This window comes from Thermus hydrothermalis (assembly GCF_022760925.1).
GTDB lineage: Bacteria > Deinococcota > Deinococci > Deinococcales > Thermaceae > Thermus > Thermus hydrothermalis.
In genome coordinates this window covers 1-54,063 of record NZ_JAKTNT010000016.1, presented here as the reverse complement: position 1 = coordinate 54,063, position 54,063 = coordinate 1, and the positions used below count along the sequence as shown (strand labels likewise).

Annotated in this window: 54 protein-coding genes (1 of these 54 only partly in view); 21 read left to right on the top strand and 33 right to left on the bottom strand. The window is 67.6% G+C overall.

Going from position 1 to position 54,063, the window contains the following annotated elements:
- From phoU to L0C60_RS10230, 4 genes are all read right to left on the bottom strand, one after another.
- Positions 1-585, bottom strand: partial view of a phosphate signaling complex protein PhoU gene (phoU, locus tag L0C60_RS10250; protein WP_234506790.1) — the 5' portion only. 78 nt of this gene lie to the left of the window's left edge; the window shows 585 of its 663 coding nt (coding positions 1-585); the start codon lies at positions 583-585; its stop codon lies beyond the left edge, outside the window.
- A 15-nt stretch (positions 586-600) separates the two neighbouring features.
- Positions 601-1,491, bottom strand: a complete 891-nt coding sequence (locus L0C60_RS10245; RefSeq protein WP_234506788.1) for a sensor histidine kinase — start codon at positions 1,489-1,491, stop codon at positions 601-603.
- Positions 1,488-2,159: a response regulator transcription factor gene (locus tag L0C60_RS10240; RefSeq protein ID WP_234506786.1), complete on the bottom strand. Its 672-nt coding sequence runs from the start codon at positions 2,157-2,159 to the stop codon at positions 1,488-1,490. The genes L0C60_RS10245 and L0C60_RS10240 overlap by 4 nt, the downstream gene beginning before the upstream one ends.
- Positions 2,160-2,591: 432 nt before the next feature.
- Positions 2,592-4,775, bottom strand: coding sequence for a M66 family metalloprotease (locus L0C60_RS10230; protein ID WP_234506784.1), 2,184 nt, complete (start codon positions 4,773-4,775; stop codon positions 2,592-2,594).
- A 60-nt stretch (positions 4,776-4,835) separates the two neighbouring features.
- Between L0C60_RS10230 and proB the strand changes: the two genes are divergently transcribed.
- The 4 genes from proB to leuS all read left to right on the top strand — a co-directional run bounded on the left by proB (position 4,836) and on the right by leuS (position 10,723).
- Entirely contained in the window at positions 4,836-5,939 is a 1,104-nt protein-coding gene (proB, locus tag L0C60_RS10225; RefSeq protein WP_234506782.1) for a glutamate 5-kinase, read from the top strand.
- A complete protein-coding gene (locus tag L0C60_RS10220; RefSeq protein WP_234506780.1) occupies positions 5,936-7,177 on the top strand; it encodes a glutamate-5-semialdehyde dehydrogenase in 1,242 nt (413 codons plus the stop codon). The genes proB and L0C60_RS10220 overlap by 4 nt, the downstream gene beginning before the upstream one ends.
- A 3-nt stretch (positions 7,178-7,180) precedes the next feature.
- The gene (locus L0C60_RS10215) at positions 7,181-7,963 is read left to right on the top strand and encodes a YhjD/YihY/BrkB family envelope integrity protein (RefSeq protein ID WP_234506778.1); all 783 of its coding nucleotides are present in this window, start codon (positions 7,181-7,183) and stop codon (positions 7,961-7,963) included.
- 126 nt (positions 7,964-8,089) lie between these two features.
- Entirely contained in the window at positions 8,090-10,723 is a 2,634-nt protein-coding gene (gene leuS, locus L0C60_RS10210) for a leucine--tRNA ligase (protein WP_234506776.1), read from the top strand.
- On the opposite strand, the gene L0C60_RS10205 is transcribed toward leuS, so the two are convergent.
- Complete coding sequence (locus L0C60_RS10205; protein WP_243092726.1) at positions 10,704-11,405, bottom strand: Clp1/GlmU family protein; 702 nt, start codon at positions 11,403-11,405, stop codon at positions 10,704-10,706. The genes leuS and L0C60_RS10205 overlap by 20 nt on opposite strands.
- Before the next feature lie 76 nt (positions 11,406-11,481).
- On the opposite strand from L0C60_RS10205, the gene L0C60_RS10200 reads away from it, so the two are divergent.
- The gene (locus tag L0C60_RS10200) at positions 11,482-12,645 is read left to right on the top strand and encodes an acyl-CoA dehydrogenase family protein (protein ID WP_243092725.1); all 1,164 of its coding nucleotides are present in this window, start codon (positions 11,482-11,484) and stop codon (positions 12,643-12,645) included.
- Here the strand turns inward: L0C60_RS10200 and rlmN are convergent.
- The 6 genes from rlmN to L0C60_RS10170 are packed head-to-tail and all read right to left on the bottom strand — an operon-like array spanning position 12,614 to position 17,179.
- Entirely contained in the window at positions 12,614-13,678 is a 1,065-nt protein-coding gene (gene rlmN / locus L0C60_RS10195; RefSeq protein ID WP_071676976.1) for a dual-specificity RNA methyltransferase RlmN, read from the bottom strand. The genes L0C60_RS10200 and rlmN overlap by 32 nt on opposite strands.
- Before the next feature lie 27 nt (positions 13,679-13,705).
- A complete protein-coding gene (locus tag L0C60_RS10190; RefSeq protein WP_071676975.1) occupies positions 13,706-13,930 on the bottom strand; it encodes a hypothetical protein in 225 nt (74 codons plus the stop codon).
- Positions 13,927-14,598, bottom strand: coding sequence for a molybdenum cofactor biosynthesis protein (locus L0C60_RS10185; RefSeq protein ID WP_071676974.1), 672 nt, complete (start codon positions 14,596-14,598; stop codon positions 13,927-13,929). The genes L0C60_RS10190 and L0C60_RS10185 overlap by 4 nt, the downstream gene beginning before the upstream one ends.
- Positions 14,588-15,490, bottom strand: coding sequence for an HrcA family transcriptional regulator (locus L0C60_RS10180; protein WP_243092724.1), 903 nt, complete (start codon positions 15,488-15,490; stop codon positions 14,588-14,590). Before L0C60_RS10180 ends, L0C60_RS10185 begins: the two co-directional genes overlap by 11 nt.
- Positions 15,491-15,494: 4 nt before the next feature.
- Complete coding sequence (locus L0C60_RS10175) at positions 15,495-15,845, bottom strand: P-II family nitrogen regulator (RefSeq protein ID WP_234506761.1); 351 nt, start codon at positions 15,843-15,845, stop codon at positions 15,495-15,497.
- Positions 15,842-17,179, bottom strand: coding sequence for an ammonium transporter (locus L0C60_RS10170; protein ID WP_243092727.1), 1,338 nt, complete (start codon positions 17,177-17,179; stop codon positions 15,842-15,844). The genes L0C60_RS10175 and L0C60_RS10170 overlap by 4 nt, the downstream gene beginning before the upstream one ends.
- Before the next feature lie 211 nt (positions 17,180-17,390).
- Between L0C60_RS10170 and L0C60_RS10165 the strand changes: the two genes are divergently transcribed.
- Entirely contained in the window at positions 17,391-18,926 is a 1,536-nt protein-coding gene (locus L0C60_RS10165; RefSeq protein ID WP_243092723.1) for an ATP-binding protein, read from the top strand.
- On the top strand, positions 18,926-19,375 hold the full coding sequence (locus L0C60_RS10160; RefSeq protein WP_243092722.1) for a tRNA (cytidine(34)-2'-O)-methyltransferase: 450 nt from the start codon (positions 18,926-18,928) through the stop codon (positions 19,373-19,375). Before L0C60_RS10165 ends, L0C60_RS10160 begins: the two co-directional genes overlap by 1 nt.
- Here the strand turns inward: L0C60_RS10160 and L0C60_RS10155 are convergent.
- From L0C60_RS10155 to L0C60_RS10145, 3 genes are read right to left on the bottom strand one after another with little or no spacing between them, the layout of a single operon-like run.
- Positions 19,372-20,052: an ATP-binding cassette domain-containing protein gene (locus L0C60_RS10155; RefSeq protein WP_243092721.1), complete on the bottom strand. Its 681-nt coding sequence runs from the start codon at positions 20,050-20,052 to the stop codon at positions 19,372-19,374. The genes L0C60_RS10160 and L0C60_RS10155 overlap by 4 nt on opposite strands.
- Positions 20,049-20,684: an ABC transporter permease gene (locus L0C60_RS10150; RefSeq protein ID WP_039454936.1), complete on the bottom strand. Its 636-nt coding sequence runs from the start codon at positions 20,682-20,684 to the stop codon at positions 20,049-20,051. The genes L0C60_RS10155 and L0C60_RS10150 overlap by 4 nt, the downstream gene beginning before the upstream one ends.
- Positions 20,671-21,468: an ABC transporter substrate-binding protein gene (locus L0C60_RS10145; protein WP_243092720.1), complete on the bottom strand. Its 798-nt coding sequence runs from the start codon at positions 21,466-21,468 to the stop codon at positions 20,671-20,673. The genes L0C60_RS10150 and L0C60_RS10145 overlap by 14 nt, the downstream gene beginning before the upstream one ends.
- A gap of 35 nt (positions 21,469-21,503) precedes the next feature.
- Between L0C60_RS10145 and L0C60_RS10140 the strand changes: the two genes are divergently transcribed.
- Positions 21,504-21,779 carry a DUF309 domain-containing protein gene (locus tag L0C60_RS10140; protein ID WP_243092719.1) on the top strand — a complete coding sequence of 92 codons (276 nt, stop codon included), beginning with the start codon at positions 21,504-21,506 and terminating at the stop codon, positions 21,777-21,779.
- Positions 21,776-22,756 (top strand): asparaginase, encoded by a 981-nt coding sequence (locus L0C60_RS10135; RefSeq protein ID WP_243092718.1) that lies wholly within the window; start codon positions 21,776-21,778, stop codon positions 22,754-22,756. Before L0C60_RS10140 ends, L0C60_RS10135 begins: the two co-directional genes overlap by 4 nt.
- Positions 22,757-22,762: 6 nt before the next feature.
- On the opposite strand, the gene L0C60_RS10130 is transcribed toward L0C60_RS10135, so the two are convergent.
- From L0C60_RS10130 to L0C60_RS10090, 9 genes are read right to left on the bottom strand one after another with little or no spacing between them, the layout of a single operon-like run.
- Positions 22,763-23,515: a DciA family protein gene (locus L0C60_RS10130; protein WP_234506747.1), complete on the bottom strand. Its 753-nt coding sequence runs from the start codon at positions 23,513-23,515 to the stop codon at positions 22,763-22,765.
- Entirely contained in the window at positions 23,500-24,531 is a 1,032-nt protein-coding gene (recF, locus tag L0C60_RS10125; RefSeq protein ID WP_234506745.1) for a DNA replication/repair protein RecF, read from the bottom strand. The genes L0C60_RS10130 and recF overlap by 16 nt, the downstream gene beginning before the upstream one ends.
- Entirely contained in the window at positions 24,531-25,703 is a 1,173-nt protein-coding gene (locus L0C60_RS10120; protein WP_234506743.1) for an MFS transporter, read from the bottom strand. Before L0C60_RS10120 ends, recF begins: the two co-directional genes overlap by 1 nt.
- A 10-nt stretch (positions 25,704-25,713) precedes the next feature.
- Positions 25,714-26,529 carry a phosphate ABC transporter ATP-binding protein PstB gene (pstB, locus tag L0C60_RS10115; RefSeq protein ID WP_234506741.1) on the bottom strand — a complete coding sequence of 272 codons (816 nt, stop codon included), beginning with the start codon at positions 26,527-26,529 and terminating at the stop codon, positions 25,714-25,716.
- Positions 26,523-27,728: a phosphate ABC transporter permease PstA gene (pstA, locus tag L0C60_RS10110; protein ID WP_234506739.1), complete on the bottom strand. Its 1,206-nt coding sequence runs from the start codon at positions 27,726-27,728 to the stop codon at positions 26,523-26,525. Before pstA ends, pstB begins: the two co-directional genes overlap by 7 nt.
- Positions 27,721-28,623, bottom strand: coding sequence for a phosphate ABC transporter permease subunit PstC (gene pstC, locus L0C60_RS10105; RefSeq protein WP_234506737.1), 903 nt, complete (start codon positions 28,621-28,623; stop codon positions 27,721-27,723). The genes pstA and pstC overlap by 8 nt, the downstream gene beginning before the upstream one ends.
- Positions 28,624-28,680: 57 nt before the next feature.
- Positions 28,681-29,652 carry a PstS family phosphate ABC transporter substrate-binding protein gene (locus L0C60_RS10100; protein ID WP_234506735.1) on the bottom strand — a complete coding sequence of 324 codons (972 nt, stop codon included), beginning with the start codon at positions 29,650-29,652 and terminating at the stop codon, positions 28,681-28,683.
- 35 nt (positions 29,653-29,687) lie between these two features.
- The gene (gene mnmA / locus L0C60_RS10095; protein ID WP_234506732.1) at positions 29,688-30,797 is read right to left on the bottom strand and encodes a tRNA 2-thiouridine(34) synthase MnmA; all 1,110 of its coding nucleotides are present in this window, start codon (positions 30,795-30,797) and stop codon (positions 29,688-29,690) included.
- A complete protein-coding gene (locus L0C60_RS10090; RefSeq protein ID WP_234506729.1) occupies positions 30,794-31,675 on the bottom strand; it encodes a DUF1385 domain-containing protein in 882 nt (293 codons plus the stop codon). Before L0C60_RS10090 ends, mnmA begins: the two co-directional genes overlap by 4 nt.
- A 42-nt stretch (positions 31,676-31,717) precedes the next feature.
- Between L0C60_RS10090 and L0C60_RS10085 the strand changes: the two genes are divergently transcribed.
- Positions 31,718-33,112, top strand: coding sequence for a leucyl aminopeptidase (locus tag L0C60_RS10085; protein WP_234506726.1), 1,395 nt, complete (start codon positions 31,718-31,720; stop codon positions 33,110-33,112).
- A gap of 42 nt (positions 33,113-33,154) precedes the next feature.
- Here L0C60_RS10085 and L0C60_RS10080 read toward each other — a convergent pair whose 3' ends face one another.
- Entirely contained in the window at positions 33,155-33,598 is a 444-nt protein-coding gene (locus L0C60_RS10080; protein ID WP_039454967.1) for a Fur family transcriptional regulator, read from the bottom strand.
- Between the two features lie 197 nt (positions 33,599-33,795).
- Here L0C60_RS10080 and L0C60_RS10075 point away from each other — a divergent pair, with 197 nt between their 5' ends.
- Both L0C60_RS10075 and L0C60_RS10070 read left to right on the top strand, forming a co-directional pair.
- Positions 33,796-34,059 carry a septum formation initiator family protein gene (locus tag L0C60_RS10075; RefSeq protein WP_234506723.1) on the top strand — a complete coding sequence of 88 codons (264 nt, stop codon included), beginning with the start codon at positions 33,796-33,798 and terminating at the stop codon, positions 34,057-34,059.
- Positions 34,056-34,313 carry a hypothetical protein gene (locus L0C60_RS10070; RefSeq protein WP_234506721.1) on the top strand — a complete coding sequence of 86 codons (258 nt, stop codon included), beginning with the start codon at positions 34,056-34,058 and terminating at the stop codon, positions 34,311-34,313. Before L0C60_RS10075 ends, L0C60_RS10070 begins: the two co-directional genes overlap by 4 nt.
- On the opposite strand, the gene L0C60_RS10065 is transcribed toward L0C60_RS10070, so the two are convergent.
- Entirely contained in the window at positions 34,310-35,167 is an 858-nt protein-coding gene (locus L0C60_RS10065) for a LysR family transcriptional regulator (protein ID WP_234506718.1), read from the bottom strand. The genes L0C60_RS10070 and L0C60_RS10065 overlap by 4 nt on opposite strands.
- Positions 35,168-35,281: 114 nt before the next feature.
- Between L0C60_RS10065 and aceE the strand changes: the two genes are divergently transcribed.
- Genes aceE through L0C60_RS10040 form a run of 5 tightly spaced genes read left to right on the top strand, consistent with a single transcriptional unit; the run spans position 35,282 to position 41,857 of the window.
- Positions 35,282-37,999: a pyruvate dehydrogenase (acetyl-transferring), homodimeric type gene (gene aceE, locus L0C60_RS10060; RefSeq protein ID WP_418952988.1), complete on the top strand. Its 2,718-nt coding sequence runs from the start codon at positions 35,282-35,284 to the stop codon at positions 37,997-37,999.
- A 10-nt stretch (positions 38,000-38,009) separates the two neighbouring features.
- The gene (locus L0C60_RS10055) at positions 38,010-39,260 is read left to right on the top strand and encodes a 2-oxo acid dehydrogenase subunit E2 (RefSeq protein ID WP_234506713.1); all 1,251 of its coding nucleotides are present in this window, start codon (positions 38,010-38,012) and stop codon (positions 39,258-39,260) included.
- Between the two features lie 25 nt (positions 39,261-39,285).
- Positions 39,286-40,197 carry a hydroxymethylbilane synthase gene (hemC, locus tag L0C60_RS10050; RefSeq protein WP_234506710.1) on the top strand — a complete coding sequence of 304 codons (912 nt, stop codon included), beginning with the start codon at positions 39,286-39,288 and terminating at the stop codon, positions 40,195-40,197.
- Between the two features lie 25 nt (positions 40,198-40,222).
- A complete protein-coding gene (gene perR, locus L0C60_RS10045; protein WP_234506707.1) occupies positions 40,223-40,618 on the top strand; it encodes a manganese-dependent transcriptional regulator PerR in 396 nt (131 codons plus the stop codon).
- On the top strand, positions 40,619-41,857 hold the full coding sequence (locus L0C60_RS10040) for a bifunctional folylpolyglutamate synthase/dihydrofolate synthase (RefSeq protein ID WP_234506704.1): 1,239 nt from the start codon (positions 40,619-40,621) through the stop codon (positions 41,855-41,857).
- A gap of 1 nt (position 41,858) precedes the next feature.
- On the opposite strand, the gene L0C60_RS10035 is transcribed toward L0C60_RS10040, so the two are convergent.
- From L0C60_RS10035 to L0C60_RS10025, 3 genes are read right to left on the bottom strand one after another with little or no spacing between them, the layout of a single operon-like run.
- The gene (locus L0C60_RS10035) at positions 41,859-42,986 is read right to left on the bottom strand and encodes an aminotransferase class I/II-fold pyridoxal phosphate-dependent enzyme (protein WP_234506702.1); all 1,128 of its coding nucleotides are present in this window, start codon (positions 42,984-42,986) and stop codon (positions 41,859-41,861) included.
- Positions 42,979-43,473 carry a MogA/MoaB family molybdenum cofactor biosynthesis protein gene (locus L0C60_RS10030; protein ID WP_234506698.1) on the bottom strand — a complete coding sequence of 165 codons (495 nt, stop codon included), beginning with the start codon at positions 43,471-43,473 and terminating at the stop codon, positions 42,979-42,981. Before L0C60_RS10030 ends, L0C60_RS10035 begins: the two co-directional genes overlap by 8 nt.
- An 11-nt stretch (positions 43,474-43,484) precedes the next feature.
- Entirely contained in the window at positions 43,485-44,534 is a 1,050-nt protein-coding gene (locus L0C60_RS10025; RefSeq protein WP_267962686.1) for a M28 family metallopeptidase, read from the bottom strand.
- Between the two features lie 9 nt (positions 44,535-44,543).
- Here L0C60_RS10025 and L0C60_RS10020 point away from each other — a divergent pair, with 9 nt between their 5' ends.
- Complete coding sequence (locus tag L0C60_RS10020) at positions 44,544-45,119, top strand: GNAT family N-acetyltransferase (RefSeq protein ID WP_234506691.1); 576 nt, start codon at positions 44,544-44,546, stop codon at positions 45,117-45,119.
- Positions 45,106-46,284 (top strand): SLC13 family permease, encoded by a 1,179-nt coding sequence (locus L0C60_RS10015; RefSeq protein ID WP_234506688.1) that lies wholly within the window; start codon positions 45,106-45,108, stop codon positions 46,282-46,284. Before L0C60_RS10020 ends, L0C60_RS10015 begins: the two co-directional genes overlap by 14 nt.
- Here the strand turns inward: L0C60_RS10015 and L0C60_RS10010 are convergent.
- From L0C60_RS10010 to L0C60_RS09990, 5 genes are read right to left on the bottom strand one after another with little or no spacing between them, the layout of a single operon-like run.
- Positions 46,276-47,580 carry an amidase gene (locus L0C60_RS10010; RefSeq protein WP_234506684.1) on the bottom strand — a complete coding sequence of 435 codons (1,305 nt, stop codon included), beginning with the start codon at positions 47,578-47,580 and terminating at the stop codon, positions 46,276-46,278. The genes L0C60_RS10015 and L0C60_RS10010 overlap by 9 nt on opposite strands.
- The gene (gene thiI / locus L0C60_RS10005) at positions 47,561-48,793 is read right to left on the bottom strand and encodes a tRNA uracil 4-sulfurtransferase ThiI (RefSeq protein ID WP_234506681.1); all 1,233 of its coding nucleotides are present in this window, start codon (positions 48,791-48,793) and stop codon (positions 47,561-47,563) included. Before thiI ends, L0C60_RS10010 begins: the two co-directional genes overlap by 20 nt.
- On the bottom strand, positions 48,790-49,206 hold the full coding sequence (locus L0C60_RS10000) for an NUDIX hydrolase (protein ID WP_326491131.1): 417 nt from the start codon (positions 49,204-49,206) through the stop codon (positions 48,790-48,792). The genes thiI and L0C60_RS10000 overlap by 4 nt, the downstream gene beginning before the upstream one ends.
- A gap of 21 nt (positions 49,207-49,227) precedes the next feature.
- A complete protein-coding gene (locus L0C60_RS09995) occupies positions 49,228-51,267 on the bottom strand; it encodes a molybdopterin oxidoreductase family protein (protein WP_234506675.1) in 2,040 nt (679 codons plus the stop codon).
- 4 nt (positions 51,268-51,271) lie between these two features.
- Positions 51,272-52,813: a polyhydroxybutyrate depolymerase gene (locus L0C60_RS09990; protein WP_234506670.1), complete on the bottom strand. Its 1,542-nt coding sequence runs from the start codon at positions 52,811-52,813 to the stop codon at positions 51,272-51,274.
- A 99-nt stretch (positions 52,814-52,912) separates the two neighbouring features.
- Between L0C60_RS09990 and L0C60_RS09985 the strand changes: the two genes are divergently transcribed.
- Together L0C60_RS09985 and L0C60_RS09980 are read left to right on the top strand one after the other, a co-directional pair.
- Positions 52,913-53,539, top strand: coding sequence for a ribonuclease HII (locus L0C60_RS09985; protein WP_234506667.1), 627 nt, complete (start codon positions 52,913-52,915; stop codon positions 53,537-53,539).
- Between the two features lie 14 nt (positions 53,540-53,553).
- Positions 53,554-54,015, top strand: coding sequence for a DUF4384 domain-containing protein (locus L0C60_RS09980; protein WP_243092717.1), 462 nt, complete (start codon positions 53,554-53,556; stop codon positions 54,013-54,015).
- Positions 54,016-54,063: the final 48 nt, after the last annotated feature.

Here is a 54,063-nt window from a genome sequence, read left to right as displayed (position 1 = left end):
GTCCCCAAGCCGCTCGTAGCTGCGGGCCACCCGCATGAGGGTGAGGGCCTTGGTGATGGTCCGAGGGTCTTCCATCATGTAGGTGATGAGCTCCCGGGTTACCTCCTCGTAGAGCCCGTCCACCTGGTCGTCCAGTTCCAGGACCTTGCGGGCCAAAGCGGTGTCCCGCTCGGCCACGCTCCTGCCCAGGGTGTCCATCATCTCCAAAAGGCGCCTGCCCATCTCCGGCAGGGTCACGTAGCGCTTCAAGGGGGGCTCTTTGCTCAGGAGAAGGGCGTCTTCCGCCACGTGCATGGCGTAGTCCCCCGCCCGTTCCAGGTCGGTGAGGGCCTTAATGATGGTGAAGATCAGCCTGAGGTCCGTGGCCACGGGCTGGTGGCGGGCGATGACGGCGATGGCCTGGTTTTCAATCTTGAGCTCCAGCTCGTCCACCTCTTTGTCCTTGGCGATGACCGCCTGGGCCCGGGCGGCGTCCTGCTGGACCAGGGCCTCGGTGGCTTCCTGGGTCATCTCCCGCACCAAGGAGAGCATCCTCAAGGTTTCTTCCAGAAGCTGGTTGAGCGCTCGGTCTAGGGCTTCCCGCATGGGTTCCTCCTCGCTTCAGTCTAGGGGAAGGTGGACGCCGAAAACGTTCTCTTCCCCTTCCCGCCTTGCGTAGGCCTCTCCTCCGAGGCCTCGAGCCAGGCGGCGCACCAGGTAAAGGCCAAGCCCTTGCCCCAGGCCCCCCTGGAACCCCCGGCGCCCCGGGAGGAAGAGGGTTTCGTAGTCGGGGAGGGGTGGGCCCGCATCCCGCACCTCCAGGTGGAGGCGGTCCGCCTCTAGGTGCGAAAGGAGGCGGATGGGGTCTTGGCCGTACTTGAGGGCGTTTTCCAGGAGGTTTAAGAGGATCTGGAAGAGGGCGTCGGGGTCGGTGTGGGCGGTGTGGGGGAGGTGGACCTCCACGCGCCTTCCCTGGAGCTTCTCCTGGAGAAGCCTTTCCAGGCGGGGCCAGAGCTCCTGAAGGGGAAAGGTGCGTTTAGGCCCGGGCTGGGTGAAGGAAAGGCTTTGCGCCAGGCGGGCGAGGCGGGCCACCTCCCCTTTGAGGAGGTCCAGGACCTCCTTTTCCTGCTTGGTTCTGGGCGTGAGGGCCTCCAGGAGGGGCCCCATCCCCGCCAGGGGGGTCCTGAGCTCGTGGGCCAGGGTAAGGGTGGCCTCCTCGAGGGCCTCTAGCCTTCCCTTCACCTCCGTTTCGTCCAAGAGGTAGAGCCTTCCCGGGAGGGCCTTGGCCTTCAGGAGGCGGCCCCGCACCTCTAGGTGCCTTTCCCCCCCGTGGAGGGCTAAGGCTTCCAGGCGGTGGTCCCGTAGGGCGAGGAGGAGGGGGCGGCCCACCACCTTTTCCCGGCGCACCTGCAAAAGCTCCTCCGCCTTGGGGTTGAGGTAGACCACCTGCCTTTCCCGGTGCAGGACGAGGCCTTCCAAGGCCTCCTCCCAGGCGGCCCAAAACTCCTTCACCCCACCTCCTTGAAGCGGTACCCAAGCCCCCGTACCGTTTCCAAAAAGCGGGGGGCTTTGGGGTCCTCGCCCAGCTTTTCCCGTAGCTGCAGGATGTGCTGGTCCACGGTCCTGGGGGTGCCAAAGTAGTCTGGACCCCAGACGGCCTCCAAGAGCGCTTCCCGGGTGTAGACCCGGCCCGGATGCTGGGCCAAGTAGGCCAAAAGGGCGAACTCCCGCCGGGTGAGGGGAAGGGGTTTCCCCTCCAGGCTCGCCTCCATGCGCTCTAGGTCCAGGAGAAGGGGGCCCCGCTTCAAGCGCTTGGGCTTCCCCGCCCGGCGCAGGAGGGCCTCGAGGCGGGCGAGAAGCTCCTCCGTGGCGAAGGGCTTGGCCAGGTAGTCGTCCGCCCCCCGGCTTAGGCCCTCCACCCGGTCCCGCACCTCGGCGCGGGCGGTGAGGAGGAGGACGGGAAGCTCGGCGAAGGCGCCTTGGCGCATCCTTTCCAGGAGCTTGATCCCGGGCTCATCGGGAAGCATCCAGTCCAGGATCACCGCTTCCGCCTCCTGAAGGAGGGGCCAGGCCTCGTGGGCGTTTTCCGCCTCCAGTACCCGGTGCCCGGCCCGCTCCAGGGCCAGGCGGACCCCAAGCCGCACCGCCCGTTCGTCCTCCACCAGGAGCACCGTGGCCACGCTTTCAGTCTAGCCCGGGCCAGGTCAGGGCACGGTCAAGCCCTTGGCTGGACTCGCCTAACAAATGGTTTGATGCGAGCGCAATGCCCATCGCTTGGGCCTTGGAAACACCTGTCACAGGACCCCGTAAGGCAGCGAGGTCTTAGGGTACGGCCCTGCTTTGAGAGGAAGCCCTCGCATCCAGCCCAGAAAGCGTGGGGAGAGCAGCCTTCCTCAGGCTCTGGCCAGTGGCTTGTGGCTAGCAGCATAATGGCTTTGGTGCGCAAGGTACTAGAAGCCCATCTTCTGGCCTTGCTTCGGGAGCCTCACTCCTTGGACGAACTTTATTTTACCCTAAAAAATCTTCATCCCAACTTGCGTAAGGTCACGCTTTTTGGTCTGTTAATCCGGCTTAAGCGGGAAGGGTGGGTGGTCTACCGCGATGGGCGCTTCCTAGCGAGGGAGACGCACGACCCGGACGCTTAGGCCGTCCGTGAACTGGACCTCAAAGTGGCCTCCTGGGGGTAGGCCCTCAAGGGCCAGGCGGGCTTCCCCGGCGGGGTGGAAGAGGGTGAGGGCGGTGCGGGTGCCGTCATCGGCCACGTGGAAAACCGCGAAGCTCTTGGCCCCCTGGACCCGAACCCAGAGGAACCCTCCCTCCTCTTGGGCTTCTACCCGCGGTTCGGCTTGGGGAAGCAGGGAAGCCACGAGTTCCCCCAAAAGGTTCCCTTCCAGGTAGAGGCCCACCCGGGTGTAGCGGGCCACGGGCGCCTTGGCTTGGAAGTGGAGGGTCCCTTCCGAATCCCGGAGGACATACACCGGTAGCTCTAGGCCGTCCACCCTCAAGCGATAGGGGGAGGGTTCTCCTTCAGGGTTTGCCTTAAGGAGAAGCGGGGGGTTGAAGACCAGTGCGCCGTTTTCTATGCGACCGGTGAAGAAGAGCCCTTCTTCAGGGAGGCTTTGCGGACGGGGGGGCGTGGCCTCCAAAAAGCCCTGGGCCCCCTCATAGGTGTAATCGGAAACCCATTGGGGCCCGCAGTAGCTCATGAGGTCGTAGCGCTCGTTGGGGTCGCGGAGGGTTCCCGTGGCGAGGTCATAGCCCCAGGTGCCGATTTTTCCCCCCGGATAAGGGTAGTTGGGGTCGCCGGAGGTACCGCAAGGGGCGTGTTCCCGCCCGAAGTTGTGCCCCAGCTCGTGGGCCATGACCACGGGCGCAGAGGAGGCGTAATCCCAACCCACCGCCACCGGGTAGCCGATGTACCCGATCCCCGCAATGCCCGAGGTGTAGGTAACCCGCACAAAGCCGTAGTAGTACCGCCCGCTGCCATCTGTTTGGCGCAAGATGCGGAGCTCAACCAGCAATTGGGCCCAGGTGTTCCCGTTGCTGGCGCTTAGGGTTCCGGAGAAGGTGTAAGGGGTCCGGATGGTGAAGCTTATGTCCTTCAAGGGCCACACGCGCCAAAGGGTTTCTGGGAAGTCGGGTACCGAGGCGGTCTGTCCCTGGTGCACCACGGGCACCACGGTGAGGTACAGGGTGGTGCCTGCGCCCACTGCGGGCGTGAGCACGCGGAGGTTGTCGCTTTCGTTGGTTTCGGGAACCTGGTTGGCGGGGTCCACCCGGAGCTCCACCCGAAGCCCCGGGGCCACCCAGGAAGCGGGCAGGGTGGCGTTGCAGGTGGAGGATAGGTCGCCCTGCGTGGCGCGGGTGGGGATGGGGTTTGGGCAGGAGAAGGCCAGGTTCCCCTGGAAGGTGTTGTTCACATAGACAGCGCCCCCAATCGGCGTGGTTAAAGACACAGAGGATGGGCTTGCCACCAGGTGCACCCTGAGGAGGGCGGGTTTCCCAGCTACCAAGCGCAGATTTTCCTTAAGCACGGTTTGGCCCCACTCGGCCTTCTCAATGAAAAGATTGGCGTTCGCCGAGGCTGGGGTTACGCTGAGGGTCAGGGATACCTCGCGGGTAAGGCTTCCTCCGGTGCCCCGAACATAGAGGTTGTAGGTACCCGGGGATAAGGAAGGGGAAGCTTTGAGCTCGAGGTTGGGCGCCGAGGGCACGGGGGTGGAGGTGGGGGAGAGGGTCACCCCCGAGAAGGGATTTTTATTGGCATCCACGAGGCTTAGGTCTATAGAGCCTGGATACGTACCCGAAACCACAAGGCGCACGTAAGCCGTGCCCCCTTGGGGGACGGAGAGCGCTGAGCTTTCTAGCGTGAGAGTGAAATCCTCGCTAGGCGGCGAGCTCACGGTGACGTCCAGGTTTTTCTCTTGGGTGATGTTGCCGCTGACCGCGCGGAGCTTGAGGGGGTAGGTGCCCGGGGCCACGCCGCTTCCCACGGAGACGGTGAGGGTCTGGGTGACGGGGGAGCCGGCGAGGCTAACGGAGGGAGGGGTGAGGGTGATGCCGGGCACGGGGTTATGGGTGTTGCGGTCCACCAGGGAGAGGCTGACGGCCCCCGTGAAGCCGTTCGTGGGGGTGAGGGTGACCTGGGTGGTCCCGCTCCCCCCTTGGGGGATGGTGAGGCTTGCGGGGTTGGGGTCGGAGAGGGTGAAGGAAGGAGGCTGGTTTTGGGCTTGCTGTTGGCAGGAAACAAGGGAGACAGCGAGGCCCAAGGCGAGGAGGAGAGCAAACTGGGCCATAATCCGCACCTTAGCAGAGGGCTAGGGCGCTTAGGTGAGAGGGTGCTATCCTGGACCTTAATGCGGCCTGGGCTTTCCGCCAAAAGGTTGGTGGTCAAGGTGGGGAGTGCGGTCCTGGCCGGGCCTAGGGGGTTGGACCGGGAGGCCATGGCCGAGATTGCCCGCCAGGTCCTGGCCCTGAAGGCGGCGGGGCGGGAGGTGGTTTTGGTGTCCTCGGGGGCGGTGGCGGCGGGCATGGCGGCCACGGGGCTTCCCCGCCCGGAGGACATGCCCCTGAAGCAGGCCTTGGCCGCCATCGGCCAGCCCCTCCTCATGGCCGTTTGGCGGGAGGCTTTTCAGGGGGTTCCCGTGGCCCAGGTGCTCCTGACGGCGGAGGATTTGGCCTCGAGGGAGCGCTACCTGAGCGCCAAGGCCACCCTGAAGGCCCTTTTGGAGCTAGGGGCCATTCCCATCATCAACGAGAACGACACCGTGGCCTTCCAGGAGATCCGCTTCGGGGACAACGACCAGCTTTCCGCCCGGGTGGCGGCCTTGGTGGAGGCGGGGCTACTCCTCCTCCTTTCCGACGTGGACGCGCTTTACGAGGAAGACCCCAAGAAAAACCCTGAAGCGAGGCCCATCCTCGAGGTCAAAGACCCTGCCTCCGCCCTGCGGCACGCCGGGGAAGGGAACCCCTTGGGAAGCGGCGGCATGCGCTCCAAGCTCCTCGCCGCCCGGCTTGCGGGGCGGGTGGGCATCCCCACCCTGCTTCTGCCCGGGAGGCGGCCCTCGGTCCTCTTGGAGGCCTTGGAGGGGGTGCCCATCGGCACCTACTTCCACGCCCAGAGGCGCTACCGGGGGGAGCGGGCCTGGCTCTATGGCCTTGTGCGCCCCAAGGGGGAGCTCGTCTTGGACCAAGGGGCGGTGCGGGCCCTGCGGGAAAGGGGGGCAAGCCTCCTCCCCGCCGGGGTCAAGGAGGTGCGGGGGCGGTTTGGCCGGGGGGAGGCGGTGCGCCTCCTCGCCGAAACGGGAGAGGAGGTGGGGGTGGGCCTTGCCAACTATGCCGCCGAGGAGATCGCCCGCATCCAGGGGCGGAAAAGCGCAGAGATTGAGGCCATCTTGGGCTACCGCTACACGGAGGAGGTGGTCCACCGGGACCACCTGGCCCTAAAGGAGGAGGCATGACGGCGCTGGGTCTAAGGGATTTGGCGGAGCGGGCCAAGGCCAAGCTTCCCCTCATCGCCAAGGGGAGGCGGGACGAGGCCCTTTTGCGCATGGCGGCGCTTCTTTCCGAGCGCTGGCCGGAGGTGCTGACGGCCAACCGGATGGACCTGGAGGAGGCGGAAAGGGCGGGGCTTCCCAAGGCCAAGCTGGACCGGCTCGCCCTAAAGGAGAAGGACCTCAAGACCCTCACCGAGGGCTTGAGGCAGATCGCCGCCCTTCCCGACCCCTTGGGGCGGATTGAGGGCTTGAGCAAGCGGCCGAGTGGCCTCCGGGTGGGCCGGATGCGGGTGCCTTTGGGCCTCATCGGCTTCATCTACGAGGCGCGCCCCGGGGCCACGGTGGAGGCGGTGGCCGTGGCCCTGAAAGCGGGGAACGCCATGCTCCTCAGGGGCGGCAAGGAGGCCTTCCGCTCCAACCAGGCCCTGGTGGGCCTATGGCACGAGGCCCTGAGGGAGGCGGGGCTTCCGGAGGAGGCGGTCCTCCTGGTCCCCACCACGGACCGGGAGGCCATCCTGGAGATGTGCCGCTTGGAGCTTCTGGACCTCCTCATCCCCCGGGGCGGGGAGGAGCTCATCCGCTTGGTGCAGAAGGAGGCCCGGGTGCCCGTCCTGGCCCACGCCAAGGGGGTGAACCACCTCTATGTGGACGAGAAGGCGGACCTTTCCATGGCCCTCCGTCTGGCCCTGAACGGCAAGACCCAGCGCCCGGCGGTGTGCAACGCCCTCGAGGCCGTCTTGGTCCACGAGAAGGTGGCGGAGGCTTTCCTGCCCCTTCTGGAGGGGGCCATGCGGGAAAAGGGGGTGGAGCTTAGGGCCTGTCCCCGGGCCCTTCCCCTTCTAAAGGAGGCGGTGCCCGCAGGGGAGGAGGAATGGGACCGGGAGTACCTGGACCTCGTGCTCCGGGTCAAGGTGGTTTCGGGCCTGGAGGAGGCCTTGGCCCACATCGCCCGCCACGGCTCCCGGCACACGGAGGCCATCTGCACGGAGGACCCCAAGGCGGCCTGGCGCTTCCTGGAGGAGGTGGACGCCTCCTTGGTTCTCTGGAACGCCTCCACCCGCTTCAACGACGGCTTTGAGCTGGGCCTGGGGGCGGAGATCGGCATCAGCACCTCCAAGCTCCACGCCTACGGCCCCATGGGTCCCCTGGAGCTCACCGCCTTGAAATGGGTGGCCCTGGGGGAGGGGCAGGAGAGGAAGTAGGCGTTGCTGCGAAGGGTTTTTGACCTTTACACCGAGGCCCACGTTCCCTTCTTCGCCGCCGCCCTCGCCTACTACGCCCTTCTCTCCCTCATGCCCCTTCTTTTCCTCTTGGTGGGGGTTTTCGGCCTCCTGCTGGCGGGAAACCCCCTTTGGCAAAAGGAGCTCCAGGAGGCCTTAGGGGGGCTCACCCTGGCCCTTTTCCCCGCCCGGCCCGAACTCGCAGAGGACCTCCTCCGCTTCCTTTCGCAAAGCGCCTTTCCCCTCACCCTGGGAAGCGGCCTCCTCTTCCTCTGGTCCGGGAGCAACTTCTTCGCCGCCCTTAGCTACGCCTTGGGCCTCGTCTTCGGCCGCCCCCCCGGGGTGCGCCACCGGCTTTTAGGGCTTTTCATGCCTTTTCTCCTGGGCCTCGCCCTCATCCTCCTCTCCCTCCTGGGTCTGGCCCTGGGCTTTATCCTCCGCTACCTGCCCCCGGCTTGGCGGGGCCTTCTTGGGCCTTTGGAGGTCCTTCTGCCCCTCTTTTCCGCCTTCTTCCTCTTCCTCCTCACCTACGCCTTTTTCCGCGGGGTTCGGGGGCTACGGGACCTCCTCCCCTTAAGCGCCGGGGCCGGGATGGCGGCCCTCCTCTTTGAGGGGGTGCGGCTTGGGCTTCCCAAGCTCCTTCCCCGCTCCCAGTACGAGCTCCTCTACGGGCCCCTGGCGGGGTTCGTCCTGGCCCTCCTCGGGCTTTACCTGGTCCTCCTCTCCCTCCTCCTGGGGGCCTTGGTGGCCCGGGCCCTCGAGGACTAGCGCCTTTTCTCCAAGGTGCAAAAAGGGGTAGGATGGACTCATGCGTCCGGCCAGGCTAGCCCCCTAAAGGGAAGGGGCCTGGCCGTCCCTTCCCTGCGGGGGAAGGGTTTTTTTGAGGAGGCGAAGATGGAGAAGTACAACCCCCACGCCATAGAGCCCAAGTGGCAACGCTTCTGGAAAGAGAAGGGCTTCATGAAGGCCAAGGAGGTGCCGGGGAAGCGGGGCAAGCAGTACGTCCTCGTCATGTTCCCCTACCCCTCCGGGGACCTGCACATGGGCCACCTGAAGAACTACACCATGGGGGACGTCCTCGCCCGCTTCCGCCGGGTGCAGGGCTACGAGGTCCTCCACCCCATGGGCTGGGACGCCTTCGGCCTGCCGGCGGAGAACGCCGCCTTGAAGTTCGGCGTCCACCCCCGGGACTGGACCTACCAGAACATCCGCCAGGCCAAGGAAAGCCTGGAGCTCATGGGCATCCTCTACGACTGGGACCGGGAGGTGACCACCTGCGAGCCCGACTACTACCGCTGGAACCAGTGGATCTTCATCAAGATGTGGGAGAAGGGCCTGGCCTACCGGGCCAAGGGCCTCGTGAACTGGTGCCCCAAGTGCCAGACGGTTCTCGCCAACGAGCAGGTGGTGGAGGGGCGTTGCTGGCGGCACGAGGACACCTTGGTGGAGAAGCGGGAGCTGGAGCAGTGGTACCTGCGCATCACCGCCTACGCCGACCGGCTCCTTCGGGACCTCGAGGGCCTGGACTGGCCCGAGAAGGTGAAGGCCATGCAACGGGCCTGGATCGGCCGCTCGGAAGGGGCGGAGATCCACTTCCCCGTGGAGGGCCGGGAGGAGAGGATCACCGTCTTCACCACCCGCCCCGACACTCTTTTCGGGGCCACCTTCATGGTCCTGGCCCCCGAGCACCCCTTGGCCCTGGAGCTCGCCGCCCCCGAGCGCCGGGAGGAGGTCTTGGCCTACGTGGAGGCGGCCAAGCGCAAGACGGAGATTGAGCGCCAGGCGGAAGGGCGGGAGAAGACGGGGGTTTTCCTGGGGGCCTATGCCCTAAACCCCGCCACTGGGGAGCGGATCCCCATCTGGACCGCCGACTACGTGCTCTACGGCTACGGCACCGGGGCCATCATGGCCGTGCCCGCCCACGACAGCCGGGACTACGAGTTCGCCAAAAAGTACGGCCTCCCCATCAGGAAGGTGATTGAACGCCCCGGCGAGCCCCTTCCCGAGCCCCTGGAGGGGGCCTACGAGGAGCCGGGCATCATGGTGAACTCCGGCCCCTTTGACGGCACGGAAAGCGAGGAGGGCAAGCGGAAGGTCATCGCCTGGCTGGAGGAAAAGGGCCTGGGTAGGGCCCGCATCACCTACCGCCTGCGGGACTGGCTCATCAGCCGCCAGCGCTACTGGGGCACCCCCATCCCCATGGTCCACTGCCCCACCTGCGGCGTGGTGCCGGTGCCCGAGGAGGAGCTTCCCGTCCTCCTCCCCGACCTCAAGGACGTGGAGGACATCCGCCCCAAGGGGAAAAGCCCCTTGGAGGCCCACCCCGAGTTCTACGAGACCTCCTGCCCCAAGTGCGGCGGCCCCGCCAAGCGGGACACCGACACCATGGACACCTTCTTTGACAGCTCCTGGTACTACCTCCGCTACACCGACCCCAAGAACGAGCGCCTCCCCTTCGCCCGGGAGAAGGCGGATTTCTGGATGCCGGTGGACCAGTACATCGGCGGGGTGGAGCACGCCGTTTTGCACCTTCTCTACAGCCGCTTCTTCACCAAGTTCCTCCATGACCTGGGCATGGTGGGGGTGGAGGAGCCCTTCCAGGGCCTCTTCACCCAGGGCATGGTCATGGCCTGGACAGACTTCGGGCCCGTGGAGGTGGAGGGGGAGCGGGTGCGCCTCCCCGAGCCCACCCGCATCCAGCTGGAGATTGGGGAAAACGAGCTTTCCCTGGAGGACGTGAGGAAGATGGGGGCCGAGCTCAGGCCCCACGAGGACGGCACCCTCCACCTCTGGAAGCCCGCGGTGATGAGCAAGTCCAAGGGCAACGGGGTCATGGTGGGGCCCTTCGTGAAGGAGGAGGGGGCGGACATCGCCCGCATCACCATCCTCTTCGCCGCCCCGCCCGAGAACGAGATGGTCTGGACCGAGGAGGGGGTGCAGGGGGCCTGGCGCTTCCTGAACCGGGTGTGGCGGCGGGTGGTGGAGGACCAGGAGGCCCTTCTCCATACCACGGGGAAGTTCCAGAAGGAGGACCTGGAGGGGGAGGACAAGGCGCTTTACGGGAAGCTCCACGAAACCCTGAAGAAGGTGACGCAGGACCTCGAGGCCCTTCGCTTCAACACCGCTATCGCCGCCCTCATGGAGTTCCTCAACGCCCTTTACGAGTACCGCCGCAAGCGGCCCGTGACCCCGGTCTACCGCACCGCCATCCGCTACTACCTGCAGATGCTCTTCCCCTTCGCCCCCCACATCGCCGAGGAGCTTTGGCACCGCTTCTGGCCCGATAGCCTCTTTGAGGCGGGCTGGCCCGAGCTGGACGAAAGCGCCTTGGAGAAGGACGTGGTGGAGGTGGCGGTGCAGGTGAACGGCAGGGTGCGGGGCACCATCCGGATCCCCAAGGACGCCCCCCTGGAGATGGCCCTGGCGGAGGCCAAGAAGGTCCCCAACGTCCAGGCCCACCTGGAGGGCAAGCAGGTGGTGAAGGAGATCTACGTGCCGGGGAGGATCCTCAACCTGGTAGTGCGCTGAGGGAAAGGCTTAGCCGGGTGGGCACCACCTGGGCCACCTCGCCCTGGGCGGGGGTAAGGAAGAGCCCTTCGCCCGGGGCGTAGGCCAGAAGCCGCCCATAGCCCAGGAAAAACCCCTCGGGGTCCAGGAGGCCGTAAAGCCTTTCCGGCTCCGGGGGATGGGAAAGGGGGAGGACCCTGGGCCTCGCCTCCTGGAAGTGGGCAAGGAGGCGCTCCAGGCGGTTTTGCCGCCGCAACTTAGGGCTTTTCCGCCTGGCCTCGGGCAAGGGGGGCACGGGGCGCGCCTTGAGGTCCCGGCGCCAGGCGAAGGCTTGGAAAAGCGCCTCCGAACCCAGGATGAGGATCTCCGCCGGGCTCAAGGCCTCCGCCTGAAGGAGGCGGAACTCCGGGTCCAAAAGGCCGTCCGTGTCCGCCACCGCCGGGCTCCCCCTCGGGATGAGGCGGGCTAGGCGTAAGGCCCCCACCACCGCCCGGGCCGTGAGCCCGGCGGGGGAGGTGGCCCCCAGGAGGTAGCGGCGCACCGGGGTGAGGGCGCCTTCCCGGTAGCGGAAGAGGGTGAAGGTGCCCGGCAAGGCCCCTTGCCCCGGGTCCAGGTCCAGGAGATAGGCCTCCTTGAGCTTCTCTAGGAGCCTATGGGCCAGGGTGGTCTTGCCCACGTCCGTGGGGCCCAAGAGGAGGAGCACGAGGAAAACTCTAGCACCCCTTCGTGGTCTTACGCCTTTTTGCCACTTCGCAAGAAAGTGATATACTTGGCCCAACATGGAGCTCTGGTTTGAGGAAACGGGGGAGGAGCGGCAGGTCCTAGGGCCTTTCCGGGAGTTCTTGAAGGCGGAGGTGGCCCCGGGGGCGGCGGAAAGGGACCGCACGGGGGCTTTCCCCTGGGACCTGGTGCGGAAGATGGCGGCCTTCGGCGTCTTCGGGGCGGTGGTGCCCGAGGCTTACGGGGGGGCGGGGCTTTCCACGCGCCTCTTCGCCCGCATGGTGGAGGAGATCGCCTACTACGATGGCTCCCTGGCCCTTACCGTGGCGAGCCACAACTCCTTGGCCACCGGGCACATCCTCCTGGCGGGGGACGAAAGGCAGAAGGAAACCTTCCTCCCCAAGCTGGCCTCGGGGGAGCTCTTGGGGGCCTGGGGCCTCACCGAGCCCGGCTCGGGCTCGGATGCGGCGGCCCTGAAGACCCGGGCGGAGGAGGTGGAAGGGGGCTTTGTCCTGAACGGCACCAAGCAGTTCATCACCCAGGGGAGCGTGGCCGGGGTTTACGTGGTCATGGCCCGCACCGACCCCGCTCCAAGCCCGGAGAGGAAGCACCTAGGCATTTCCGCCTTCGCCTTCTTCCGCCCCGAGAAGGGCCTAAGGGTAGGGCGCAAGGAGGAGAAGCTCGGCCTAAACGCCTCGGACACGGCGCAACTCCTCTTGGAGGACTTGTTCGTGCCCAAGGAGGGGCTTTTAGGGGAAAGGGGGAAGGGCTTTTACGATGTCCTCCGGGTCCTGGACGGGGGGCGGATTGGCATCGCCGCCATGGCCGTGGGTTTGGGGCGGGCCGCCTTGGACTACGCCCTAAGGTACGCCAAGGAGCGGGAGGCCTTCGGCCGGCCCATCGCCGAGTACGAGGGGGTTTCCTTCAAGCTGGCGGAGGCGGCCACGGAGCTGGAGGCGGCGCGGCTTCTCTACCTCAAGGCGGCGGCCCTCAAGGATGCAGGGCGGCCCTTTGCCCTCGAGGCCGCCCAGGCCAAGCTCTTCGCCAGCGAGGTGGCGGTGCGGGCCTGCGACGAGGCCATCCAGGTTCTTGGGGGCTACGGCTACATCAAGGACTACCCCGTGGAACGCTACTGGCGGGACGCCCGCCTGACCCGCATCGGGGAGGGGACGAGCGTGATTCTCAAGCTGGTCATTGCCCGGCGCCTTCTGGAAGGAGTTTAAAGGTAAGGGGCTTGGGGGCTTTGAGGGCGAGCTGCCCGCAGGCCGCCCCCACGTCCTGCCCCCGGCTGAAGCGGATGGAGGTGGGCACCCCTAGGCGCCGGAGTTCCTCGGCGAAGGCCAAAATCCCGGGCTTGGGCGTTCCCCCCACCGGGGCCCCTTCCCAGGGGTTAAAGGGGATGAGGTTCACGTGGGCGCTGATTCCCTTGAGGAGCCTGGCCAGAAGCCGCGCCTGCCAGGGGTGGTCGTTGATGCCCTTAAGAAGGGTGTATTCAAAGGTCACCCGCCGCTTGGTCTTGGCGTAGTAGTGGCGCACCGCCTCCATGATCTCGGCTATGGGGTAGCGGTGGGCCGTGGGGATGATCTTCCGCCGCGTCTCGTCGTCGGGGGCGTGGAGGGAGAGGGCGAGCCGTATTCCCAGGTCCTCCTCCGCCAGGCGGTAAATCCCCCGGGGGATGCCCACGGTGGAGAGGGTGATGCGCCTCGGGCTCATGGCGAGGCCTTTGGGGTGGAGCATGACCCGCACCGCCTTCAGGACCTGGGCGAGGTTTAAGAGGGGTTCCCCCATACCCATGAGGACCACGTTGCGGATCTCCCGGGGGGAGATGCCCTGGTGGTGGGCGATGGCGAGGAGTTGGTCCAGAATTTCCGCCGCGGTGAGGTTGCGGCCAAAGCCCAAGGCCCCGGTGGCGCAGAAGGTGCACCCGGCGGGGCAGCCCACCATGCTGGAAAGGCAGACGGTCTTGCGGTTGGGGTAGGGCATGTAGACCGCCTCGGTCTTCTTGCCGTCCAGGAGGGTGAAGAGATACTTGACGCTCCCGTCCTTGCTCGGGTAGGCCTCCACCAGGGAGAACTCCGAGATGCGCCACGCCTGGGCCAAGGCTTCCCGCAGGGCTTTGGGCAGGTCGGTCATCTCGGCGAAGTCCCGCACCCCCCGGGCGTAGAGCCAGTGGGCGATCTGCGCCTTGCGAAACCCCTCGCCCGGAAGCTCTTCTGGGGGCAAATCCAGGATGGGGCGGAGGACCCCTTCGGTCATCCCCGCATTATACCTCGCCCCGAGGCTTCAGCGAAGCCGGCCATAGCCCAGGAGGACCCCTAGGAGAAGGAGGAGGAACCCCAAGGGCCTGGGCCGCGCCAGAAGGCCCAGGAAGCCGCCAAAGAGGAGAAGCCCAAGCCCCACCCGGCCCCTTCCTTCCCGGAAAGCCCTCCCTGCCAGGAAGCCCAGGAGGAGGGGCAGGGCGAAGAGGACGAGGAGGAGGAGGCCAGCCAGGAAGGTGAAGGAGGTCAAAGCCGGTGTTCCTCTGGGGCGAAGCCCTCCACCCAGAAGCTCCCGTCCGGGCGGTACTCCTTTTTCCAAACGGGGAGGATCTGCTTCACCCGATCTATGGCGTAGGCGCAGGCGGCGAAGGCCTCCTTGCGGTGCCGGGCCGAGACCACGATGGCGATGGAGGCCTCCCCCGGGTCCACCCGGCCCAGGCGGTGCCAGAGGGCTACCCGGCCTAGGGGCCAGCGGGCCCGCATCTCGGCGATGACCTGGGCCATGGCCTTTTCCGCCATTTCGGGGTAGGCCTCGTACTCCAAATAGGCCACCGCCTCCCCCCGGTTGGGGCTCCGGGTGGTGCCGAGGAAGCTCACCACCGCCCCGTACTCGGGGGCTGTGGCCCAGTCCACCAGGGCCTTTAGGTCCAAGGGGCCTTCCGTGAGGCCAAACGAGTCCTGCCCCCCAGACACCGGGGGCAAGAAGGCCACCTCGTCCCCCTCCTTCAAGGGGGTTTCCGCCCCGGCCAGCTCCTGGTTCACCGCTGCCATGCCCCCGGAGAGGGAAAGGCCGGGGAAGAGCCGCTCCACGGCCTCCTTGGCCTCCTTCACCCGGGCTCCTTCCGGGAGGTCCAAGGGAAAGCGGTCTTGCCCCGCCTGCTCCCGGTAAAGGGCGAAAAGCCTTACCTCAACCCGCATGGACCCCAGTATAGACCTGGGTAAGGCCTAGGGCCACGGAGAGGGCCTCGGGATAGCGCATGCGCATGGGGCCGATGAGGGTGAGCTCCCCAAGCCACTCCCCCTTGGCGAAGCCCGCCTGCACCTGGGCAAGCCCCTCCACCTCCCCCACCCGCACGTCCACCCGGCCCGGGGGGGTGAGGACCTCCTCCCCCCCGGCCTCGTAGAGCTGCACCAGGCGCTCCAAGAAGCCCGGGTTTTGGGCCTCGGGCTCCTTTAGGGCCTCGGCCAGCCCTTCCCGGTAGGAGAGGGAAAGCCCTGCGTTCAGGGCCCGGGCGAGGTGGGCGAAGAGGTCTTCCAGGCCCCGGGGTGGCGGGGGAAGCTCGGAAAAAGGTCCCGCCAAGACCGCCTCCGCCTCCCTAAGCCGCTCCGGGGAAAGGGCTAAGGGAAGCCTTGCCTCCTTCACCCGCCCTCCTTCCAGGACGAAGACGGCCAAGGTGCCCTCGCCTAGGGGAGAGAGGTGGACCTGGAGCACCTTGGGGGTCTTGCGCGGCCGGAGGCGGAGGAGGGCGGGGTAGCCGGAAAGCCCCACGGCCACCTTCACCAGGAAGGCCTCGGGCTCCTTGGCCCCGGAAAGGGCCCGCTCCAGGCGCTCCTGGACGCTTTCGGGCAGGGGCTTGGGGGGGAGGAGGGAGAGGGAGTATTGGCGAAAGCCCTGCCGGGTGGGCACGCGGCCGGCGGAGGCGTGGGGCTTGGTGAGGTAGCCCATCTCCTCGAGGGCGATGAGCTCGTAGCGGGCCAGGGCGGGGGAAAGCCCAAGCCCCTCGGCGAGCCTGGCCGAGGGTACCGGGGCTTTGGTCTTGATGTACTCCTCCACCAGGAGGTGGAGGATGGCCCGCTGCCGCGCCGTCACACCCCTATTGTACCGGGGTGACGGCGGCCTCGTCCTCTTCCCCGGTGCGGATGCGGTAGACCTTCTCCACGGGGATCACGAAAACCTTGCCGTCCCCCACCTCCCCGGTGCGGGCGGCCTTCAGGATGGCCTCCACGGTGGGTTGGACGAAGGGCTCGGAAACCCCGATTTCCAGGCGCACCTTCTCGTGGAGCTCCATCTTCACCGTGGTGCCGCGGTAGGTTTCCACCTTTTCCGTTTCCCCGCCGTGGCCCTGGACCCGGCTTAGGGTAAGCCCCCGCACCTCGGCCCGGAAGAGGGCCTCCAGGACCTCGCCGAGCTTCTCCGGGCGGATGATGGCCACGATGAGCTTCATGCCTCACCTCCCAGGGGCTTGAGGGCGGGCGGGGAAGCCTCGGGGAGGACCAGAATGGCCCCTTCGCCGCTGGCGTAGGCTTCTTCCCCGTGCTGGGTCACGTCCAAGCCCAGGCCCTCCTCCTTGGGGCCTGCCCGCAAGGGGGTGAGGAGGGCGACGAGCTTTAGGAGGACAAAGGTGCCCAAGGCGGAGTAGGCCACCGCCGCCAGGACCGCCAGGGCCTGGACCCCAAGCTGGGCCGGGTTGCCGAAAAGGAGGCCATCCGCCACCCCGTTCCAGGCCTTTTCCGCCAGGAGCCCGGTGAGAAGGGCTCCGGTAATCCCGGCGAGGCCGTGGGCTCCGAAGACGTCCAGGGAGTCGTCTAGGCGCGTCCTTGGCCGGTAGAGGAGGAAGAAGTAGCTGGGGAAGGCGGAAACCGCCCCCAGGACCAGGGCGGAAAGGGGCGAAACGAAGCCCGCCGCCGGGGTGATGGCCACCAGGCCCACCACGATGGCCGTAGCCAGGCCCACCGCCGTGGCCTTTCCGGTGCGGAGGAGGTCCAAGAGGACCCAGACCGCCAGGGTGGCCGCTGGGGCCAGGAGGGTGTTCACAAAGGCCAAGGCCGCCACCTCCCCGGAGGCCAGGGCGCTCCCCCCGTTGAAGCCGAACCAACCGAACCAGAGAAGGGCCGCCCCCAGGAGGACGAAGGGCACGCTGTGGGGCAGGATAGCCTGGCGGCCATAGTCCTTGCGGGGGCCGAGGACCAAGGCCCCCACCAGGGCCGCGATGCCGGCATTGATGTGGACCACGGTGCCGCCGGCGAAGTCCAGGGCTCCTAAAGCCCCCAGGAACCCCCCACCCCAGACCCAGTGCGCCAGGGGCGCGTAGACGAAGAGCCCCCAAAGGGTGAGGAAGAGAAGGAGGGCGGGAAAGCGCATCCGCTCCACCAGGCCTCCGGTGAGGAGGGCGGCGGTGATGATGGCGAAGGTGCCCTGGAAGGCCATGAAGAGGAGGTGGGGGATCTCTCCTTTGGCCTCCAGACCCACCCCCCGCAAAAGGGCGTGGCCCAGGCCCCCAAGCCAAGGGTTTCCTTCGGCGAAGGCGAGGCTATACCCCAAAAGGGCCCAGCCCACCCCCACGAAGCCCAAGGCGGTGAAGCTCATCATCATGGTGTTCAAGGCGTTCTTGGAGCGCACGAGCCCCCCGTAGAAAAAGGCCAAGGCTGGGGTCATGAGGAGCACCAGGGCCGTGGACACCAGCATCCACGCCGTGGCCGCCCCGTCTACTCCATCCGCCAAGGCCAAGCCCGAAAGCCCTACCGCCGTTAGTCCCCAAAGGGTTTTCTGCCGCTGCATGGCCACCCCCTCGAGGGCGAGCCTAGCACCTTTGATGCACATTGTCAAGAAGAAAGCGGACATCTGTCCAATACTATAGAAACAAAAGGCGCTACTTATGCCCAAAGCGTGCTTATCGTCAAACAAAGCATAGGCAAGTGTCAAGTATAAACCTAACGGCTTGCACCTTAGGACCCCACGCCCCGGTTTCCATCCCGCTAAACTGGGCCCCGTGACGTGGGCGGAGCTATTGGAGCGCCTGGCCCAGGGGCAGGACGAGCGCACCCTTTTCCTGCCCCCCGACCTTTCGCCGGAAGAGCTGGCCCGCTACGCCGCCGGCCTCGCCAACCACAAGGGCGGAACCCTCTTCCTGGGGGTGGGCCCGGACGGGAAGGTGCTCGGGGCCTCGGACATCCATCCCCTCCAGGTCACCCACGCCCTTTTTGAGCTCACCCAAGGCCTGCTTTTGCCCTACGTGGAGGCGGTGGAGGGGCCTGGGGGAAGGGTGTTGGCCCTCCACGTGCCGCAAAGCCCCGCGGCCATCGCCGTGGGGGCGGGGCGGGTGCCCTTTTGGGACGGGAGGCGCCTTACCGAGCTCCGCATGGGCCAGGCGTTGCCCGAACCCGACTTCACCGCCCAGGTCCTGCCGGCGGCGAGCCTTTCCGACCTGGACCCGGTGGAGGTCTTGCGCCTAAGGCGCATCCTGGAGGAACGGGGAAGCGCCTTGGCTGCCCTTCCCGATTTGGAGCTCCTTTTTGCCCTGGGACTCTTGGAGCGGGTGGAAGGGGAGGCCCGGCCCACGGTGGCGGGGCTTCTCCTGGCGGGTACCCCCTTGGCCTTAAGGCGGCTTCTGCCCCAGGCGGAGGTGAGCTACTACTTCCACGAGGACGAGGAGGGGTACACCTTCCGGGAGGACCTTCTAAGGCCCATTCCCGCCCTTTTGGAGCGGCTTCGGGACCTCATCCAGGCCCGGAACCGGGTGCGCTACCTCACGGTGGGGCTGTTCCGCCTCGAGGTCTGGGACTTTGACCAGGAGGTCTACCGGGAAGCCCTCCTAAACGCCCTGGTCCACCGGGACTGGCAGAGCAGGGACGCCATCCAGGTCCACCACCATCGGGACCGGTTGGAGATTTCCAACCCTGGGGGCTTTCCCCCGGGCATCACCCCGGAGAACGTCCTCCGCCACCCGCCCAAGCGGCGCAACCCCCGCCTGGCCGAGGCCCTGTACCGCCTGGGTTACGTGGAGCGGGCGGGAAGCGGGGTGGACAAGATGTACCGCCTCCTCCTCAAGTACGGCAAAGAGCCCCCGGAGTACCGGCTTTACCCCGAGGCCCTGACCCTGGTCCTCTACAACCCCGAGCTGGACGAGGGCTTCGTGCGGGAATTGGCCGAGGCCCAGGAGCGTTTTGGGGCCTTTAGCCTGGACCACCTCATCGCCGTGGGCTACCTGCGGAGGGTGGAAGAGGCTACCCTGGCGGAGCTTTCCCGGGCCTTGCAGCTTCCCGAGGAGGCGAGCAGGAAGGTCCTTTCCCGTATGGAGCGCATGGGTCTGGTGCGGAGGGAAGGGGGCAGGTACCGGCTAGCCCAGCGGGATTCCTTGGCCGAGCGGGTCCTGGCTTTCTTGGAAACCCCCCGGTCCAGGCGGGAGGTGGAGGCCCTTTTGGGCCTGCGCCCCAGAGCCGCCTTGGCCCTGTTGAACCGGCTCCTTCGCGAGGGGCGGGCGGAGCGGGTGGGCCGGGGAGCGGCCACCCGGTACCGGAGGCGGTGATGGTCCACCTGGTCCTTTACCAGCCGGAAATCCCCCAGAACGTGGGGAACATCGCCCGCACCGCCGCTGCCTTGGGGTGGCCCTTGCACCTCATCCGCCCCTTGGGCTTTCTCCTTTCCAGTTCCAAGCTCAGGCGGGCGGGGCTGGACTACTGGCCCTACGTGGACCTGAGGGTCCACGAAGACTGGGCAGCCTTCCTCGCCTCCCTCCCCCCTTCCGCCCGGGTGTGGGCCTTTAGCGCCCGTGCCGAGACGAGCCTATACCAAGCCCGTTTCCAAGAGGGGGACTACCTCCTCTTCGGGCCCGAGACCCGGGGACTTCCGGAGGCGGTCCTGGCCCAGTTTCCCTCCCTCCAAATCCCCATGCCGGGGCCGGTGCGCTCCCTGAACCTGGCGGTGGCCGTGGGGGTGGCGGCCTCCGAGGCCTACCGCCAGCTCCAGAGCCCTTAGGGGAGGAGGCGGCCTTGCAAAAAGGCTTGGGTCCTAGGGTCCTTGGGGTTTTGGAAGAAGGCCTTGGCCTCCCCTTCCTCCACCACCTGGCCCAGGTAGAGGAAGACCACCCGCTTTGCCAGCCGTTTAGCCTGGAAGAGGTCGTGGGTGGCGAGGACCACTGCCCGCCCCTCCAGCGCCGCCTCGGCGAGGAGGGCTTCCACCTGGGCGACGTTGGCCGGGTCCAGGCTGGCGGTGGGTTCGTCCAGAAGGAGGATCTCGGGCTCCACCAAAAGGGTGCGGGCCAGGGCTAAGCGCACCGCTTCCCCGCCCGAGAGGAGGTGGGCGGGCTGGCGCGCCTTTTCCGCCAAGCCCACCCGCGCTAACAACCTTCGCGCCCGCTCCCAGGCCTCCCGCTTGGCCACGCCCTGGAGGCGGAGGCCAAAGGCGGCGTTTTCCAAAACGCTCCTCCGCAAGAGGGGCGGGGCCTGGGGCAGGTAGGCGGCACGCCCCCCCTCCACCCGGCCTCGCTCGGGTTGGAAGAGGCCCGCAAGAAGGCGGAGCAGGGTGGTCTTGCCGCTACCCGACGGGCCTAGGACCGCCAGGATCTCCCCGGGGTAGACCTTAAGGTCTTCCACCTCCAGGCAAAACGTCCCGTGGCGGTGGAAAAGCCCCTTGGCCCAAAGCACTGGCCTCATTCCCGCTCCAGGATAACGAGAAGCCCGGTGACCAAGAGGGCAATGCCCATAAGGACCATCCCCAAGGCCAACGCCGCCTCCAACTCCCCTTTGCGGGTTTCCACCACAATGGCGGTGGTGAGAACCCGGGTGTGGTGGCGGATGTCCCCACCCACCAGGGTGGCCGCCCCCACCTCGCTGATGGCTCCGCCAAAGCCCGCGGCCAGGGCAGCGGCCAGGGTGCGGCGGCTTTCCCAAAAGAGGGTGGGGAAGACCTGGGCCTCCGTGCCGCCCAGGCTCCGCACCAAAAGGCGCACCTCCTCCACCCGGGCCCGGGCCCCGGAAAGGACAAAGGCGGCGATGAGGGGGAAGGCCAGGATGGCCTCCGCCAGGACCATGGCGTAGGGGGTGTAGAGGAGGCCGAGGAAGCCCAAGGGCCCGGAGCGGGATAGGAGGAGGTAGAGGAAAAGCCCCACCACCACAGGGGGCAGGGCCATGCCCGCATAGAGGAGCATCCGTCCCCAGGCCCCGCCCCCGCCCCGGAGGGCCAGCCAAAGCCCCAGGGGGACGGCGGGGAGCGCCGCAAGGAGCGTGGCCACCCCCGCCACCCAGAGGCTCCGCCAGGCGATCTCCCAAAGCTCAGCGGCTTCCACCTGGAGGAAGGATACACCGCCCCCGGAGGGGCTGGAAAAGGCTTTGCCCCTCCACCTTTAGGCCTGCGGTGAGCCGGGCCGCCTCCTCGGAGGCCAAGAAGGCCCGAAGCCGCCTGGCCTCCTCAGGGTTTTTCCCCTTGAGGGCCACATAATAGCTGTACTGGTTGATAAGTAGAGGGTCGCCCCGTTCGTAAAGGGCAACCAGGCCCCTCTTTTTCCCCACGGTGAGGTAGGTGGCCAAATCGGAGAGGGTGTAGGCTCCTTTTTCCGCCGCCAGGACCAAGGTCTGGCCCATGCCCGCCCCCGACTCCAGGTACCAGGGGGGGGTCGGGGTGACGCCTGCCTCCTTCCAGAGGGCGAGTTCCTTGACGTGGGTGCCCGAGCGGTCCCCCCGGGAGACGAAGGGGGCTTGGGTCTTGGCGATCTGCCGCAGGGCCTCCAGGACGGTGGGGGCTTCCCGCACCCGGGCGGGGTCTTCCGGTGGCCCCACCAGGAGGAAACGGTTTTGCGCTAGGCAGAACCCTTCGGCCAGGTGGCCTTGCCGCACCGCCTCCGCCTCGAGGTCCGGGGCGTGGACCAAGACGGCATCCACGTCCCCGCGGGCCGCTAAGGTCAGGGCTTGGCCCGTGCCCACCGCCAAGACCTCCACCTGGATCCCCGTGGCCTTCTGGAAGGGGGGAAGAAGCTGGTCCAAAAGCCCGGAATCGTAGACGCTGGTGGTGGTGGCCAGGCGCAGGGCCACCGCCAGGACAAAAAAGGGGAGGAGAAAGGCTCCAAGTCGCATAGACCTAAACATAGCTTAAGCTTTAAGAAGGGAATGTGTTGGAGAAGGCCTTGGCCCTCTGGCGGGAGGGGCGCTACTTTGAGGTGCACGAGGTCTTGGAGGCGGCCTGGCTTCGGGCGGAAGGGGAGGAGCGGCGCTTCCTCCAAGGGCTTATCCTCCTCGCCGCCGCCCTGCACCAAGGGGCCATGGGGAAAAGTGGCCAGAGAAACCTCAAGAAGGCAGAAGCCCGGCTAAAGGGCCTGCCAAACCCCTATAGGGGCGTGGACTGGGCGGCGCTTTTGGCCGAGGCCCGGCGTAGACTTGGGGCGTGAACGCTTGGGTTTACGCCTACCGCGGCGAGCTCGTGGAAAACCGGCACCGGGCTTCCCTGGTGGTCTTTGGCCGGGAAGGGGTTTTGGCCTACGCCGGGGAGCCGGACCTTTGGGCCTACCTGCGCTCCTCCGCCAAGCCCTTCCAGGCCTTGGCCCTTTACCTCACGGGGGCCGTGGAGCGCTTTGGCCTTGGGGAGGAGGAGGTGGCCTTGGCCACGGCGAGCCACGACGGCACCGAGGCCCACGTGGCGGTGGCCACCCGCTTTCTCGCTAGGCTCGGCCTGGGCCCTGAGCACCTGGTCTGCGGGGTCCACCCCCCCTTTTCCAAGGAGGCCCGGAAGGCCCTGGAGGCGCGGGGGCTTTCCCCAACCCCCCTCCACCACAACTGCTCGGGCAAGCACGCCGGCATGCTGGCGGCTTCCTTGGCCCTGGGGGCGCCCACGGAGGGCTACCACCTGCCCGACCACCCGGTGCAGCGCCTGAACCGGGAAACCCTCCGGGCGCTTTCGGGTGCCGAGCCCCGCCACGCCACGGACGGCTGCAGCGTTCCCACCTTCGCCCTCCCCCTTTCCCGGGCGGCGCGGGCTTTTTATCTCTTGGCGGCCCCCGAGGAGGCCCCGGCCCCCTACCAGGAGCCCCTCCGAAGGGTGCGGGAGGCCATGCGCCGCCACCCCATGCTGGTGGCGGGGCCTGGGAGCATAGACACCTTGCTCATGGAGAGGCTTCCCGTGGTGGCCAAGCGGGGGGCGGATGGCTACTATGGCCTGGCCCTCTTGGAAAGCCCCAAGGGGCCTTTGGGCATCGCCCTCAAAGTGGAGGACGGCTCGGGCCAGGCCCGGGAGGTGCTGGTGGTAGCCCTCCTTCGCCGCTTGGGCTTAGACCCTGGCCCTACCCCCTGGGACCGGCCCGAGATCACAAACCACCGGGGCCTGGTGGTGGGCCGCCTCGAGGCCCGGTTGGCTTTAACCTGGCTCTAGCCCTCCTTACGTCCCGTGGCGGAGTAGGCTTTCTACGCTTTCGGGCAGGGGGGCTTCGGGAAAAAGGCCCTTGTAACGCTGGGCTAAGTCCTTGAGCAAAGGGATCAGTTCCCTTTCCCGCAAGGCCTCGGGGTAGAGCTCCCGCATCTCTCTGAGAAGGCGCTCCCGGGCCAGGTGCCGCGCTGCAAGGAGCGCCTCCCCTTCCAGGCGGGCGGCTTGCCCCCGGCTTAGCCTTTCCGCCTCCTTGCGCACGGCGGGGCTTTCCAAAAGGCGGCGGCAGGTGGGGCAGGGGTGGCGCTCGCTTGGGGCGCCGCAGATGGGGCAAGGGCTTCCCCTTTGGTGGGAAAAAAGGGCCAGGGCGGCCCGGGCCACCTTTTCCCGAAGCTCAGGGGGGGCTTCCTGGGCGAGCTTAAGCGCCCGGCGCGCCGCCTCGGGGTTTTCCGGGGGCTTGGGGGGAGGGGGGGGTGGGGTTTCCAAGGGGCCCACCAGGAAGCGGATCTCCTGGACCACCCCGGGGAAGCGCTCCTCGTAGCGGCGGAGGAGGGCGAGGCGGCTATAGGTGAGCTGGTGGGCGGTGAGGGGGTCCGCCACCCGCACCAAGAGGGTATTCCCCTCGAGGCCCACCGCCTCGGTGAGCTGGGCGAGCTCCTTCCCCACCACCTCCTTCCAGGCGGCCAGCACCAGCCCCCGCCTGAGCTTTTCCTTGCCCCCCGCCTTCTTCAGGGCCTCGGGCACCAGGTCCTTTAGCCGCCAGGGCATAGCACCACCCCTCCTTCCATGGTGCACGCAGGAATACCCTCCGGGGCCCAAAGCCCCGCCAAAATCGCCTGGGGAAGCCCCTGGGCGTAGGCCAGGACCGCCTGCCTTCGCCCCGCGTCCAGCTCCTCGCTCCACTCGTCCACCAGGAGGAGGGGCGCCTCCCCATGGTGTTCCCAAAGAAGGCGGTGCTCCGCCAGACGCAGGGCCAGGGCCAGGGCCTTGGCCTCCCCCCGGCTGGCGAAGCGGTGGGCGGGACGGCCCCCCAGGAGGACGACGAGGTCGTCCCGGTGGGGGCCTATAAGGGTCTGCCCCCGTTCCCGCTCCTCCTCCCGCCGCCCGGCCAGGGCCTCCAGGAAGCTTCCCCGCACCGTCTCCTCCAGGATAAGCCCGGCCTCCCCAGGGGCCAAGCTCCGGTGCACCGCCTGAAAGATGGGCAAAAAGCGCCCGAGGAAGCGGCGGCGGAGGGCCATGATCTCCTCCCCGTAACGGGCGAGCTCCAGGTCCCAGGCCTCGAGGCCCTCCCCCCCCGTTTTCAAAAGGGCGTTCCGTTGCCGTAAGGCCTTCTCGTAGGCGGAGAGGAGGGCGGCGTAGCGGCGGGAAAAGCGGCCGATGAGCCGGTCTAGGAAGCTCCGCCGCTCCTCCTTGGCCCCCAAGACCACCTCCACGTCCTCCGGGGAGACCAGGACCGAACCGGGAAGCTCCCAAAGGGCCTTCAGGCTCACGGCCTTCTCGTTCAGGAATACCGCCCTTCCCTCAGGGGAGAGGCGCTGTTCCACCCGGAAGACCCCGAGCTCGGTTTCCACCTCGGCGAAGAGCCAGGCCTCCTTCTCCCCAAAACGCACCAGATCGCCCAAGGTGGCCCGCACCTCCCCCCCGAGGGCCAGGTGGATGCCTAAGAGAAGCCCCGTCTTTCCCTGGGCGTTTCCCCCCACCACGGCGAAAAGCCCCTGGGGGGGACGGAAGGCGGTGAAGGCCAGGTTGCGGAAGTTTTTCTGCCGGAAAAGAAGGAGCCGCATCAGAGCCGCACCCGCCGGAAGAGGGCGGGGAGGAGAAGGAGGGAAAGCCCCAAAAGCCCGGCCCCAAGCAGGTACGGGGCCTCGGGCATGAGCCGGTAAAGCCCCGTGCCCAAAAGGGGTCCAAGCATCCGCCCCAGGGCTTGGGCGGCGCTATTGAGCCCCGCCACGAGCCCCTGCTCCCCCTCCCCCACCGCCAGGGAAAGGGCTGCCGTGATCCCGGGGCCCGCCAGGGCCGCCCCCGCTCCCTGGAGGGCGAGGCCTAGGGCGAGGAGGGGAAAGGTGTGGGCCAATGCGAGCAGGGAAAACCCCAACATCCCCACGGGAAGCCCCAGGAGGAGGAGGGTTTTGGGGGGCCAGGAAAGCTTCCGCACCAAAAACCCCTGGATGAAGACCGCCACGAGTCCATAGAGCACCAGGGCCATCCCCACCTTGCGGGCGGTTTCCACCCCGCTCAGGCCCAGGCGGTCTTGGAAGAGGAAGGCGATGGTCTGCTCCAAGGCCACGCCCGATAGGTTCAAGGCCAGGCCCAGGAGGAGGAGGGGGAAGACCCGGGGGTCAAAGGGGGAGAGGCGCCCCTCCGCTTTCGCCCCTTGGGGCCGGGACTCGGGGAGGGTGAGGGCCACAAAGAGGGCGTTCAAAAGGGCGATGGCGCTGGCGAAGAAGACCGGGGCCAATAGCCCAAAAAGGGCCGCAAGCCCTGCCCCTAACGCCGGGCCCAGAATAACCGCCAGGCCAAAAGCTGCCCCCAGAAGGGCCATGCCGGCGGTGCGGTTTTCCCTGCCCGTGACGTCCGCCGCGTAGGCCTGGGCCGTGGGCAGGGTGGCGGAACTGAAGGCCCCGCCCAAGAGCCGGGCGAGGAGGAGGAGGGGGAAAAGGAGGCTTGGGGGAAGGAGGCCCTTCTGCCCCAAGAGGGCAAAAAGGCCAAAGAGGAGGAAGCTTAGGGCAAAGCCCAGGATGCCCAGGAGGAGCACGGGCTTCCTGCCCCTTTCGCTCCGTCTGCCCCAGTAGGGGGCGAGGAGGAACTGCATGAGGGCGTAGCCCGTGGAGAAGAGGCCCACCTGGACCTCGCTCAGGCCGAGCTCCCTCCCCAAAGGCCCCAGGATGGGGAAGAGGAGGGAAAGCCCCAGGACGCTGTTGAAGAGGGTGAGGAAGAGGAGGCCGAGGGCAGACATGCCGTAAAGTTTAGCCGAAGCGGCCCGTGATGTAGGCCTCGGTGTAGGGGTGCTTGGGTTTGGTGAAGACGAGGTCCGTGGGGCCTTCCTCCACGAGAACCCCGAGGTGCATGAAGAGGGTGCGGTCGGAAACCCGGGCCGCCTGCTGCATGTTGTGGGTGACGATGACCACGGTGTAGCGCTCCTTTAGCTCCAGGATGAGGTCCTCAATGGCCTGGGTGGCGATGGGGTCCAGGGCGCTGGTGGGTTCGTCCATGAGGAGGAGGGGGGGTTCCACGGCGATGGCCCGGGCGATGCAAAGCCGCTGTTGCTGCCCGCCGGAAAGCCTGAGCCCGCTCTCCTTCTTAAAGCGGTCTTGCACTTCGTTCCAAAGGGCGGCCCGCTTCAGGGCCTCCACCACCCGGTCCTCCAGCTCGCTCCCCTTGACCCCCATGAGCCTTAGGCCGAAGGCCACGTTCTCAAAGATGGTCTTGGGGAAGGGGTTGGGCTTTTGGAAGACCATGCCGATGTGGCGCCGCACCGCCACCGGGTCCACCCGGGGGTCGTAGATGTTCACCCCTTCGTAGCGCACCTCCCCTTCCACCCGCACCCCCGGCACCAGGTCGTTCATGCGGTTGAGGGAGCGCAGGAGGGTGCTCTTGCCGCACCCCGAGGGGCCGATGATGGCGGTGACCTTGTTTTTGGGGAAGCGCACGGAGATGTTGAAAAGGGCCTGCTTGGGGCCGTACCAGAGGTTGAGGTGGCGCACGTCCACCAAGGCCTCGGCCTCGGAAACGGGGGCTGTGCGCACCGTCTCGTGGTCTTTGAGCATTTCCAGGCTCACCATTCCCTCCTAAAGCGGTTCCTGAGGTAAAGGGCCAAGAAGTAGAGCACGGAGAGCACGAGGAGCATGACCAGGATGCCTGCCGCCGCCACCCGGGCGAACTCCGGCTGGTTCTGGCTGATCCAGAGGTAGATCTGTACCGGGATCACCGTGTACTGGGAAAGGGGCCCTGAGGGGAGGAAGGGCACGTAGGCTGCTGCCCCCACCAGGAGGAGGGGGGCGGCCTCGCCGATGAGGCGGGCGGCGGAGAGGATGACCCCGGTGACCATACCGGGCAGGGCGGCGGGGACCACCACCCGGAAAACCACCTGCCGCCTCGTGGCCCCCAGGGCGAAGGCCGCCAGGCGCAAGGACTCCGGTACCGCCCTCAAGGCTTCCCGGGCCGTGACCACGATGACGGGGATGCCGAGAAGCCCCAAAGTCATGGAGGCGGCGAGGATGGTGGGTCCAAGCCCCATCCCCCGCACGAAGAGGGCCAGGCCTAAAAGCCCATAGACGATGGAGGGCACTCCCGCCAGGTTGCGCAGGTTCACCTCCAGGAGCCGGGAAAGCCTCCCCTCCTTTAGGTATTCTTCTAGGAGAATGGCGGTGCCGATGCCCACGGGGATGGCGATGAGGAGGGCTAAGGAGAGGACCCAGACCGTGCCCCAGATGGCCACCCCTATGCCCGCCGTTAGGGGGGAGCGGGAGGGGGGGCGGGTGAGGAAGGTCTGGTCCAGCCAGGGGTTGAGCACGAGGCGCTCCCCTTCCTGGAGGTTGGCCTTGAGCTCGTTCCAGCGCCTCAGGCCCTCGGCCAGGGAGAAGTCCGCCACCCGCTCGTCGTAGACCCCGGTGACCACGTAACGGAAGGGCCCGTCCTGGGTGTTCCACATGAGCTCCACCCGGTTCTGAAGGAAGAGCACCTGCCGTTCCTTGGGGTCCTCGAGGGCGAAGGCCACCTCCTCCTCGGTGTAGCCCCGGGCGAGGAGGTCTTGCCGGAGGATTTCCTGGGCGGAAAGGCCGAAGGGATAGGTCTTCCCGGGCCCCTCGTCCGCCCGCACCACCTGGACGGAGAAGCTCCGGTACAGGGTGTCCCCCAGGAGGAGGGCGAGGAGGCCTAGGGCCAGAAGGAGGGGCAGGACCAAGGCTCGGGCGAAGACCCGGTCAATGCGGGTCTTCCAAGGGTCTACGCCGAAAGCATCGGGAGTGTGGGTCCTATTCATACCGCTCCCGGTAGCGCTCCACGATCCACTGGGCCAGGATGTTCAGGAGGAGCGTGAGGGCAAAGAGGGTGAAGCCCACGGCGAAGAGGGCGTAGTAGGCGGTGGAGCCCGTGGGCTGGTCCCCCGTGGCTGCCTGGACGATGTAGCTGGTCATGGTGGCGATGGTCTCCCGGGGGTCTAGGGTAAGGGCGGGGCGTTGCCCGGCGGCGATGGCCACGATCATGGTTTCCCCAATGGCCCGGCTTGTGGCCAGAATGATGGCGGCGATGATGCCGGAGATGGCGGCGGGGAAGACCACTTTCAGGGCCACCTCGTAGGGGCGGGCTCCCAGGGCGTAGGCCGCTTCCCGGATAGAGCGGGGTACGGACTCCATGGCGTCGGCGGCTACGTTGGAGATGTAGGGGATGATGGCGAAACCCATGACGAGGCCGGCGGAGAGGGGGTTGAAGATGTTGAGGCCCGGGATCACCTTTTGAAGGAGGGGGGTCACGAAGAGGAGGGCGAAGTAACCGAAGACCACGGTGGGGATGCCCTCAAAGAGCTCCAGCATCCCCTTGATGCGGGCCCGCTGGGCGCTTTCCGCATACTCGGAGAGGTAGATGGCGAGGGCCAGCCCCAAAGGCACCGCCACCAAGAGGGCGATAAAGGTGACCATGAAGGTTCCCAGGATCAGGGGGGCGATGCCGTAGCGGGGATTGGCGAAAAGGGGGGTCCACTCGGGGGCGAAGAGGAACTCCCTAAGGGGCACCCGGCGGAAGAACTCCGCCACGTCGCCGAGGAGGCTCAGGATGACCCCTAGGGTGGTGAGGAGGGTCACGGAGGAGAGGAGGAGGAGCAGGGCGAAGGTGAGCACCTCCCAAGGGTGCCTCGAGGGCCTTTGCTTCAGGATCTCCATGCCTTCCCCATTCTAAAGGGGGTGGGGTTAGCCCCACCCCCAAGGACCCTTCCGGGGCTACTTTAGCTCCTTCTTAAGCTCCTCCACGAACTTGGAAAGGGGCGTCCCCGCCGGGAGTTCCATGAAGAAGGTACCCGTCTTCTTCCGCTTCACCAGCTCCTGGCCGATCTGGTAGGCCTCGGCGGGGAGCTCAATGTAGCCCGTGGAGCGGATGGCCCGCCGGGCGGCGGGGGAGAGGTAGAAGTCCACGAACTCCTGCACCTCCTTCCGCTCCAGGCTCTTGGCGTTCACGTAGATGAAGAGGGGCCGGGAGAGGGGCTGGTAGGTGCCGTTCAGAACGTTTTCCCGGCTGGGCAGGACGCACCCCTTGCCGTTATCCACCGCCACCGCCTTCACCTTGTCCTTGTTCTCCTCGTAGTAGGCCACACCCAGGAAGCCCATGGCGTAGGTGTCCCCGGCCACGCCCCGGATGGTGACGTTGTCGTCCTCCGTGGGCTGGTAGTCGGTGCGGATGGCCTTGGCTTTGCCCATGATGGCCTCGGTGAAGTAATCAAAGGTGCCGGAGTCGGCCCCGGCCCCGAAGAGCCTCAGGGGCTGGTTGGGCCAGTTGGGGCGGATCTGGTTCCAACGGGTAATCTTGGAGCCCGGCTCCCAGATGGCCTTGAGCTCGGAGGTCTTCAAGCAGGTGGCCCAGGTGTTTTTAGGGTTCACGATGACCGTGAGGGCGTCGTAGGCCACGGGGATCTCAATGAAGGCGATGCCGTTTTCCTTACAGACCTTGAGCTCCTCCGGCATGATGGGCCGGCTGGCGTTTTGGATGTCCGTTTCCCCGCGGCAGAACTTCTTGAAGCCGCCCCCGGTGCCGGAGAAGGCCACCACCACCTTCACCCCGGGGTTGCGGGCGGCGAACTCCTCCGCCACCGCCTGGGTGATGGGGTAGACGGTGGAGGACCCGTCCGCCCGCACCACCTGCTGGGCGAAGGCCGCGCTGGCTACCGCTAGGACTGCTAGGCCGATGGCTTTCCGCATACCTAACCTCCCACCCGTACTCTGCCAGCCCCTTGTCAGGGGACGGTCAGGGCCATGGGGGCCTCGAGGCTAAGCCCCGCCAGGTTGTAAAGCCCCCGCCGGATCACCGCCCCGCCCAAAAGCCTTTCCCCCTGGTAGAAGACGGCGCTCTGCCCGGGGGTGACGGCGAAGACGGGCTCTTGGAACCGGAGGCGCAAGGGGTTTAGGGACTCCACCTTGGCCCGCACGGGGGGGGTGCGGTAGCGCACCTGCACCTCCACCTCCTCCGGAAGCTCGGCCAGGAGGTTGAGGCCTTCCCCCTCCAGACCCTGCCAAAGGGTAGCCTCCTTGGGCCCCACGTAGACCACGTTCCGCCCCGGGTCCAGCCCCACCACGTACCGCTCCAGGTGGGGCTTGAAGAGCCCAAGCCCCTTCCGTTGCCCCAGGGTGTAGAGGCTTGCCCCCTGGTGTTCCCCCACCACCTCCCCCGTGAGGGCGTCCACCACGGGGCCCGGGCGGACCTGGAGCCTGGTCTGCAGGAACTCCCTCAGGTCCCCGGCCACGAAGCAGAGGTTCTGGCTTTCGGGCTTTCGGGCGGTGGGGAGGCCCGCCCTTTCCGCCAGGGCCCGCACCTCCGGCTTGGTGAGGTGCCCCACGGGGAAGAGGAGGTGGGGGATGGCCTCCTTGGGGGTGCCCCAGAGGAAGTAGGTCTGGTCCTTCCTCGGGTCCAGGCCCCGGAGGAGGGCCTCCCCTTCCCTGCGCACGTAGTGCCCCGTGGCCACGTAGTCCAGGCCGAGCCTTTTCGCCTGCTTGAGGAGGGCCCCGAACTTCACGTGGGTGTTGCAGCGGGCGCAGGGGTTGGGGGTGCGCCCCTGGGCGTAGTCCTCCAGGAAGGGCCCGATGATCTCCTCCTCAAAGACCTCGCGGTAGTCCAGGAGGTAGAAGGGAATGCCGAGAAGCTCCGCCACCCGCCTGGCCTCGTAGGCGGCGTCCGGGGTGCAGCAGCTCTCCCAGGCCCGGGGCTTCCCGCCCTCCAGGCGCACGGGGGGCAGGTCGGGCCAGAAGCGCATCATGGCCCCCACCACCTCGTAGCCCGCCTCCTTGAGGAGGAGGGCCGCCACGGAGGAGTCCACCCCCCCGGACATGGCCACGAGCACCCGCTTCATGCCACCACCTTCTCCCCCAGGGCCGCCTCCGTGCTCCGGATGGCCACCTCCACCATCTCCGGGGTGGGCTCGGCCACGGTGAGGGCCTGGAAGCGGAAGCCGAGCTCCCTAAGGAGGCGGGAAAGGGGGTCCTCATGCCGGGCGGAGAAGTAGAGGAGCTCAAAGGCCAAGGCCGCCACCACGGGGAGGAAGAGGACCCGGGCCAAAAGCCGCCACCAGAGCACCTCGGGGGCGGGGATGAGGCTATAGACCAAAACGGAAACCACGATGACGAAGGCCAGGAAGGTGGTGCCGCACCGGGGGTGGAAGCGGGGCTGGGCCAGGACGTTTTCCACCGTGAGGGGAAGGCCCTTCTCGTAGGCGTGAATGGCCTTGTGCTCCGCCCCGTGGTACATGAAGAAGCGCTGGATCTCCGGCATGCGGCCGATGAAGCGGAGGTAGCCGAGGAGGATCCCCACCTTGAGGAGCCCCGCCAGGAGGTTGTAAAGCACCGGGTGGCGGGCGGGGTCCACCAAGAGCCCGGAGAGGAAGCCGGGCAGGACGATGAAGAGGGCGATGCCCAAAAGGAGGCTAAAGGCCACGGTGCCCCAAAGCGCCCCCTTGGGCATCTCCTCCTCCCCGGCGAGCTCGGCGCTCCGGGCCAGGGCGCGGTAGCTCACGGAAAGGGCGTCAAAGAGGGCCACCACTCCCCGGATGAGGGGGAGGCGGGCAAAGGGGTAGCGTTCGGTGAGGGCTCGCTCCTCGTGGCGCTCCACGTGGATCTCGCCATTTGGGAGCCGCACCGCCAGGGCCCAGGCCCACGGGGCCTTCATCATCACGCCCTCGAGGGCCGCAGCCCCTCCCAAGGCCGCCTGTTTGGCCAAAAGCAAGAAGCGCATCCTTCCCATTCTGCCACGGGCGGGCGTGGTATAACCCTAGGCGTGATCACCCTAAGCGCTAGCCAGGCAAGCTTTCTGGAAGCGGAAGCCCCTTTGAAGGTGGTCTTCGTGCAAAAAGGAGCCCTCCTCCCCCAGGGGGAGGCCCTGGACGCCCGTTTGGGCGGGCTTTTGCGCCGGGCCTGGGAGGGGGCGGGGCTAAAGGAGGCGGGGGACCACCTCCTCCTCGCCACGCCGGAAGGGCATGTCCTCCTTTTCGCCCTGGGCGAAGACCTCCGGGCGGCTGGGGGCCGGCTTGCCCAGGCCCTCGGGCGGTACTCCTTCCCCCGGGTCCTCGTGGAGGAGGTGGCGGAGGCCTACCCCTTGGCGGAAGGGCTCTACCTCGGGGCCTACCGCTACACCCGCCACAAGACGGAGAAGGCGGAAAAGCCCTTGGCCCTGGAGCTTTCCGGCGCCGAGCCCCAGGCGCTGGAGCGGGCGAGGAAGGTGGCGGAGGGGGTCTACTTCGCCCGCGACCTGGTGAACGAGCCCCCAAACCTCCTCACCCCCGAGGCCTTAGCGGAGGCGGCCCTTTCCCTGAAAGCGCTCGGGGTAGAGGTGGAGGTCCTGGACGAAGGGGCCATCCGGGAGCTGGGCATGGGGGCTTTCCTGGCGGTGGCCCAAGGCTCGGAGAACCCGCCCCGCTTCATCCACCTCCGCTACCGCCCGGAAGGGGCTAAGGGGAGGCTGGACCTGGTGGGTAAGGGCCTCACCTTTGACTCCGGGGGCTACTCGCTAAAGCCCACGGAGAGTATGGCCACCATGAAGTCGGACATGGCGGGGGCGGCGGCGGTGCTCGGGGCCTTTAAGGCTGCGGCCCTCCTCGGCCTTCCCCTGGAGCTATGGGGCTACGTGGCCGCCTGCGAGAACCTGGTCTCGGGACGGGCCTATCGGGTGGGGGACGTGCTCAAGACCCTTTCCGGCAAGACCGTGGAGGTGATGAACACCGACGCCGAAGGCCGCCTCACCCTGGCGGACGCCCTCGCCTATGCGGAGCGGCAGGGGGCCGAGCGCATCCTGGAGCTTTCCACCCTCACGGGGGCGGCGGTGGTGGCCTTGGGGGAGGAGGTGGCGGCCCTTTTCGCCACGGAGGGGGAGTTTGGGGAGAAGGTGCGGAAGGCGGCGGAGGAGGCCGGGGAGAAGGTCTGGCCCATGCCCTTGGAGAAGGCCTACCGGGAGAAGCTCAAAAGCCCCGTGGCCGATCTGAAAAACGTGGGAGACCGAAACGGCGGGGCCATCACCGCCGCCCTCTTCCTGGCGGAGTTCGTGAAGGTGCCCTTGGTCCACCTGGACATCGCCGGGCCCGCCTTCGCCAAGAAGGCCCACGCCCTGGGGCCGGAAGGGGGGACGGGCTTCGGGGTGCGGACCATCCTGCGCCTGGCGGAAACCCTGGCCCAGTAAGAAAGGGCCCGGGGGACTCCCCGGGCCCTCCATCCGCCTCCCTTAGCCCTGGCAGTTCGGGCACTTGCCCCTGAACTCCAAGCGGAAGCCCTCCAGGGCCCAGCCCGTGCGCTCGGCGGCCGCTTTGAGGGCGGGCTCGAGGTCCAGCTCGGGCAGGTTCTTCAGGAGGAGGTCCTCCACCTTGCCGCAGGAGGTGCAGACCAGGTGCGCGTGGGGCTCGTTGTAGCCGTCGTACCGGGTGTAGCCCTTAGGGTCCTTGAACTCGTAGATGAGGCCGTGTTCCCGCAGGACATGGAGGTTTAGGTAGACGGTGGAAAGGCCGATATCGTAGCCCCGCTTCTTCAGGCCCTGGTAGAGCTCCTCCGGGGTGGGGTGTACGTTCTTGCGGTCCAGGAAGCTCAGGATGCGCTCCCGGGGCAAGGTGTGCCGCAGCCCCACCGCCTTTAGCCGCGCCCGGTAGTTTTCCTTTTCCTTGGTCCTTGGCATGGCTCCTCCTTCCTTTCAATTCCAGTATACACAGGCCATGTGCAAATGCAACACTTGAGCCCTGTTAAACAAGTACAATATCTGTTTTTCGCCACCGAGGGCGTCTTCTGGAGGGACTTTTGCCAAGATTCTCCTTTTATTTTTGGAGAAGCCTTGTCCACACCGCAAGGGCCTCTCCGGGGTATAATGGGGCCACCTTGGAGCGGCCCGTTTACCGCATCCTGCACCTGGTCTTCGCCCTGGGGGTGGCCCATGCCCTTTTTCTTTTGGGGCAGGAGGGGGTGCGGGCCTACCGCTTGGCGGGGGAAAGGGCTAGGCTAGAGGAGGCCATCGCCCGGGCCGAGGCCCGGGTGGCCGAGCTCAGGGCCCAGGTTGCCGCAGCCCAGGACCCCGCCCACCTCGAGGCCCTGGCCCGCAGGCTCGGCTTGGTGCGTCAGGAGGAGACGCTAAAGAGGCGATGAGGGAAGACCCAGCCCACCTGCTCTTGGAGGACGAGGCCCTGACCGATGGCCTCACGGACGAGGAGGCGGAGACCCTCCTCTCTTGGCTTCTGGACCTAGCCCACGAGGCGAGCCCAGCGCAGTTGGCCCACCTCAGACGGCTTGGGCACGAGATCACCCGCCTTTCCCGGGACTACGGCGTCCCCGTGGAGGAGCTCATCGGCCTGGTGGAGCTGAGCTGGGGGGAAGGCGAACCCCCTGGCCTCCAGGCCTAAAGGACCAGGGCTTTGAGGAGTTCCCGCACCTCCTCGAGGCGGGGTGGGGGAGGGTTTTTGCGGTAGATGAGGGAAACCTGCAAAGCCGCCTCCTCCGCCAGGGGTTTGAGCACCGTCCCCGGGTGGGGGAAGACGCGGTAAGGGGCCAGGGTGAGGTAGACCCCTACCCCAGCCGCCACCAGGCTCACCGCCTGGGGGAAGCGGGCCACCTCCCGGGCCACCCTGGGGGTAAACCCCGCCCGGCGGAACACCTCCATGAAGGCTTCGTGCAGGGGGGGCAAAACCTCTTTAGGAAGGAGCAGGAAGGGCTCCTCCTTCAAGGCGGCCAGGGGCACCCGTTCCCTTTCCGCCAAGGGATGGCTTTCCGGGAGGAGGACCACGATGGGCACCTTCAAGAGGGGCTCCTCCCCGATGGCTGGGTCCTCCACCCGGAGCCCAGCCAGGCCGTAGTCCAGCCTTCCCTCCTTCAGGGCCTTCACCTGCTCGGGGGTGTGCATCTCCAGGACCTCCACCGCCTGGCCGAGCCCCCGGCGCAGGTGGTCTAGAAGGGGCATGAGGTCGGGAAGGAGGTTTTCCGGCACCCCGAAGCGGAGGGTCTGCCAGCCTGCCCGGCGTACCCTTTCCTTTAGCGCCTCCACCGACTGGAGAAGGCGGCTTCCTTCCTCCTTGAGCACCTCTCCGGCTGGGGTGAGGCGGAAGGGCCTCCTTTCCAGGAGCCGCACCCCGAGCTCCCTTTCCAGGGCCTGGATCTGCTGGGAAAGGGCGGGCTGGGAGAGGTAGGCCCGCTCCGCCGCCTTGTGGAAGTTCCCCTCTTCCGCCAACAAGAGGAATAGCCTGAGGCGGCGCAGGTTCATGATAAGAAAAGTTTATCACCTTGCCCTGTGCCTTCCTATTGGACAAGCGGTCCCCTTTGCCCCAGACTGGGGGATGAGTCGGTGTAGTGTAGTTTGCCGCCAAAGGGGGGAAGCATGACGGAACGCGCGCTAAAGGAAGCCTGGATGGCCCTATCCCCGGAGGAGCGGGCCCGCTTCCTGGAGGTGGAGAACCGGGAGTGGGTGGAGTCCTTGGAGTACGTCCTCCGGGTGGAGGGGTTTGAGCGGGTGGAGGAGCTTTTCCGCCTCTTGGACGAGTACCTTTACCTCCAGGGGTACTTCCCGCAAAACCGCCTTTCCACCCCCTACCTCAACACCATCCCCAAGGAGAAGGAGCCCCCTTACCCGGGGGATCTGGAGTTGGAAAGGCGCATCGCCAACATCCTCCGCTGGAACGCCGCCATGATGGTCGTGCGGGCCAACCAGAAGGCGGACGGCATCGGGGGGCACATCTCCACCTACGCCTCCCTCGCCGAGCTCTTAGAGGTGGGCTTCAACCACTTCTTCCGGGGGCCGGAGGCGGGGCTGGACCGGGACCTGGTCTTCTTCCAGGGGCACGCCTCCCCCGGGGTTTACGCCCGGGCCTTCTTGGAGGGGCGGCTTAGCGAGGCCGACCTGGAGAACTTCCGGCGGGAGGTCCACCCCCCTGTGCCCGGGGGACGGGGGCTTTCCAGCTACCCCCACCCCTGGCTCATGCCGGACTTCTGGGAATTCCCCACGGTTTCCATGGGTCTAGGGCCCATCCAGGCCATCTACCAGGCCCGCTTCATGCGCTACCTAGAAGACCGGGGCCTAAAGCCCAAAAGCTCCGCCAAGGTCTGGGCCTTCCTGGGGGATGGGGAGCACGACGAGCCCGAGACCGTGGGGGCCCTGCACCTGGCGGCCCGGGAGAACCTGGACAACCTGGTCTTCGTGGTGAACTGCAACCTCCAGCGCCTGGACGGGCCCGTGCGGGGCAACTCCAAGATCATCCAGGAGCTGGAAAGGCTTTACCGGGGGGCGGGTTGGCGGGTGATCAAGATCGTCTGGGGCTCCGCCTGGGACGAGCTCATCGCCAAGGACAAGGAGGGCCACCTCCTCCGCCGCTTTGAGGCCTTGGTGGACGGGGAAAGCCAGCGCTACGCCGCCTTTGGTGGCAAGGAGCTCCGGGAGCGTTTCTTCAACACCCCCGAGCTTAAGCGGCTCATTGAGGGGATGACGGACGAGGAGCTCACCGAGCTCACCCGTAGCCGCGGCGGGCACGATCTGAAGAAGATCTACGCCGCCTACAAGATGGCGGTGGAGCACAAGGGGAGCCCCGTGGTCATCCTGGCCCGCACCATCAAGGGCTACGGCATGGGGCCCACGGCCATGGCCAAGAACGTGGCCCACCAGGTGAAGAAGCTCACGGAGGAGGACCTTAGAGAGGCCAGGGCTTTCCTCGGCATCCCCATTCCCGAGGAGAAGCTTAAGGACCTCCCCTACTACCACCCCGGGGAGGACTCCCCCGAGGTGCGCTACCTGAAGGAGAGGCGGAAGGCCCTGGGCGGCTTCCTTCCCGAAAGGCGGGTGCGCTTTAAGGGGGGCCTCGAGGTGCCGGGGGAGGACTTCTTCCGGGAGTTCTACGAGGGCTCGGGGGGGCGGGAGATCTCCACCACCATGGCCTTCGTGCGCATCCTGGCCAAGCTCCTCCGCCACCCCACCATCGGCAAGCTCATCGTGCCCATCGTCCCCGACGAGGCCCGCACCTTTGGCATGGAGGCCCTGATCGCCCAGGTGGGCGTCTACTCCCCCCAGGGGCAGCTTTACATCCCCGTGGACGCCGGTACCCTCACGGCCTACAAGGAGAGCAAGGAGGGCCAGATCCTGGAGGAGGGGATTACCGAGGCCGGGGCCATGGCGGACTTCATCGCCGCCGGCACCGCCTACGCCCACTGGGGCATCCCCACCATCCCCTTCCTCATCACCTACTCCATGTTCGGCCTGCAACGCATCGGGGACCTGGTTTGGGCCGCCGCCGACCAGCGCACGCGGGGCTTCCTCCTCGGGGCCACCGCCGGGCGCACCACGCTTCTCGGGGAGGGCCTGCAACACCAGGACGGCCAAAGCCACATCTACGCCCTGGCCGCCCCCAACCTCCTGGCCTATGACCCCGCCTTCGCCTACGAGTTCGCCGTGATCCTCGAGGACGGCCTGAAGCGCATGTACGGGAAGGGGGAGGACGTCTTCTACTACATCACCATAGAGAACGAGAACTACGTCCACCCCCCCATGCCCGAGCCCCGGGAGCGGGTGAAGGAGGGCATCCTCAAGGGCCTTTACCTTTTCCGGGAAGGGGAGGGGAAGGGGCCCAGGGTGCAGCTATGGGGCGCAGGGCCCATCCTGCCCGAGGCCATCCGGGCCCAGGAGCTCCTCGCCCAGTACGGCGTGGTGGCGGACGTCTGGAGCGCCACCAGCTACAAGGCCCTTTACTACGACGCCATAGAGGCGGAAAGGGAAAGGCGGCTTCTCGGCAAGGCGCGGAAGCCCTACGTGAAGGAGGTCCTCGAGGGGCACGAGGGCCCGGTGGTGGCGGCCACGGACTACCTGAAGGCCCTGCCCAACCTGGTGCGGGACTACGTGGACCGCCCCTTCTGCGCCCTGGGGACCGACGGCTTTGGCCGCTCGGACACCCGGGAGGCCCTCCGGGACTTCTTTGAGGTGGACGCCCGGCACATCGCCTACGCCGCCTTGGCCCTCCTCCAGGAGGAGGGAAAGGTGGGGGCCGAGGTCTTGGAAAGAGCGCAGGCGGAGCTAGGCCTTAAGCTAGAGGAAGTGCCGCCCCACAGGCGCTAGGAGGCCAGGCATGGAACTCAAGCTTCCCGAACTGGGCGATAACGTGAGCGCGGCCACGGTGGTGGGGGTCCTGGTCAAGGAGGGCGACCGGGTAGCCCCCGGCCAGCCGGTCTTGGAGCTGGAAACGGACAAGGCGGTGATGGAGGTGCCCGCGGAGGCGGGCGGGGTGGTAAGGCGGGTTTTGGTCAAGGTGGGGGACGAGGTGCGTCCGGGCCAGCCCTTCTTGGAGTTGGCCGAGGAGGCCGCGGCGGAGGCGCCCCCCAAGGAACCCGTGGAGGCGCCCGCTCCCCCCAAGCTAGGGCCCCAAGCCCCTAAGGCCCCTTCCCCCGGGGCGCCCAGGCCCGAGCCGCAGGAGCGCCGCCTCATCCCCGCCGCCCCTTCCGTAAGGCGGCTTGCCCGGGAGCTCGGGGTGGACCTCCTGGGGGTGCGGGGCACGGGCCTTGCCGGGCGCATCACGGAGGAGGACGTGCGCCGGGCGGCGGGGCTTGGGGAAGCGCCCGAGGAAGCTCCGAAGATGGGCCTTCCGGCCCCCAGGCTCCCCGACTTCGCCAAGTGGGGTCCGGTGCGCACCGAGCCCATGAGCGGGGTGCGCAAGGCCACCCTAAGGGCCATGGCCCAGGCCTGGGCCCAGGTGCCCATGGTCACCCACTTTGACGAGGCGGACATCACCGAGCTGGAGGCCCTGCGCAAGCGCTACGCCAAGAAGGCGGAGGAAAGGGGTTTCCGCCTCACCCTCACCGCCTTCCTCCTCAAGGCCTTGGCCCTGACCCTCAAGGCTTTCCCCAAGTTCAACGCCTCCATAGATGCGGAAAAGGCCGAGGTCATCTACAAGGACTACGTCCACATCGGCGTGGCCGTGGACACGCCCCACGGCCTCCTGGTCCCGGTGATCCGCAACGTGGACCAGAAGGGGGTCTTGCGCCTGGCGGCGGAGCTTCAGGAGGTTTCCGAAAGGGCCAGGGAGCGGAAGCTCACCCCCGAGGAGATGCAAGGGGGTACCTTTAGCCTCTCCAACCTGGGGGGGATTGGCGGGGTGGGCTTCACCCCCATCGTCAACTGGCCCGAGGTGGCCATCCTCGGGGTTTCCCGCTCCCAGATGAAGCCCGTCTGGGATGGGGAACGGGAGGCCTTCGTGCCGAGGCTCGTCATGCCCTTTAGCCTTACCTACGACCACCGCCTCATTGACGGGGCGGAGGCCGCCCGGTTCTGCCGCCATTTGGCGGGGCTACTGGAAGACCCCTTGGGCCTCGCCCTGGAATGAGGGTCCTCGTGTAGTATGGGAAAGTATGCGCGTCATCGTGGTGGGAACCCGGGGCAGCGCCCTCGCCCTGGCCCAGACCCGGTGGGTGGTGGAGCGCCTCAAGGAGAGCTGGCCTGAGGCGGAGTTTAAGGTGAAGACGGTGAAGACCCGGGGGGACCAGGGGGCGGACCCCAAGGAGCAGGCCATCTTCGTCAAGGAGCTCCAGGAGGCCCTCCTTGCCCGGGAGATTGACATCGCCGTGCACTCCCTCAAGGACCTGCCCACGGAAGAGCCCCCGGGGCTCAAGATCGCCGCCATTCCCCGGCGGCAGGACCCCAGGGACGTCTTCTTGGGGAGGGCGTACAAGCGCCTCGAGGACCTGCCCCAAGGGGCGGTGGTGGGCACGAGCTCCGTGCGCCGCAAGGCGCAGCTTCTCGCCCACCGGCCGGATTTGGTGGTCAAGGAGCTCAGGGGGAACGTGGACACCCGCTTGGCTGCTTTGGGTAACGGGGAGTACGACGGCATCATCCTGGCGGCGGCGGGGCTTTTGCGCCTGGACCTAAGGAACCGCATTGACCAGTTTTTGGAGCCCGAGGTGATGCTCCCCGCCCCGGGCCAAGGGGCCTTGGCCCTGGAGGTGCGGCAGGGGGATGACCTGGCGGAGGAGCTCTGCTACGCCCTCCACCACCACCCTTCCCACGACCGGGTGCGGGCGGAGAGGGCCTTCCTCAAGGGGCTTGGGGCGGGTTGCCTGGCCCCCGTGGGGGCCTTGGCCCAGGTGGCGGAGGACGGCACCTTGGTGTTGGAAGGGGGGCTCTTCTCCCCCGACGGCAAGAGCTTCATCCGGGCGGAGATTGAGGGGGACGCCTCCGAGGCGGAGGAGCTTGGCCTGGAGCTGGCCCAGGACGTCCTGGAGCAGGGGGGGCGGGAGATCCTCGCCCAAACCCGAGCGGTTTAGGGGAGTTTAGGGTATAGTGGGGCTGATGGCGCTGAAGCGTCTGACCCGCCAGCGCAAGGCCATCCTGGAGGTGGTGCGGCAGGCCCACCACCACCCGGACGCCGCCTGGATCTACCAGGAGGTGCGCAAGGTGGTGCCCAAGGTGAGCCTGGGCACCGTCTACCGCACCCTCGAGGCCCTGGTGGCGGAGGGGTATCTCGTCCCCATCACCAAGGCGGGGGAGGCCACCCGGTACGACGCCAACCTCCACCCCCACCTGCACCTGGTCTGCGAGGCCTGCGGGGCCATCGTGGACCTGGAGGTGGCGCTTCCCGATCTGGTGGGCCTGGCCCGAGAGGCCCACCCCGGGGTGGAGGTGCGGGCGGCCGAGGTGACCTTCAGGGGGCTTTGCCCCACCTGCAAGGCGGCCCCCAGGGGCTAGATGGACCCTTTGGCCTGGCTCTACGCCCGCCAGGGGGTGGTGACCCTGGGCCTGGAGCGCATCCGGGCCCTTCTTGCCCGCTTGGGCGACCCCCAGGAGGCCTACCCCGTGGCCCTGGTGGGGGGGACGAACGGGAAGGGCACCGTAGCCCGGGCCCTGGCCGCCATCCTGGAGGAGGCGGGGCTTAGGGTGGGGCTTTACACGAGCCCCCACCTGGTGGACTTCCGGGAGCGCATCGCCCTCATGGGGAAGCCCATTTCCGAAGCCCGCCTCCACGCCCTCTTGGAGGAGGTCCGCCCCCACGCCGAGGCGGTGGGGGCGAGCTTCTTTGAGGCCACCACCGCCCTGGCCCTCCGCTACTTCGCCCAGGAGGGGGTGGAGTTGGCGGTCCTGGAGGTGGGCCTTGGGGGGCGTCTGGACGCCACCAACGCCGCCGAGCCCATTCTTTCCATCGTCACCAACATCGGCCACGACCACCTGGAGGTCCTGGGGCCCACCTTAAGGGACGTGGCCCGGGAGAAGGCGGGGATCTTCCGCCAAGGGGTCCCCGCCCTCACCGCCGCCCGGGGGGAGGGCTTGGAGGAGCTAAGGGCCAGGGCCCAAGCCCTCGGCACCCCCCTTTGGGTCCTGGGGGAGGACTTCCACGTGGAGGAGGTGGCCCCCACCCCGATGGGCCTCGCCTTCACCCTGGCCCTGAAAGGGGAGAGGCGGCGCTTCCAAGCCTCCCTCCTCGGCCCCCACCAGGCGGAGAACCTGGCCTTGGCGGCGGTGGGGGGAAGGCTTTTGGGGGCGGGGTGGGAGGCCGTGGAGAGGGGCCTTGCCCGCACGGAGAACCCGGGCCGTCTGGAAAGGCTTAGCCTGGGGGGAAAGGAGCTCCTCCTGGACGGGGCCCACAACCCCGAGGGCGCCTTGGCCCTGCGGGAGGCCCTCCGCTTCCACGGGCTTCTCCCCGCTGCCTTCGTCCTCGCCTTCACCAAGGGCAAGGCGCACGCCCCCATGGCGGAGGCCCTCCTCGGCCTCGGCCCCGTGGTCCTCACCCGCTACGCCTCCCCCCGGTGCGAGGACCCCAGGGCCCTCCTTCCCCTTTTCCCCGGGGCGGAGGTGGAGGAGGACCCCTTAAGGGCCCTGGAACGGGCGCTTGCCCTGGAGCCCCGCGCGGTGGTGGCGGGAAGCCTCTACCTGGTGGGGGAGGTGAAGCGGCGCCTTTTGGGGCTTCTCCCCGAGGAGCGCTGGCAGTAGGCTAGAGGGCTTCCCGGATGGTCCGGGCTGCCCGGAGGAGGTCTTCTAGAGGGCGCACCAGGGCGATGCGCAGGAAGCCCCTTCCCCCAGGCCCAAAGCCCCGGCCCGGGGCCAGGGCCACCCCCCTTTCCACGAGGCGGAGGGCGAAGTCCAGGTCGTCCACCCCCTCAGGTAGCTTGCCCCAAAGGTACATGGTGGCCCGGGGGGGCAGGAGCTCCAGGGCCCCCTCCAGGGCCCTTGCCATCCCCAGGGCCCTTTCCCGGTAGACCTGGGCGTAGCCCCGGGTGGCCTCCCTCGGGGTTTGGAGGGCCGCTATGCCCAGGCGCAGGATGCCGGCGTACTGGTTGAAGTCTATGACCCCTTTCACCCGCTCTAGCCGCTCTATGGCTTCCGCGTTTCCCAGGGCGAAGCCCAGGCGGAAGCCCGCCAGGTTGTAGCTCTTGGAGAGGGAGAAGAGCTCCACCACCCGCTCCTTGGCCCCGGGGAGGGCCAGGGGGGAAGGGGCCTCCCCCTCGTAGACCTGGTCCACGTAGGGGTTGTCGTGGAGGAACCAAAGCCCGTACCGCTTGGCCAGGGCCAGGGCTTTCTCAAAGTACCCCCAGTCCGCCACCGCCCCCGTGGGGTTGTTGGGGTAGTTGAGGAGGAGGACCTTGGCCTCCTTTAGGACGGGTTCCGGCACCCGCTTTAGCTCGGCGAGGCCCCCTGGCCCTAGGGGGATGAGGTGGGTCCGCAGGGAGGCCACCCGGGCGGCGCCGAAGTAGCTCGGGTAGGCCACCTCGGGGAGGAGGAGGAGGTCGCCCGGCTCCGTGAGGGCGAGGAGGAGGTGGGCGAGGCCCTCTTGGCTCCCGATGAGGGCCAGGGCCTCCCGCCTGGGGTCTAGGGCGACCCCGTAGCGTCCTTGGTACCAGGTGGTGGCGGCCTCGAGGAAGGGCAGGGTGCAGCTCTTTAGGCAGTAGCCGTAGGTTCTGGGGTCCAAGAGGGCTTCCTGGAGGGCCTTTAGGGGGGCCTCCGGGGGAAGGAGGTCCGTGGAGCCGATGGAGAGGTCTATGAGCTCCACCCCCCTTTCCCGGGCCCTCCGCTTGGCCTCGTCCACCACCAGGAAGACGGAGGGCTCCGGCACCCTACTCATGGTGTCCCTCCCGCCAGACCTTGCCCGTGACCAGGCTCAGGGCGTGGGGCAACACGGGAAGCACCGCCTCCAGGGACTCCCGCGCCCCCTTGGGGCTTCCCGGGAGGTTCAGGATGAGGGTCCGCCCCCGCACCCCCGCTACCCCCCGGGAGAGGGCGGCCATGGGGGTTTTCTCCAGGCCTTTGAGGCGCATGAGCTCGGGAAGCCCCGGGACCTCCCGCTCCAAGACCTCCCGGGTGGCCTCGGGGGTGCGGTCCCGGGGGCTCAAGCCCGTGCCCCCGTTGGTGAGGATGAGGTCCATCCCTTCCCGGTCGGCCCAAAGCCGGAGGACCTTCTTGATCATGGGAGGCTCGTCGGGCACCACCTCGTAGGCCACCACCTCGTAGGGCCCCCCCTTCAGGGCTTCCCGCAGGGCCAGGTGGGTGGTGTCCTCCCGCTCGCCGCGGAAGCCCTTGTCGGATACCGTGAGGATGCCCACGCGGAACATTTGCCCTCAGTTTACGCGAGGACCTTTGCCAAAAGGGTTTTGGCGTAGTACAGGGTTTGGGCCAGCGCTTCCTCGTCCAGCCGGGCGAAGGTGTCCGTGGGCCAGTGCCAGTTAGGGGGAACGCCCCCTTCCAAGCGGATAAGGGTGAGGGTGGGAAAGCCCCTTTGCGCCAGGGGCAGGGCGTCAAAGTAGGCCAGGCGGTAACGGAGGGGCCTGGCCCCAGGGGTCCTGCGGGCAGCCTCCAAAAGGGGCCCGCGGTAAGGGGTGTAGCGGAGCATCCCTTCCCCCTCAGCATAGAAAAGCTCCCCCCGGCCCACGTTGTCCAGGTTGAGGACGAGGGCCCCTGGGGGCAGGTGGCGGGCGAGGGCCTTGGCCCCCAGCGCCCCCACCTCCTCGCACCCCGTGAGGGCGAGGCCGAGGCGCCAGCCTTTGGGGGGCTTGGTTTCCAGGAAAAGGGCCGTGGCCACCGCCACCCCGCTGGCGTTGTCGTTCCCCCCTTCCACGTAGGGCGCCCCGGCCTCCCGGTGGAGGAGGAGGGCTGCTTGAAGGAGGAAGTAAAGGCCCAGGGGCCACTTCAAGGGGGTGAAGGCCAAAAAGGGGCTTAGGAAGGCGAGGAGGGCGTTTGCGAGGAAGTTTTGCCGGAAGCCCCTTACCCGCTTGGGGTGGTAGAGGAAAAAGGTCTTGGCGGTGTCCACGTGGGCCATGAGGACGAGCGCCCTTTCCCCTTCCCCCTTCCAGGCCAGGAGGTTTTGCGAGGGGTGGCGGTCCAGGAGGAAGCCCCAGGGCCTATGCCCCTGGAAGTAGAGGAAGAAGGCCAGGGCCCCGAGGAGGGGGAAGAGGAAGGAAAGGGGGCTTAGGGCGAGGAGGAGGCTGATGCCGATGAGCTCGGGGCCGTAGCTTCGTACCCCCAGGAAGGGTAGGACCTCCACCGCCACCCCCCGCGCCTGCAAAAACTCTTTCAGGCGGCGGAAGGCCTCGGCCTCTCCTTCCGTGGCGCTTCCCCGGTGGGGGAGGTGGAGGAGGGCGAGGACCGCTTTTAGGGTCTCCACCTTCCCCAGCATAATGGGTCCATGTGGACTTTCCCCGAGCGCCTGGCCGGGCGGTACGTGCGCCTCGAGCCCCTAAGCCTCGCCCACCTTCCCGGCTTCCTCGCCCAGTACGACCCCGAGGTCTACCGCTTCCTAAGCCGCATTCCCTTAGGCCCCACGGAGGAGGCCCTAAGGGCCCACCTGGAGGCCCTCCTTTCCGAGCCCGGCCGGGTGAACTGGGCGGTCTACCTGGGGGAGGCCCTGGCGGGGCGCATCTCCGTCATTGCCCCGGAGCCGGAGAACCGCAAGCTGGAGCTCGGCACCATGATCTTCAAGCCCTTCTGGGGAAGCCCCGCCAACAAGGAGGCCAAGTACCTCCTCCTCCGCCACGCCTTTGAGGTGCTCCAGGCGGAGCGGGTCCAGTTCAAGGTGAACCTGCAAAACGAGCGGAGCCAGAGGGCCCTGGAGTCCTTGGGGGCGGTGCGGGAAGGGGTGTTGCGGCGAAACCGCAGGCTTCCCGACGGGACCTTCCGCGACGACGTCATCTATAGCATCCTGCGGGAGGAGTGGCCAAAGGTGAAGGCCCGCCTCGAGGCCCGCCTCTATGGAGGCCCTTAGCGCCCTCGTCCTCCTCCTGGCCTACCTGGGCCTTGCCCTGGGGGGGCTTCCCGGCTTCCGCATGAACCGGGCGGGGGTGGCCCTGGTGGGGGCGAGCGTGTTGGTCCTTTTGGGGGTCTTGGACCTGGAGGAGGCCTGGCACGCCCTGGACGCGGAAACCCTCGTCTTCCTCTTCGGCGTCATGGTCCTCAACGCCCAGCTCTCCTACGCCGGCTTCTTCGGCCTGGCGGCGGAGGCGCTTTTGCGCTTCGCCCGGACCCCCTTCGCCCTCCTCGCCCTCCTCACCCTGGGGGCCGGGGGGCTTTCCGCCCTCTTCCTCAACGACACCATGGCCCTCCTCCTCACCCCCTTGGTGGCGCGCGTGGCCCAGGGGCTTGGCCTAAACCCCGTGCCCTACCTCCTCGCCCTCATGGGGGCGGTGAACACGGGAAGCCTCATGACCCCCACGGGCAACCCCCAGAACATCCTGGTGGCGAGCCTTTCGGGCCTGGGCTACCTGGACTTTGTCCGATCCCTTTGGCTTCCCGCCCTTCTCGGGCTTCTCCTTCAGGTCCTCCTCCTCGCCCTCCTCTACCCGGAGGTGCGCTCCCTTAGGCCCCTCCCGCCCCTTCCCCCTTTGCGCTACCGCCTGCACCCGGGCCTCCTAAGGAAAGGCCTTGCCGTGGCCTTAGGCCTCCTCTTGGCCTTCCTCCTCGGCTACCCCATGGCCCAGGGGGCCCTGGTGGCGGCGGGGCTTCTCCTCTTTACCCGGAGGCTCCGCTCCGAGCGCTTCTTCCACCGGGTGGACTGGGAGCTCCTCGTGCTCTTCGGCGGGCTTTTCGTCCTCACGGAAGGGGTGAAGCGCCTGGGCCTCGCCGAGGCCCTCCTCCCCTTGGCCGCCACCCCCTTGGGCCTCCTCCTGGCCGCCGTGGTCCTTTCCCTCCTCATCTCCAACGTGCCCGCCGTCCTCCTCCTCGCCCCCTTGGTGCAGGACCCCAAGGACTGGCTCCTCCTCGCCGGGGGGAGCACCCTGGCGGGCAACCTCACCCTCCTCGCCAGCGTGGCCAACCTCATCGTGGCCGAGGGGGCGGGGAAGGAGGGGGTGCGGGTGGGCTTCGGCGAGCACCTGCGCCTGGGCCTGCCCCTCACCCTCTTAAGCCTCGCCCTCCTTTACGCTCTACTTTAGGCGTTCCTCCAGCCAGCCCCCGATGGCGAGCACCCTGCCGTCCTCGGCGTAGGGGCCCACCACCTGGAGGCCCACGGGCATCCCCTCCACCCGGGCGAAGGGGAGGGCCAGGGTGGGCACCCCGAGGAGGCTAAAGGGCAGGGTGAGGGTGATGAAGGCCTCCCGGTGGCCCTTGCGGCCCGACTCCAGCTCCACCTCCTCCGTGCCCAAGGGGGGGGCGGGGAGGGGTTGGGCGGGGAGGAGGAGGGCGTCCACGCCCCTCAGGGCCTTCATGAGCTCGAGGCGCAAGGACTCCCGCTCGGCCACGGCGTCCCGGTAGTCCTTTTCCGTGAGGGCAAGCCCTTGGAGGAGGGCTTCCCGAACCTGGGGGGAGAAGCCCTCGGGGTTTTCCTTTAGGGCCTTCTCGTGGATGCGGGCGGCCTCGTAGCGCACCAGGCGGGTGTAGACCTCGTAGACCCCCCTAAGGGGCAAGGAGACCTCCTTGACCTCCGCCCGCAGGGTGGGGAGGTCCTCCAGAAGGCGCAGGAAGGCCCTCCTTACCCCCTGGCCTAGCCTCCCCTCCAGGAAGTCCAGGGGGACGCCGAAGGTGGGGTTCTGGGGGGCCTCGAGGGGGATGCTCTCCCCCGCCAGGATCTCCGTGAGGAAGTGGGCGTCCCGCACCGTTTTGGCCAGGGGCCCGGCGTGGTCCGTGGAGCGGGAGAGGGGCAAGGCCCCTTCCAAGGAGATGCGGCCGTAGGAGGGCTTGAAGCCCACCACCCCGTTGAAGGCGGCGGGGATGCGGATGGAACCCCCGGTGTCTGTGCCCAAGGAGGCGAGGCCGATGCCTAAGGCCACGGCCACGGCGCTCCCGCCGCTAGACCCCCCGGCCTGGCGGGTGGGGTCTATGGCGTTGCGCACGGGGCCCGTCCAGGGGTTTTCCCCCGTGATGCCCAGGGCGATCTCGTGCATGTTGGTCTTGGCGAAGAGGAGGGCCCCCGCCTCTCTTAGCCGCCGCACCGCCTGGGCCTCTTCGGGAAGGGGCGGGAGGGGGGCTTGGGTCCCGGCTCGGGTGGGCATGCCCTTCACGGGGAAGAGGTCTTTCACCGTGAGGGGGAGGCCGTGGAGGGGGCCTCGAGGCCGCCCCCGACGAAGCTCTTCCGTGAGGGCCTCCGCCTCCTTGCGGGCGGCCTCCTCGTCCAGATAGGCCAAGGTGTTCCGGTCGGCGAAGGCCCTGGCCCTTTCCAGGGCCTCTTCCAAAAGGGCCAAGGGGGTGGTTTTACCCTGCTCCAGAAGGGCTTTAGCCTCGAGGAGGTCCATGCTCCATTATAAAAGCCTTCTCCCCTTGCCCTCCCAGGGGCTTCCGCCCCGGCCAGGCGTAGGCGACCACCTCCCTTTCCTTGAGGGCCAGGGCGATGAGCTCCTCCGTGGGTAGGCGCTTTTCCGCCTCCAAGACCACCTCCAGCTTCGCCCGGGTCACGGGGTGCTTGGGGGCGAAGAGGGTGCAGCACTCCTCGTCGGGGAGGATGGAGATGGGGTAGGTGCCGATGCGCTTGGCCTCGGCCATGATCTCCTGCTTATCGGAGCCGATGAGGGGGCGGAAGACGGGGAGGGTGGCTGCCTGGTTCACCGCATAGAGGTTCTTCAGGGTCTGCGAGGCCACCTGGCCCAGGCTGTCCCCCGTGCAAAGGGCCAAGGCCCCCTCCTCCTTGGCAATGGCCTCGGCGATGCGGAGCATGTAGCGGCGGTAGAGGACCACCCGGTAGGGGGTGGGGGCCTCCACGATGATGTGCCGCTGCACCTCGCTAAAGGGGACGAGGTGGAGGCGGATACGGTGCTGGAAGCGGGCGAGGCGCTCGGCCAGGGCCATGGCCTTCTCCCGGCTTGCCCCGGAGAGGAGGGGGAAGGGGTGGAAGTGGACGAGGACCACCTCCGCCCCTCGGCGCATGAGGCGGTAGGCGGCCACGGGGGAGTCTATGCCCCCCGAAAGGAGGGCCACCACCTTCCCGGAAACCCCCGGGGGAAGCCCCCCAGGCCCCGGGTAGCGGGCCACCTCCAGGAGGGCCGCCCCGGGGAGGATGCGCACCACGAACTCCCTTTCCGCCCCCTTGAGCCTTACCTGGGCCCCCGTCCTCTCCTTCACGAAGGCCCCAAGGCGCCTTTCTATCTCGGGGGAGGTGAGGGGGAAGGCCTTGTCCGAGCGCTTGGCGGTGATGCGGAAGCTGGCAAAACGCGCTTCCGCCAAGACCCCTTCCAAGGCGGCCTCGAGGGCCTCGAGGTCCGGGGGCGTGCGCAGGACCCGGGCGAAGCTTTCCACCCCCAGGGTGTCCTGGAGCCGGGACTGGGCCTCGGGCCAGGCCGTGGCCTCCAGGCGGAAGAGGAGGGCCATGGCCCAGTCCGCCTCCAAGGTGGCCCCAAGCCCCTTTAGGGCCTCCCGCACGTGGGCCTTGGCCCTCTTCAGAAAAAGGGGGCGGTTCTGCCCCTTGAGGGCGAGCTCGTGGAAAAGGTTGACCAGGACCAGGGTTTCCGTCATGGGCAAAGGCCTTTCACTGCCAGGTAAAGCCGGCTGCACAAGGAGCCCCGCCGGGCCGCATCTTTAAGGTCCTCGGGGCGTCCATAGCGGAAGGCGGCGTAGTAGGTCTTGCCGGGCTTGGGCTCGGGAAGCCTCGGGGGGGCGAGGAGCCTCCCCTCAAAGACCCATAGCTCCAGGGTGTAGCGGGGCCTTTCCTCCACGCCGAAGGCGAGGGGGCTGGCCTCGGCGAGGGCGGTGCCGAGCTTCTCCCGGGCCACGCGAAAGGCGGCCTCCTCCAGGGTTTCTTCCCCTTCCAGGCTCACGGCGGGAAGCCCCCAGGCCCCCCCGAACTCGGGGTCCTCCGGAGGCCGCAGGACCATAAGAAGCCCCTCCTCCCCCCAGGCGGCCAGGGCCACGGAGCGCTTCTTGGGCACCCCCGCGCGCACCTTCCCAATCTAGCAGGATTGTGGCCCAGGCGCAAATCCGGCGAGGCGCAGGGGCTCCACCTCCACGGGGGTGCTGTGGAAGGTGCTCCCACCCCCCAGGTCCGTGAGCCTTTCCGAGGTGAGGTGGTTCACCCCCTTGCCGTCGGGGGCCCACTTCTCCCACCAGGTGCCCTCGAGGACCACCACCCCGGGCCTGGGGGCCTCGCTCACCCGGGCCTTCCGGGTGATGCGGCCCCAAGGGGAGTGGATGTGCACCAGCATCCCGTCCTGTATCCCCCGGGCCTCGGCGTCCAAGGGGTGGATGAGGAGCCTAGGCTCCCCTCCTTCCGCCGCCACCAGGGCCTCCACGTTCCCGTAGGTGGTGTTGAGGAAGCGGTGGGCGGGCGGGGTGAGGAGGATCAAGGGGTATTCGGGGAGGGGCTCCGTGGGGAGGACCAAAGGAGGGGGGCTAAAGCGCACGGGGCCCTTGGCGAAGGGGAGGAAGGGCTTGGGAAGGTTGAGCTTCACGAAGCCCTCCTCTTTGAGCCTCTCCAGGGTGATGCCCTCCAGGAAGGGGTGGTCCGTGGCGAGGAGGCTTCGGGCCACCTCCTCGGCCCCCCAGTGGAGGGTGGGCTCTTTTAGGCCGAGCCGCTTGGCCAGTTCCCGGAAGACCCAGGTGTTGGGCCTCGCCTCCCCCTCAGGCTCGGCCAAGGGCTCGTTCCAAGAGAGGTAGTAGTGGCCGTAGCTCGTGTAGAGGTCCGGGTGCTCGTGGAAAAAGGTGGCGGGGAGGAGGAGGTCGGCGTAATGGGCGGTTTCCGTCATCACCTGCTCCAGGACCACGGTGAAGAGGTCCTCCCGCCCAAGGCCCTCCTTGACCTTCCCCGTGTTCGGGGCCACCACCAGGGGGTTGCTGTTGAAGACGAAGAGGATCCGGATGGGCGGGTGGAGCTCGGTGAGGGCGGTGCCGAGCTCGTTCATGTTGATGGCCCGGGCCCTGGGGTTGGGGCGGAAGTAGCCCTCGTGGGGAAGGTGCTCCGTGAGGAGGTGCCGCCCCCCGAGGTAGCGCCGGTTGAGGAAAAAGGCCCCGCTCGTGGAGAGCATGGCCCCGCACCCCGGGTAGCGCCAGGCCCCGAGGAGGGCGGGGAGAAGGATCACCGCCCTAAGGGCGTTCCCGCCCCCCGGGTGGCGGGTCATGCCGTAGCCCACCCGCAGGAAGACCCGCTTGGCCTCGCCCAGCTCCCGGGCCAGGCGAAGGATGGCCTCCTCGGGGATGCCGGTGAGGGCGCTCGCCCGGCTTGGGGGCCAGGCCTCCGCCGCTTCCCGGAACGCCTCCACCCCCGTGGCCGCCTCCTCCAGGTAGGCCCAGTCCACCAGGCCCTCCCGGAAGAGGACGTGGGCCAGGGCGTAGGCCAGGGCGGCGTCCGTCCCCGGGCGGATCTTTAAGTGCTCGTGGGCGAAGCGGGAGGTGGGGTTGGCGTAGGGGTCAATGTGCACCACCTTGGCCCCCCGGGCCTTGGCCTCCTTGAGGAAGGGGGTGAGGTGGCTGTTGGTGGAAAGGCTATTGATGCCCCAGAGGAGGATGTAGCGGGCGTTTTCGGGGATCTCCTCGGGGTCGGGGGCGAGGCGGGGGCCGTAGGTCATCTCCCAGGCGGCGCTTCCCGCCGTGGCGCAGATGGTTTCCAAGAGCTCCGAGGCCCCGATGGCCCGGAAGAAGGCCAGGGGGTGCTGGTTTTCCACAAGCCCCATGGTGCCGGCGTAGTGGTAGGGCAGGATGGCCTCGCCCCCGTGGGCGTCCAGGACGGCCTTGAGCCTTTCTGCGATTTCGTCCAGGGCCTCTTCCCAGGTAATGCGGGCGAAGCGGCCCTCCCCTTTGCGGCCCACCCGGCGCATGGGGTAAAGAAGCCTTTCCTTCACCCTTTCCGGGTAGCGGTAGGTCTTGGCGCAGGCAAAGCCCTGGGTGATGGGGTGGCGGGGGTCCCCCTCCACCCGCACCAGGCGGCCTCCCTCCAGGGTAAGGAGGAGGCTGCAGGCGTCCGGGCAGTCCAGGGGGCAGGTGGCGCGGGCCTTCATGCCCCTATAGTAGACCAAGGGCCTCGAGGGGGCCGCACCTTTCCTCATAAAAGTCGGGAAGGAGCCCCACGGGAGTGTCCAGCTTCAAGAGATAGCCCTCCCGGTAAAGGGGCCAACGGGGCCAACCCCCGGGCTCCCCTTCCCGGGCAAAGCTCGTCCAGTAGCGGCGCATCCGCTTCCCCAGCCATTCCGCCTTTTCCCAGGCCTCCGCCCCTAGGAAGAGGGGGAGGAAGGGGGGTACGTGCAGGTTGCCGAAAAGGGGCGCAAGCTCCAGGCCGTGGAAGCTTCCAAGCCCCTCAAGCCCATCCGGCCGGAAAGTGAAGAGATAGGCGTAGGTAGGGGCGTGGGGGCTTTGCAGGCGGGCCGCCTGCAGGGAAGGGCAGAGGAGGGTGAGGTCGGTCTGGAGCTCTCCCCAGGCGGTTTGGGGGCTTGGGTGGCGTTTCCGGTAGAGGGCGAGGAGGGCCTCCGCTTGCTCCGGGGCAAGCCCTGATTCCCCAAGCCTCCGCTTGATCTCCTCCCAGTCCCGAGGGCCCAGGAGCCCCTGCAAGGCGGGAAAGGTAACCTCCTCCGCGTTAGCCCCGGCGATCAGGGGAATGCCCCGGGCCCTTCCTTGGCGGAGGGCTTCCCTGGGGTCTTGGGGCAGGAGGGGGGAGAGGTGGGGCTTGAAGGGCCCAGTGCGGAAGACGGAGGGCCGGGAGAGGAAGCGGCCCATGGCCTCGAGGGTGGCCTCCCGGGGGAGGAGGCGTTCCAGGGGAAGGCTTCGCAAGCAGGCGAGGTCCTTGGGATCGCACCCCCAGGCTTTGGCCCAAGCCTCGCCCAAGGGGAAGTCCTCCTCCAGGGTCCTTACGTAGTTGCAGCCGCCCGACTGGACGATAGCCCGGTGGAAAAGCCCTTGGGCTTCGGGGGTGGCGAGGAGGGTGCAGACCATCATCCCCCCGGCGGACTCCCCGAAAAGGGTGATGTTTTGCGGATTACCCCCGAAGTGGCGGGCGTAGCGCTGAACGAAGCGCAGGGCCTCGAGGACGTCCAAAAGCCCAAAGTTGCCCACGGCCCTGGGGTCTTCCTCCGCCAGGGCGGGAAGGGCTAAAAAGCCCAAGGGTCCCAGGCGGTAGTTGGGGGCCACCACTATAACCCCTTCCTGGGCCAGGCGGTGTCCCCGGTAGATGGGCTCGGCCCCCGCTCCCGAGGTGAAGGCACCCCCGTGGAGGTAGACCATGATGGGAAACCCCTCGGGCGGGGGGAGTTCCAGGGGAAGGTAGATGTTGACCACCAGGCAGTCCTCCCGTTGGGGCGGGATGGGCCCGCCAAACCATTCCGTGATCCCTGGGGTCTGAGGACAGGCCACCTCCTCCTGACCCACGCCTTTAGGCCAGGCTTGGATGGGCTTGGGAGCCCTAAACCGCTCAGCCTCGGCGTAGGGTAGCCCGTAAAAGGCGATGGCCCCGCCCTCTACCCGCCCGTGGGCCTTGCCCAAAGGGGTGGTGACGGTGAAGCTTTGCGCCAGGGCCCATCCCAAGAGCGCCAGCAAGCCCAGTTTCTTTGGCATATTACAATCTTATACTCGGTGCACGTTCCTAAGGCAAGACCCCGGGCGGCGGCCCTTTTCCCTGCGCGGCTCTTGGGGTAGCCTCTCCGAGGGGTAGCCGTGGAGCCTATAGAAGCCTTCTTTTGGCGAAAGGGTTTGCGGGTGGCTGGTCTGGATGAGGTGGGCCGGGGGGCGTGGGCGGGGCCCATCGTGGTGGGGGCGGTGATCCTGCTCCCTGGGCGTTACCCTTTCCGCGACTCCAAGCTCCTCACCCCAAGGGCCCGGGCCCGCCTGGCGGAGGAGGTGCGGCGGGTGGCCTTGGCCTGGGCCTTGGGGGTGGCGGAGGTGGGGGAGGTGGACCGGCTTGGGGTCCTAAAGGCCACCCTTTTGGCGGCGGAGCGGGCGCTTAAGGCGCTTTCCCTACCCCCCGAGGCCCTGGTCACGGACTACCTCCCCCTCGCCACCTCCCTTCCCCTCCTTGCCCCCCCCAAGGCGGACCAGAAAAGCCCCTCCGTGGCGGCGGCCAGCATCCTGGCCAAGGTGCACCGGGACGCCCTCATGGAGGAGCTGGACCGGCTTTACCCCGGCTACGGCTTCGCCCGGCACAAGGGCTACGGCACGGAGGAGCACCAAAGGGCGCTTCTCGCCTTGGGGCCTTCCCCCATCCATAGGCGGCGCTTCGCCCCCGTGGCCCAGGCTTCCTTAAGGTTTCCTGAAGGCGAGGACGAAGGGGAAGGCGTAGGCTAAAGGGAGGAGGTGGCATGCGCCTTTTGGCCCTGGTGTTGGCGGGCCTCCTTTCGGGGTGTGCGGTGACCCTGGAGGGCCTCACCCTTTCCTACCGCTTGGACTTCACCCCGGCCATCCTGCGCTTTGAGCCGGACCGGGGGGTGGGGGCTACCTATTTCGTGGGGGAGGAGGTGCGGTTTTTTCTCACCTTAGCCTCCCCTGGCTGGGTGAGCCTGGTGGTGGTGGAGCCGGATGGGTACGCATATACCCTGGACCAGTTTTACTTACCTCGCGGTACCCACGCCCTGCCCCCACGGGCTTACCGCTATGTGGCAGCGCCTCCCCGAGGCCTTCACCGGGTACGGGCGGTTTACACGGAGGGTTATCCGGGCTCGCTGCACCTGGAGGGGCTTTACACCGATTGGGATGCCCGCTGGAGGGTATACCTGGAGGCTTCCGGGGTCGGCCGGCACCAGGTGGCGGAAACCTATTTTTAACCCAAGTTGCTACCTATCCCCTGGATCTGAAAAAATAGTGGCCGCTAT

Coding starts and splice junctions, on each gene's coding strand:
- L0C60_RS10230 (WP_234506784.1), bottom strand. CDS start 4,775: ATGGCCCAGTTTGCTCTCCTCCTCGCCTTGGGCCTCGCTGTCTCCCTT.
- proB (WP_234506782.1), top strand. CDS start 4,836: ATGCGGCCTGGGCTTTCCGCCAAAAGGTTGGTGGTCAAGGTGGGGAGT.
- L0C60_RS10220 (WP_234506780.1), top strand. CDS start 5,936: ATGACGGCGCTGGGTCTAAGGGATTTGGCGGAGCGGGCCAAGGCCAAG.
- leuS (WP_234506776.1), top strand. CDS start 8,090: ATGGAGAAGTACAACCCCCACGCCATAGAGCCCAAGTGGCAACGCTTC.
- L0C60_RS10200 (WP_243092725.1), top strand. CDS start 11,482: ATGGAGCTCTGGTTTGAGGAAACGGGGGAGGAGCGGCAGGTCCTAGGG.
- rlmN (WP_071676976.1), bottom strand. CDS start 13,678: ATGACCGAAGGGGTCCTCCGCCCCATCCTGGATTTGCCCCCAGAAGAG.
- L0C60_RS10185 (WP_071676974.1), bottom strand. CDS start 14,598: ATGCGGGTTGAGGTAAGGCTTTTCGCCCTTTACCGGGAGCAGGCGGGG.
- L0C60_RS10175 (WP_234506761.1), bottom strand. CDS start 15,845: ATGAAGCTCATCGTGGCCATCATCCGCCCGGAGAAGCTCGGCGAGGTC.
- L0C60_RS10170 (WP_243092727.1), bottom strand. CDS start 17,179: ATGCAGCGGCAGAAAACCCTTTGGGGACTAACGGCGGTAGGGCTTTCG.
- L0C60_RS10160 (WP_243092722.1), top strand. CDS start 18,926: ATGGTCCACCTGGTCCTTTACCAGCCGGAAATCCCCCAGAACGTGGGG.
- L0C60_RS10155 (WP_243092721.1), bottom strand. CDS start 20,052: ATGAGGCCAGTGCTTTGGGCCAAGGGGCTTTTCCACCGCCACGGGACG.
- L0C60_RS10145 (WP_243092720.1), bottom strand. CDS start 21,468: ATGCGACTTGGAGCCTTTCTCCTCCCCTTTTTTGTCCTGGCGGTGGCC.
- L0C60_RS10130 (WP_234506747.1), bottom strand. CDS start 23,515: ATGCCCTGGCGGCTAAAGGACCTGGTGCCCGAGGCCCTGAAGAAGGCG.
- recF (WP_234506745.1), bottom strand. CDS start 24,531: ATGCGGCTCCTTCTTTTCCGGCAGAAAAACTTCCGCAACCTGGCCTTC.
- L0C60_RS10120 (WP_234506743.1), bottom strand. CDS start 25,703: ATGTCTGCCCTCGGCCTCCTCTTCCTCACCCTCTTCAACAGCGTCCTG.
- pstB (WP_234506741.1), bottom strand. CDS start 26,529: ATGGTGAGCCTGGAAATGCTCAAAGACCACGAGACGGTGCGCACAGCC.
- pstA (WP_234506739.1), bottom strand. CDS start 27,728: ATGAATAGGACCCACACTCCCGATGCTTTCGGCGTAGACCCTTGGAAG.
- pstC (WP_234506737.1), bottom strand. CDS start 28,623: ATGGAGATCCTGAAGCAAAGGCCCTCGAGGCACCCTTGGGAGGTGCTC.
- L0C60_RS10100 (WP_234506735.1), bottom strand. CDS start 29,652: ATGCGGAAAGCCATCGGCCTAGCAGTCCTAGCGGTAGCCAGCGCGGCC.
- mnmA (WP_234506732.1), bottom strand. CDS start 30,797: ATGAAGCGGGTGCTCGTGGCCATGTCCGGGGGGGTGGACTCCTCCGTG.
- L0C60_RS10090 (WP_234506729.1), bottom strand. CDS start 31,675: ATGCGCTTCTTGCTTTTGGCCAAACAGGCGGCCTTGGGAGGGGCTGCG.
- L0C60_RS10080 (WP_039454967.1), bottom strand. CDS start 33,598: ATGCCAAGGACCAAGGAAAAGGAAAACTACCGGGCGCGGCTAAAGGCG.
- L0C60_RS10070 (WP_234506721.1), top strand. CDS start 34,056: ATGAGGGAAGACCCAGCCCACCTGCTCTTGGAGGACGAGGCCCTGACC.
- L0C60_RS10065 (WP_234506718.1), bottom strand. CDS start 35,167: ATGAACCTGCGCCGCCTCAGGCTATTCCTCTTGTTGGCGGAAGAGGGG.
- aceE (WP_418952988.1), top strand. CDS start 35,282: ATGACGGAACGCGCGCTAAAGGAAGCCTGGATGGCCCTATCCCCGGAG.
- L0C60_RS10055 (WP_234506713.1), top strand. CDS start 38,010: ATGGAACTCAAGCTTCCCGAACTGGGCGATAACGTGAGCGCGGCCACG.
- hemC (WP_234506710.1), top strand. CDS start 39,286: ATGCGCGTCATCGTGGTGGGAACCCGGGGCAGCGCCCTCGCCCTGGCC.
- perR (WP_234506707.1), top strand. CDS start 40,223: ATGGCGCTGAAGCGTCTGACCCGCCAGCGCAAGGCCATCCTGGAGGTG.
- L0C60_RS10040 (WP_234506704.1), top strand. CDS start 40,619: ATGGACCCTTTGGCCTGGCTCTACGCCCGCCAGGGGGTGGTGACCCTG.
- L0C60_RS10035 (WP_234506702.1), bottom strand. CDS start 42,986: ATGAGTAGGGTGCCGGAGCCCTCCGTCTTCCTGGTGGTGGACGAGGCC.
- L0C60_RS10030 (WP_234506698.1), bottom strand. CDS start 43,473: ATGTTCCGCGTGGGCATCCTCACGGTATCCGACAAGGGCTTCCGCGGC.
- L0C60_RS10025 (WP_267962686.1), bottom strand. CDS start 44,534: ATGCTGGGGAAGGTGGAGACCCTAAAAGCGGTCCTCGCCCTCCTCCAC.
- L0C60_RS10020 (WP_234506691.1), top strand. CDS start 44,544: ATGTGGACTTTCCCCGAGCGCCTGGCCGGGCGGTACGTGCGCCTCGAG.
- L0C60_RS10015 (WP_234506688.1), top strand. CDS start 45,106: ATGGAGGCCCTTAGCGCCCTCGTCCTCCTCCTGGCCTACCTGGGCCTT.
- L0C60_RS10010 (WP_234506684.1), bottom strand. CDS start 47,580: ATGGACCTCCTCGAGGCTAAAGCCCTTCTGGAGCAGGGTAAAACCACC.
- thiI (WP_234506681.1), bottom strand. CDS start 48,793: ATGACGGAAACCCTGGTCCTGGTCAACCTTTTCCACGAGCTCGCCCTC.
- L0C60_RS09995 (WP_234506675.1), bottom strand. CDS start 51,267: ATGAAGGCCCGCGCCACCTGCCCCCTGGACTGCCCGGACGCCTGCAGC.
- L0C60_RS09990 (WP_234506670.1), bottom strand. CDS start 52,813: ATGCCAAAGAAACTGGGCTTGCTGGCGCTCTTGGGATGGGCCCTGGCG.
- L0C60_RS09980 (WP_243092717.1), top strand. CDS start 53,554: ATGCGCCTTTTGGCCCTGGTGTTGGCGGGCCTCCTTTCGGGGTGTGCG.